The organism is Halopelagius fulvigenes (assembly GCF_042662625.1).
In the GTDB taxonomy this organism is placed as follows: domain Archaea; phylum Halobacteriota; class Halobacteria; order Halobacteriales; family Haloferacaceae; genus Halopelagius; species Halopelagius fulvigenes.
This window is the reverse complement of the sequence record NZ_JBHSXH010000011.1, coordinates 1-57,671: the sequence shown is the minus strand read 5'-3', so window position 1 is coordinate 57,671 and position 57,671 is coordinate 1. Positions and strand designations below refer to the sequence as shown.

47 protein-coding genes and 4 pseudogenes (1 of these 51 running past the window's edge) are annotated in these 57,671 nt (G+C 57.8%); 28 read left to right on the top strand and 23 right to left on the bottom strand.

Annotated elements, in window-relative coordinates:
• Positions 1 to 340: the 5' portion of a hemolysin family protein gene (locus ACFQEV_RS08225; RefSeq protein WP_379694710.1), read on the bottom strand. 746 nt of this gene lie to the left of the window's left edge; 340 of the gene's 1,086 nt are visible here — the first part of the coding sequence; its start codon is at positions 338 to 340; its stop codon lies beyond the left edge, outside the window.
• Positions 341 to 776: 436 nt separating this feature from the next.
• On the opposite strand from ACFQEV_RS08225, the gene ACFQEV_RS08220 reads away from it, so the two are divergent.
• From ACFQEV_RS08220 to ACFQEV_RS08205, 4 genes are all read left to right on the top strand, one after another.
• Complete coding sequence (locus ACFQEV_RS08220) at positions 777 to 1,649, top strand: twin-arginine translocation signal domain-containing protein (protein WP_379694708.1); 873 nt, start codon at positions 777 to 779, stop codon at positions 1,647 to 1,649.
• Positions 1,650 to 1,838: 189 nt separating this feature from the next.
• On the top strand, positions 1,839 to 2,429 hold the full coding sequence (locus ACFQEV_RS08215; protein WP_379694705.1) for a hypothetical protein: 591 nt from the start codon (positions 1,839 to 1,841) through the stop codon (positions 2,427 to 2,429).
• Complete coding sequence (locus ACFQEV_RS08210) at positions 2,426 to 3,067, top strand: DUF2238 domain-containing protein (RefSeq protein WP_379694702.1); 642 nt, start codon at positions 2,426 to 2,428, stop codon at positions 3,065 to 3,067. The genes ACFQEV_RS08215 and ACFQEV_RS08210 overlap by 4 nt, the downstream gene beginning before the upstream one ends.
• A gap of 144 nt (positions 3,068 to 3,211) precedes the next feature.
• Complete coding sequence (locus tag ACFQEV_RS08205) at positions 3,212 to 4,183, top strand: diacylglycerol/lipid kinase family protein (RefSeq protein WP_379694699.1); 972 nt, start codon at positions 3,212 to 3,214, stop codon at positions 4,181 to 4,183.
• Between the two features lie 138 nt (positions 4,184 to 4,321).
• On the opposite strand, the gene ACFQEV_RS08200 is transcribed toward ACFQEV_RS08205, so the two are convergent.
• The 3 genes from ACFQEV_RS08200 to ACFQEV_RS08190 all read right to left on the bottom strand — a co-directional run bounded on the left by ACFQEV_RS08200 (position 4,322) and on the right by ACFQEV_RS08190 (position 8,533).
• The gene (locus ACFQEV_RS08200) at positions 4,322 to 4,465 is read right to left on the bottom strand and encodes a rubrerythrin-like domain-containing protein (protein WP_379694697.1); all 144 of its coding nucleotides are present in this window, start codon (positions 4,463 to 4,465) and stop codon (positions 4,322 to 4,324) included.
• A 112-nt stretch (positions 4,466 to 4,577) separates the two neighbouring features.
• Positions 4,578 to 7,460 (bottom strand): bacterio-opsin activator domain-containing protein, encoded by a 2,883-nt coding sequence (locus ACFQEV_RS08195; RefSeq protein ID WP_379694694.1) that lies wholly within the window; start codon positions 7,458 to 7,460, stop codon positions 4,578 to 4,580.
• 470 nt (positions 7,461 to 7,930) lie between these two features.
• The gene (locus tag ACFQEV_RS08190) at positions 7,931 to 8,533 is read right to left on the bottom strand and encodes a hypothetical protein (protein WP_379694691.1); all 603 of its coding nucleotides are present in this window, start codon (positions 8,531 to 8,533) and stop codon (positions 7,931 to 7,933) included.
• 313 nt (positions 8,534 to 8,846) lie between these two features.
• On the opposite strand from ACFQEV_RS08190, the gene ACFQEV_RS08185 reads away from it, so the two are divergent.
• From ACFQEV_RS08185 to ACFQEV_RS08170, 4 genes are read left to right on the top strand one after another with little or no spacing between them, the layout of a single operon-like run.
• Positions 8,847 to 10,070, top strand: coding sequence for a hypothetical protein (locus tag ACFQEV_RS08185; RefSeq protein ID WP_379694689.1), 1,224 nt, complete (start codon positions 8,847 to 8,849; stop codon positions 10,068 to 10,070).
• A complete protein-coding gene (locus ACFQEV_RS08180) occupies positions 10,061 to 10,312 on the top strand; it encodes a hypothetical protein (RefSeq protein ID WP_379694686.1) in 252 nt (83 codons plus the stop codon). The genes ACFQEV_RS08185 and ACFQEV_RS08180 overlap by 10 nt, the downstream gene beginning before the upstream one ends.
• Positions 10,312 to 11,169 (top strand): adenylyl-sulfate kinase, encoded by an 858-nt coding sequence (cysC, locus tag ACFQEV_RS08175; protein WP_379694683.1) that lies wholly within the window; start codon positions 10,312 to 10,314, stop codon positions 11,167 to 11,169. Before ACFQEV_RS08180 ends, cysC begins: the two co-directional genes overlap by 1 nt.
• 21 nt (positions 11,170 to 11,190) lie before the next feature.
• Positions 11,191 to 11,937, top strand: coding sequence for a YqcI/YcgG family protein (locus ACFQEV_RS08170; protein WP_379694680.1), 747 nt, complete (start codon positions 11,191 to 11,193; stop codon positions 11,935 to 11,937).
• A gap of 69 nt (positions 11,938 to 12,006) precedes the next feature.
• Here ACFQEV_RS08170 and ACFQEV_RS08165 read toward each other — a convergent pair whose 3' ends face one another.
• Positions 12,007 to 12,339: a hypothetical protein gene (locus tag ACFQEV_RS08165; RefSeq protein ID WP_379694677.1), complete on the bottom strand. Its 333-nt coding sequence runs from the start codon at positions 12,337 to 12,339 to the stop codon at positions 12,007 to 12,009.
• 3 nt (positions 12,340 to 12,342) lie between these two features.
• Positions 12,343 to 12,558: a hypothetical protein gene (locus tag ACFQEV_RS08160; RefSeq protein ID WP_379694675.1), complete on the bottom strand. Its 216-nt coding sequence runs from the start codon at positions 12,556 to 12,558 to the stop codon at positions 12,343 to 12,345.
• A gap of 585 nt (positions 12,559 to 13,143) precedes the next feature.
• Between ACFQEV_RS08160 and ACFQEV_RS08155 the strand changes: the two genes are divergently transcribed.
• Positions 13,144 to 13,479, top strand: a complete 336-nt coding sequence (locus ACFQEV_RS08155; protein ID WP_379694673.1) for a TFIIB-type zinc ribbon-containing protein — start codon at positions 13,144 to 13,146, stop codon at positions 13,477 to 13,479.
• A 276-nt stretch (positions 13,480 to 13,755) separates the two neighbouring features.
• Here ACFQEV_RS08155 and ACFQEV_RS08150 read toward each other — a convergent pair whose 3' ends face one another.
• Complete coding sequence (locus tag ACFQEV_RS08150) at positions 13,756 to 15,570, bottom strand: ribosome biogenesis/translation initiation ATPase RLI (RefSeq protein ID WP_379694671.1); 1,815 nt, start codon at positions 15,568 to 15,570, stop codon at positions 13,756 to 13,758.
• Positions 15,571 to 16,018: 448 nt separating this feature from the next.
• Positions 16,019 to 16,168, bottom strand: a complete 150-nt coding sequence (locus tag ACFQEV_RS08140) for a hypothetical protein (protein WP_379694666.1) — start codon at positions 16,166 to 16,168, stop codon at positions 16,019 to 16,021.
• 17 nt (positions 16,169 to 16,185) lie between these two features.
• Between ACFQEV_RS08140 and ACFQEV_RS19900 the strand changes: the two are divergent.
• From ACFQEV_RS19900 to ACFQEV_RS08125, 4 genes and pseudogenes are all read left to right on the top strand, one after another.
• A pseudogene (locus ACFQEV_RS19900) lies at positions 16,186 to 16,254 on the top strand (hypothetical protein); the annotation flags it as partial.
• A gap of 396 nt (positions 16,255 to 16,650) precedes the next feature.
• A complete protein-coding gene (locus tag ACFQEV_RS08135) occupies positions 16,651 to 16,833 on the top strand; it encodes an HVO_2922 family protein (RefSeq protein WP_379694664.1) in 183 nt (60 codons plus the stop codon).
• Between the two features lie 202 nt (positions 16,834 to 17,035).
• On the top strand, positions 17,036 to 18,391 hold the full coding sequence (locus ACFQEV_RS08130; RefSeq protein WP_379694662.1) for a sodium:calcium antiporter: 1,356 nt from the start codon (positions 17,036 to 17,038) through the stop codon (positions 18,389 to 18,391).
• A 231-nt stretch (positions 18,392 to 18,622) separates the two neighbouring features.
• Positions 18,623 to 18,940, top strand: coding sequence for a hypothetical protein (locus ACFQEV_RS08125; protein WP_379694659.1), 318 nt, complete (start codon positions 18,623 to 18,625; stop codon positions 18,938 to 18,940).
• Positions 18,941 to 18,973: 33 nt separating this feature from the next.
• On the opposite strand, the gene ACFQEV_RS08120 is transcribed toward ACFQEV_RS08125, so the two are convergent.
• Positions 18,974 to 19,285 carry a hypothetical protein gene (locus ACFQEV_RS08120; RefSeq protein ID WP_379694656.1) on the bottom strand — a complete coding sequence of 104 codons (312 nt, stop codon included), beginning with the start codon at positions 19,283 to 19,285 and terminating at the stop codon, positions 18,974 to 18,976.
• Positions 19,286 to 19,446: 161 nt separating this feature from the next.
• Between ACFQEV_RS08120 and ACFQEV_RS08115 the strand changes: the two genes are divergently transcribed.
• The 3 genes from ACFQEV_RS08115 to ACFQEV_RS08105 all read left to right on the top strand — a co-directional run bounded on the left by ACFQEV_RS08115 (position 19,447) and on the right by ACFQEV_RS08105 (position 24,740).
• The gene (locus tag ACFQEV_RS08115; RefSeq protein WP_379694654.1) at positions 19,447 to 19,638 is read left to right on the top strand and encodes a hypothetical protein; all 192 of its coding nucleotides are present in this window, start codon (positions 19,447 to 19,449) and stop codon (positions 19,636 to 19,638) included.
• A gap of 1,894 nt (positions 19,639 to 21,532) precedes the next feature.
• Positions 21,533 to 22,132, top strand: a complete 600-nt coding sequence (locus ACFQEV_RS08110; protein ID WP_379694651.1) for a sugar phosphate isomerase/epimerase family protein — start codon at positions 21,533 to 21,535, stop codon at positions 22,130 to 22,132.
• A gap of 475 nt (positions 22,133 to 22,607) precedes the next feature.
• The gene (locus ACFQEV_RS08105; RefSeq protein ID WP_379694648.1) at positions 22,608 to 24,740 is read left to right on the top strand and encodes an FAD-dependent oxidoreductase; all 2,133 of its coding nucleotides are present in this window, start codon (positions 22,608 to 22,610) and stop codon (positions 24,738 to 24,740) included.
• A gap of 30 nt (positions 24,741 to 24,770) precedes the next feature.
• Here ACFQEV_RS08105 and ACFQEV_RS08100 read toward each other — a convergent pair whose 3' ends face one another.
• The 3 genes and pseudogenes from ACFQEV_RS08100 to ACFQEV_RS08090 form a co-directional block, all read right to left on the bottom strand.
• On the bottom strand, positions 24,771 to 26,450 hold the full coding sequence (locus ACFQEV_RS08100; RefSeq protein WP_379694646.1) for a glycoside hydrolase family 13 protein: 1,680 nt from the start codon (positions 26,448 to 26,450) through the stop codon (positions 24,771 to 24,773).
• Positions 26,451 to 26,545: 95 nt separating this feature from the next.
• Positions 26,546 to 27,919 carry a four-carbon acid sugar kinase family protein gene (locus ACFQEV_RS08095; protein WP_379694643.1) on the bottom strand — a complete coding sequence of 458 codons (1,374 nt, stop codon included), beginning with the start codon at positions 27,917 to 27,919 and terminating at the stop codon, positions 26,546 to 26,548.
• Between the two features lie 480 nt (positions 27,920 to 28,399).
• Positions 28,400 to 28,630 (bottom strand): annotated as a pseudogene (locus ACFQEV_RS08090) (DUF2270 domain-containing protein); the annotation flags it as partial.
• Positions 28,631 to 28,717: 87 nt separating this feature from the next.
• Between ACFQEV_RS08090 and ACFQEV_RS08085 the strand changes: the two are divergent.
• Positions 28,718 to 28,894: a hypothetical protein gene (locus tag ACFQEV_RS08085; protein ID WP_379694641.1), complete on the top strand. Its 177-nt coding sequence runs from the start codon at positions 28,718 to 28,720 to the stop codon at positions 28,892 to 28,894.
• Between the two features lie 10 nt (positions 28,895 to 28,904).
• Here the strand turns inward: ACFQEV_RS08085 and ACFQEV_RS08080 are convergent.
• A pseudogene (locus tag ACFQEV_RS08080) lies at positions 28,905 to 30,155 on the bottom strand (primase-associated protein); the annotation flags it as partial.
• Between the two features lie 625 nt (positions 30,156 to 30,780).
• Here ACFQEV_RS08080 and ACFQEV_RS08075 point away from each other — a divergent pair.
• Positions 30,781 to 31,401 (top strand): phosphogluconate dehydrogenase C-terminal domain-containing protein, encoded by a 621-nt coding sequence (locus ACFQEV_RS08075; RefSeq protein WP_379694640.1) that lies wholly within the window; start codon positions 30,781 to 30,783, stop codon positions 31,399 to 31,401.
• A 209-nt stretch (positions 31,402 to 31,610) separates the two neighbouring features.
• Here the strand turns inward: ACFQEV_RS08075 and epsC are convergent, their stop codons facing one another.
• The 4 genes from epsC to ACFQEV_RS08055 all read right to left on the bottom strand — a co-directional run bounded on the left by epsC (position 31,611) and on the right by ACFQEV_RS08055 (position 38,183).
• Complete coding sequence (epsC, locus tag ACFQEV_RS08070; protein ID WP_379694638.1) at positions 31,611 to 32,483, bottom strand: serine O-acetyltransferase EpsC; 873 nt, start codon at positions 32,481 to 32,483, stop codon at positions 31,611 to 31,613.
• 819 nt (positions 32,484 to 33,302) lie between these two features.
• The gene (locus tag ACFQEV_RS08065; RefSeq protein ID WP_379694635.1) at positions 33,303 to 34,553 is read right to left on the bottom strand and encodes a serine hydroxymethyltransferase; all 1,251 of its coding nucleotides are present in this window, start codon (positions 34,551 to 34,553) and stop codon (positions 33,303 to 33,305) included.
• Between the two features lie 374 nt (positions 34,554 to 34,927).
• Entirely contained in the window at positions 34,928 to 35,233 is a 306-nt protein-coding gene (locus tag ACFQEV_RS08060; RefSeq protein WP_379694633.1) for a molybdopterin dinucleotide binding domain-containing protein, read from the bottom strand.
• Between the two features lie 376 nt (positions 35,234 to 35,609).
• Entirely contained in the window at positions 35,610 to 38,183 is a 2,574-nt protein-coding gene (locus ACFQEV_RS08055; RefSeq protein ID WP_379694631.1) for a GcvT family protein, read from the bottom strand.
• A 750-nt stretch (positions 38,184 to 38,933) separates the two neighbouring features.
• On the opposite strand from ACFQEV_RS08055, the gene ACFQEV_RS08050 reads away from it, so the two are divergent.
• Positions 38,934 to 39,194, top strand: coding sequence for a hypothetical protein (locus tag ACFQEV_RS08050; protein ID WP_379694628.1), 261 nt, complete (start codon positions 38,934 to 38,936; stop codon positions 39,192 to 39,194).
• A gap of 96 nt (positions 39,195 to 39,290) precedes the next feature.
• Here ACFQEV_RS08050 and ACFQEV_RS08045 read toward each other — a convergent pair whose 3' ends face one another.
• Together ACFQEV_RS08045 and ACFQEV_RS08040 are read right to left on the bottom strand one after the other, a co-directional pair.
• Positions 39,291 to 39,956, bottom strand: coding sequence for a helix-turn-helix domain-containing protein (locus ACFQEV_RS08045; RefSeq protein ID WP_379694624.1), 666 nt, complete (start codon positions 39,954 to 39,956; stop codon positions 39,291 to 39,293).
• Between the two features lie 1,175 nt (positions 39,957 to 41,131).
• Positions 41,132 to 42,025, bottom strand: coding sequence for a bifunctional methylenetetrahydrofolate dehydrogenase/methenyltetrahydrofolate cyclohydrolase (locus ACFQEV_RS08040; protein ID WP_379695225.1), 894 nt, complete (start codon positions 42,023 to 42,025; stop codon positions 41,132 to 41,134).
• Positions 42,026 to 42,260: 235 nt separating this feature from the next.
• Between ACFQEV_RS08040 and ACFQEV_RS08035 the strand changes: the two are divergent.
• From ACFQEV_RS08035 to folE, 3 genes and pseudogenes are all read left to right on the top strand, one after another.
• A pseudogene (locus tag ACFQEV_RS08035) lies at positions 42,261 to 42,828 on the top strand (anthranilate synthase component II).
• A 100-nt stretch (positions 42,829 to 42,928) separates the two neighbouring features.
• The gene (locus ACFQEV_RS08030) at positions 42,929 to 43,309 is read left to right on the top strand and encodes a Rid family detoxifying hydrolase (RefSeq protein ID WP_379694621.1); all 381 of its coding nucleotides are present in this window, start codon (positions 42,929 to 42,931) and stop codon (positions 43,307 to 43,309) included.
• A gap of 156 nt (positions 43,310 to 43,465) precedes the next feature.
• Complete coding sequence (gene folE, locus ACFQEV_RS08025) at positions 43,466 to 44,044, top strand: GTP cyclohydrolase I (protein WP_379695223.1); 579 nt, start codon at positions 43,466 to 43,468, stop codon at positions 44,042 to 44,044.
• A gap of 450 nt (positions 44,045 to 44,494) precedes the next feature.
• Here folE and ACFQEV_RS08020 read toward each other — a convergent pair whose 3' ends face one another.
• The gene (locus tag ACFQEV_RS08020; protein ID WP_379694619.1) at positions 44,495 to 46,291 is read right to left on the bottom strand and encodes a BCCT family transporter; all 1,797 of its coding nucleotides are present in this window, start codon (positions 46,289 to 46,291) and stop codon (positions 44,495 to 44,497) included.
• 411 nt (positions 46,292 to 46,702) lie between these two features.
• Between ACFQEV_RS08020 and ACFQEV_RS08015 the strand changes: the two genes are divergently transcribed.
• Positions 46,703 to 46,864: a hypothetical protein gene (locus tag ACFQEV_RS08015; protein ID WP_379694617.1), complete on the top strand. Its 162-nt coding sequence runs from the start codon at positions 46,703 to 46,705 to the stop codon at positions 46,862 to 46,864.
• Positions 46,865 to 46,938: 74 nt separating this feature from the next.
• Here the strand turns inward: ACFQEV_RS08015 and ilvA are convergent, their stop codons facing one another.
• Both ilvA and ACFQEV_RS08005 read right to left on the bottom strand, forming a co-directional pair.
• The gene (gene ilvA, locus ACFQEV_RS08010; protein WP_379694614.1) at positions 46,939 to 48,186 is read right to left on the bottom strand and encodes a threonine ammonia-lyase; all 1,248 of its coding nucleotides are present in this window, start codon (positions 48,184 to 48,186) and stop codon (positions 46,939 to 46,941) included.
• 43 nt (positions 48,187 to 48,229) lie between these two features.
• A complete protein-coding gene (locus ACFQEV_RS08005; RefSeq protein ID WP_379695221.1) occupies positions 48,230 to 50,782 on the bottom strand; it encodes a GcvT family protein in 2,553 nt (850 codons plus the stop codon).
• Between the two features lie 895 nt (positions 50,783 to 51,677).
• Between ACFQEV_RS08005 and ACFQEV_RS08000 the strand changes: the two genes are divergently transcribed.
• Positions 51,678 to 52,121: a GlcG/HbpS family heme-binding protein gene (locus tag ACFQEV_RS08000; protein WP_379694611.1), complete on the top strand. Its 444-nt coding sequence runs from the start codon at positions 51,678 to 51,680 to the stop codon at positions 52,119 to 52,121.
• A gap of 205 nt (positions 52,122 to 52,326) precedes the next feature.
• Here the strand turns inward: ACFQEV_RS08000 and ACFQEV_RS07995 are convergent, their stop codons facing one another.
• Positions 52,327 to 53,064: a creatininase family protein gene (locus tag ACFQEV_RS07995; protein ID WP_379694609.1), complete on the bottom strand. Its 738-nt coding sequence runs from the start codon at positions 53,062 to 53,064 to the stop codon at positions 52,327 to 52,329.
• Between the two features lie 275 nt (positions 53,065 to 53,339).
• Here ACFQEV_RS07995 and ACFQEV_RS07990 point away from each other — a divergent pair, with 275 nt between their 5' ends.
• The 4 genes from ACFQEV_RS07990 to ACFQEV_RS07975 form a co-directional block, all read left to right on the top strand.
• On the top strand, positions 53,340 to 54,548 hold the full coding sequence (locus ACFQEV_RS07990) for a DUF8073 domain-containing protein (protein ID WP_379694607.1): 1,209 nt from the start codon (positions 53,340 to 53,342) through the stop codon (positions 54,546 to 54,548).
• A gap of 363 nt (positions 54,549 to 54,911) precedes the next feature.
• Entirely contained in the window at positions 54,912 to 56,045 is a 1,134-nt protein-coding gene (locus ACFQEV_RS07985) for an aromatic ring-hydroxylating oxygenase subunit alpha (RefSeq protein WP_379694605.1), read from the top strand.
• Positions 56,042 to 56,404, top strand: coding sequence for a hypothetical protein (locus ACFQEV_RS07980; RefSeq protein WP_379694603.1), 363 nt, complete (start codon positions 56,042 to 56,044; stop codon positions 56,402 to 56,404). The genes ACFQEV_RS07985 and ACFQEV_RS07980 overlap by 4 nt, the downstream gene beginning before the upstream one ends.
• 391 nt (positions 56,405 to 56,795) lie before the next feature.
• Positions 56,796 to 57,671: aromatic ring-hydroxylating oxygenase subunit alpha (locus ACFQEV_RS07975; protein ID WP_379694600.1), on the top strand; the 876-nt coding region annotated here is incomplete at its 3' end.

Genomic DNA, 57,671 nt, shown 5'->3' with positions numbered 1-57,671 from the left:
GGTTAATAATGAGGAACGCGATGATAGCGCCTGCCCCGACAGAAGCAAACACCGTATTAGCGAAGAGCGGTTCAAAGAGGGCCGCCAACGCAGGTTCAGCGACGATTCCGACTGCAATACTAGACGCCGTAATCCCTACTTGGCAGGTAGTGAGGTAGATCTCCAGATTGTTGGTCATCTCCCACGCTCGTTGTAGTGCTGTACGACCGTTACTGACGAACTCTTCCTCGGTAAACTGACGTGCTCGTGTCAATGCAAACTCGATAGCGACGAAGAAACCGTTCGTTAGGATAAGTGCCACACCGGCGATGAGGCGTACACCTAATTCTAATGAGTTCATCTGCATAACTCATCATTTAGTTCCAAGAGGGAAATGTTCAGCGAACATGGAGACGACAGTATCGTGAGTTGTTCTATGAGTAAAACAACGGTTTATGGGGCTCTAGTTTGTGTTGTTAACCAATGTCATATCACACTCTGATTCACTCCTGTTTCGGGAAGACACAGAAGTGGGAAGTGCAGCGGTGTCGGCATCCTCCCGGAAGTTAACCATGAGTCGAGAGTCCGTCCTCATCCTCGTCATGGTACTGGTCTTGGTACTGATGTTCCTCGTTGTCATTTTCAGTGATACGGTCGTATAGCAGCATTAGCGATGACAACTCTGGAGATCAAATATTTCTGCGTGATATTTGATAGGTAGGGGTGTATATTAATCTTGACCCGGCGGTCGTCCGTTTCTTCCCGGGGCTTTCAATGGTTCCCCAGGGGACTTACCTATGTCAGGCCACATATACCTACCTATGGAAGAGAACTCACATCGAGAGTCCCGACGAGACTTCATGAAGAAGAGTGCACTGACCTCTGGCGCACTCGCAGTTGGACTTACTGGGAGTGCAACAGCGCAAGAGACGGGGACGACGAACGGAACTGGTACGACAACCGGAACCAGTGGTGACGTGGGCGATGGCGGCAAGGCGCTCATGTTCAACGATGAATTCCGACCGGGCGCTCAGTTCCGCGTCGTATCGCCGGTCCTCGAACAGAACCCGGACGTCGAAGGTGTAGAACAAGGAGACATCTGGAGTGAGTACAATACCCGACGTATTCAGTATCTAAACACCAACGAGGAAGTGTACTTCTTCCCCGCTCACGACGCCGAAATTCAGGAAGGGACCGTGTACGAACTTCAGACGAACTTCTCGTTGTTCGCAGACGAGACAAACGACGAGGGCGTCATCTCCGTCTCCTTCGAGCCGGTCTCGGAGGATGACGTGCTGATCTCCGAGGATGACGGCCAACTTGACCCTAACGAGGACTTTGAAATCGTCGACGGTGGGGGCAAAGCGTTGGTCCGCGCGGGCAACTTCTACCCCGGTTCGCTCGTCCAGATTACGAGCGACGTCTTGGAGTGGACTCCGCGCCAGCAAGTGCAAGGTTCAGACATCTTCTCGGCGTACAATACCCGACACGCGGAGTACCTCAATACGAACGACGAGTTCCCCATCTACACCGCTCATGATGGCGAGTTCGAACCTGATGCTGTGTACGTGATGCGTAACGAGTTCGACGTTACGGACCCTGAAGGGGCCCTTCTCACGGTGGACCTTGACCGGGTCAATCAAGACGACCTCGACGACGGATTCTTCTAATCTCCACTCGCCGTTTTCCGAGGGTGCACCATCTCAGGTAATAACGTGGGCGCCTCCGAGATTTTTGAAGTGTGGTGCACTGGTCGTAGAGTTCCCTTTCGGCCGGGGGTGTATCCTATCCCTGATCGGATTGAGAACAGTCAATACAGGGCCAGCATGCCTTATGGCATTGACACACATATTTGTCACGTGGCGCTACCTGATGGACTCGTACACCACGAACGGCCGAACGCAATTCTCGGGTGGGCATCTACGGGCGTCGTGGTTCTCGGATCAGTCGAGAGCCTCCTCACGAATGCCATCCTCTGGGGTGGGTTTGCCCTCTTCATCGCCGCTGTAGTGGCGGTGCCAGCATTCTCGACTGGTGAATGGACGGTCATCGTCCCATGGCCGCTCCCCCTCTTCGCCGCCGTCGCCGTCCTCGTCCGGTCGGTTGGTGTATACCCAGAAATTGCAGGTTACGTCGCTATCGCGACGCTTGCACTCGTCGTCGTCGTCGAACTAGATGCATTCACATCGGTTGAGATGAGTCGACGTTTTGCCGTTGGATTTGCCGTGTTAACTACGATGGCGATTCAGGGGCTGTGGACAGTTGCACAGTTCTACTCAGATATGTGGTTGGGCACGAAGCTCTTGCGCTCGCAGACCGAACTTCAGTGGGACTTCGTTATCGTGACAGCCGTCGGGCTCGTCGAGGGAGGAATCTTCGAGCGGTACTTCGAGCGATTTTCCCCGGCTGGGGCGGCTGAACAGTCGGTCGATGCGAGAGGGTCATCATGACGCTCGGTGATGTACTCCACCTCTCTGACCGCCAAGAGCGGCTACTCGTGCGAGCGATGCAGCTCACATTATCTGGTCTCCTGGTCTACGGGCTGGCGACGTACCAGCTGGGGATGGCTGTCAACGGAGGCCTCGCACTGGCAGTGACGTTCCTTCCAGCGTTGCTGCGCCGGGAATACGGTTACACGATGGACGTCGGACTTGTCCTCTGGATTACTGTGGCTATCTTCCTCCACAGCGTCGGATCACTCGGCCTCTATAGCAGGTACTCGTGGTATGATGAGATCACGCACACGATTTCGGCGACGGTCATCGCCGGTGTTGGCTACGCAACGCTCCGGGCGTTTGAGTGCCACTCTGACGACATAGACGTCTCGTCGGAGTTCCGAGCAGTGTTTATCGTCGTGTTCGTCCTCGCGTCCGGCGTACTCTGGGAGGTATTCGAATTCGCCGTTCCGTATCTGTCCCGCGTTCTCGGTGTTTCGTCTCCGGTTACGGTTTACGGAATCGACGACATTGTTACGGACATGTTATTCAACACGGTCGGCGCGGTCCTCGTGGCGTTCTGGGGGACGGGATACTTCGGTGGTCTTGCTGTATTCTTCAGACAACAGCTCAGCTCTAATAATAGTAAGTAGCATATGTCTATTCAGAGGGACAACCCATGTTCCCAATCTAAGACAGAGGGGCCTTCCCCCCGGAGATCTAATAACGAATTAGCTCCGCAAAGGGGGTCCCGCGAAAGAGACTCCGGTCGTGAAAATATCTTGACGAAGACAACTATGAACCAGGATGAAGAAAAAGAAGCCACCGACGCACCGGAGGATAAGAGGAGAGGTCGCCAAGAAGCAAACAAGCGCTGTCTAATCCTTAACCCGACGAGTGGCACTGCCGATCATATTGACAAGGTACGCCGTCTTGGGACGGATTGGGGATACCACATTAAGGAAACAGAACGTGAAGGACATGCGGTCGCACTCACACGGGAAGCCGTCACAGATGGTGTCGACCTACTGGCCGTCGCTGGAGGTGATGGGACCCTTCACGAAGTAATCCAAGGTCTTGTTGACGCAGATGCACTTGACGAGGTGACCCTCGGTGTCCTCCCAGCAGGTACAAAGAATATCTTTGCAACGAACATTGGGGTTACGGGTATCCAACAGGGGTTCGAAGTACTCGAGTACGGGGATCGACGACGCATCGATGTTGGGTTCGCCGGGGATGAGCCGTTCGTCATGTCCTGTATTGCTGGATTGCTTGCGAATGCGAGCGTAGCAACGTCTGGAGAGCTGAAAGAGCGCTTTGGTTCACTGGCATTCGTTATCACCGGCGTTCAAGAGGTTTTGACATTTGACGGGCTCAACATTGAGATTACTGTGGTTTCGAACGGGGAAGAGACAACTTGGACGGGGGAGGCATTGTGTGCGCTCGTCGGAAACGTCCGCCGCTTCGTAAAACAGGGCGGTCAGGCGAACATGGAGGACGGTCTCTTTGACGTGGTGATTGTCAAGCAGATGCCTACGAGCGATCTCCTCATCGAGGCGGTGGCCCACCGATTGCTCGGTCATGATACCGAGCACGTATCCCATGTGCAGGCAAGGCAGCTAGAAATCGACGAGTTACACGGTGAACCGATCGAGTTCAGCCTCGATGGTGAACCAAGTTCCCACGAACGGCTGGTGCTACATGTCTGTTCAAATGCACTTACCGTCTGTGTAGGCTCAGAATACGACCCCGAACCAGTGGAGAAGTAATGCATCTCTACCCTCAACCGATTACTCAGGGCGATTCTAACCTCTACTGAGAGGGGGAGACCCTTCGACGTATCTCAGCCGATAGTCCTGTCTCGTCTCCTGGCCCGTCGCGGGTACTATCGGTTTTTGATGCCATGGTCATTCGAGCGGGATTCGACGATTCCGCATCGGTCCACCACAGTCGGGACACTGGCCGGGGCTGGTCTCTGCGATGATGATATTCCCACAGTCGAAGCACTCGTAGGGGGTTTCTTCGTCCGATTTGGGGTCGACATCTCTCATTGGAGTTCACGAGTGCCAGCACGCAGCTCGGGGCACTCTGGATATGAATCAGACGTATATAAGGGAATATTCGGCTGTTGATTAACAAACCGTTTCCGAAATCAGGGGTTCGTTATCTAACCGCCTCAGCAGAAGCAGCGACGGGGAGATTATTCTCTTCGAAGAGCGTCGCAAACAGTTTGCGTTGGACAGTCCGAGCATGCTTATAGAAGGCAGGTGGAGAGATCCCCAATGTCGCTGCCACGTCTTCACCGGTGCTCTCGCGTGGTGACTCGAAGTACCCACTGTAGTATGCAGTCTGGATCACCTCGAGTTGTCGCTCGGTCAGCTTGTCGAGGAACCGCGAATAGAGATCGTGTGCTGCGGTCTGATCGAGCGTCTGCTTGGCGCGGAGTTCGACCGTGGAGAACGTCTCCCGGACGAGTTGGGTGATCGTTCGGACATCGATGCTGTCCGGAATGTCAATGACGAGCGTCGTCGTGGTTGAATCAGCCGTCGCTTCGCGGAACACGGCGCCGTGATCGGCCAGCTCTAAGGCGAGGAACGGCTGCGTAAGCCGGAGCCGCAAGACGCCGCCATCTCCATCGGTACTGATTGTCTGGACATCATCGATCGAAACCATGTGCGAGGCGGCTTCTGCGACGTCCTCCAGAGATGCGTCTTCGACAGTGACAAACACGTAACTCCCCTCTGTAGATTGTTGGACTCCGCCCTGATACGAGAGTGTGCATCCTGCGTCCCGTGCGAGCCGTGAGAGGACGAATGCCGGATCATCGATGGTGAACTCGACACGCGTCATTGATGTCGTGAGCAGCGCATTCTTCCGCTCGATCGCACTGAGAGCAGACGCGATGGTTTCGCCGAGTTCACCCAGGACGGCCTTCGTCGTGTCGTCGAACGCATCCTGAGTCGGTGCGTAGACCGTCAGTACCCCGTGCGTGAGATCATTGTACACGAGGGGGATACTCAATACAGAGAGGTAATCGCGAGCGAGCGCGTCTTTGCGCCACGGTTCGTCACGGAGCCCGGCAGCGACGTTTGTCACCATCGTCACGTCGCCAGTGGCCGCGGTTTGTCCGGCTGGCTCTGCATTTGCCACGTCGATGGCAAACGACTGGCTATCCAGATATCCCTGTTCGGAGCCTGCCCAGGCCTGTGGCTCGACGGTATCGGTCGCCGGGTCAACCGTACCTATCCAGGCGAACCTGAACCGGTCATCGGCGGTCAACAGTTCACAGACTGTATGATCGATCTCCTCTCGTGTTTCGGCTTGTACGAGTGCTTGATCGATTTCCCGAATCGTCTCGTTGATGCGGTTCAGGGCGGTGAGCTGTTCGTTTTGCTGTTGGAGTGTGCGATCCTGTTCACGGAGTCGGGACTCTCGTGTGACGCGGTCGAGGGCTGCCTCGGCGGTTGCGGCGAGGAGATCGGCCAGCTCCCGGGTTACGTCATCGAAGACGCCGACTTGGTCCGAGCCAGCGATGAACACGCCGTGGTTGCCGAGTGGAATGTAGGTTGCACTGCGAAGATCAGTCGCCCGGTTTTCGAGTCGATCAGCTTCGTGGACATCGTCGAAGAACAGCGCTTCGTCCTCGACGAAACTGTAGCTCGGGAGCGTTTCTCCGTCGGCATGAACGGTGGGGAGCGGTCCGTTGAGTTCTTTTATCGTGTCCGAGTGTGCTGCGGGCCGAAGATCGTTGGCATCGGCATCAAAGAGATAGACCGCACTCGTATCCAAATTGAGGACGCCGGATGTATCGTCGACGATGTGCTGGGCGATTTCCTGGTGGGTTTCGGCGTATAGAAAATCACGGGCGGTCTCTTGGAGGGTTGCGAGTGCCTCCTCGCGTTGTTTGCGTTTCGTGATATCCCGGCAGCTGAAGAGGAGCGTCCCGTCCTGAATCGATACTTTGCGGACGTTAACGAGGAGCGTGTGCTTACGACCAGCCTTGTCCGTTGCCGTGGTTTCGATGTTCTTGAGAACACCGTCTTCGACGAGTTCGGCGCGATCGAAGAGATCCTCACCCAGGAGATCGTCGATTGTCCCTTGTTCGTGAATCTCATCAGCCGTGTAGCCGAAGATGAAGTGGACGTTGGGACAGACGTACGTGTACTCGCCCTTTTCGTTCGTGATGAGGATGGTGTCGGTCATGTTGTTCAACGTAATACGATGGAGCTCCTCCGATTGTCGGAGATCCCGTTCGAGGTCAACACGTTCGGTGATGTCGACGCCGTCGACGACGACCGAGACCAGTTCACCACGTTCGTTCTCGACAGGGCGGACGGAGAGATCGATGACGCGCGGATCATTGATGCCCAGCGGCTGTTGGACAACTGCATTGCCGAACGACCCGCCGAGTGCCTTCTCCACGAGATGTTGGACGTCAGCGTTCGCCGCGTTCAGTTGTGACCACCACGGGAGCGTCCAGAATGGTTCGCCAACGATCGTGTCGATATCCTCGTTGATCATCTCCCGTGCGGTCTGGTTTACACGAGCGAGCGAGCCATCTGGATCCAGTACCCAGGTCGCCGTCCGAGAATCGTTGAATATCGCGTCGAACTGTCTGGCTCGCTCTCGTTGCGTGGTCGACCGCTGTGCGGACCGTATTGCACGTTCAGTTCGTTCGATGATTTCGTCGGTCCTCTGCTCCGCTGAATCTGTGAGCGCGATGTAATCGGTGACGCCGGCTTCGATGGCCTCACTAGCTATGGCTTCGTTCCCGACGGCAGTACCGAGTAGAACTGGAAGCGTGGTGGTTTCGGTGCGGACCTCCCTGAGGAGCTTAATTCCGGTTGTCTCCGGCAGCATGCACTCGCTAATGAGACAGTCTATAGCCCCCTTCTGAACGACATCAACCGCCTCCGATTTGGTTTCAACCGTTTGAACAGTTGCGTTAGTCCGTGTTTCGAGCAACGCTACGAATTGCGTGATCCACTCGCTTGCCCCGACAAGCAAGACGGTCGACGAATCGAGGACGGTTGAAGGGGACACCATTATTCGAAAGCTGGAGGCCAGCAGGAATGCAACTTGATGTCCATTCGAGCCTGGGCCCTGTTCTGCTGTGAGACTGGATTGAGACTCATGCTCGTAGCTAGTCAATGATTAAATATACATAGTTCCCCCTATGTACGTGTCCAGTCGACGTGCCCGATCAGACAGGCAAAATTAGGTCGCTGGAGGGGACTGTCTGATTTCCTTTCAGCTCATTGAATAACTTCGGTAGGTAACCTTGACTTCGGGAAGTCACATGAAAAATATCTATCTAGTTCACGTTTGGTACGCAAAGGCGCTGTTATAGTGGGGGACCGCTATCGGTGATCGAGAAGGGCCACATCAGTGGGTCGCTCGCATTAACACAACTGAGGTAGCATGTGCGAGAGACCCTCATAATATCGAATAGGATCGCCGTTTTCGCGTTGGGTCGTCCGCTCGAGTGTGACGTGATTACTGAGCCGACGAGCAAACTAAGATTTCGTGTCTGGCTCGATATCATTCCTTTCAGCCCATTGTTCGTATTGCTTGTATACATCCCCCGCGGCCACCGTACTTTCAGCGTCCTCAATGAGGTGGAGATCCGCGAACCGCTCGACGACTGCATCTGGGTCATCCGCAATATCCTCGATCGGCGGCGCTTCTGCTTGTTGAGCAGTCTCACTCTGCTGGTCCGCAGCTCCCCCATCTCTGCTCGATGTCACTGTCTCGAATAGTTTCTCTAGGGAGTGCGTTTCCCCGTCGGAGTATACGACCGGCTCACCCCCCTCATGAAGGATGACGATAGCGTACGACTCATGGCTGTATTCGGGCGTCGGGAGTTCATTGTCAGGGATGAATGGTTTCTTGATGCGCACCCAGTCAGCCTCGAACGCCGCCTTCGTGTCGTAAACATGTTGCTCACCATGTTCATACACGACGTACTCATCGGCTGCATGGTCGTAGCTGTAGATGGCAGGGACGCGGTCTTTCGATATATCCGCGAGCGTTGAGAGACGCATGTACTCGGTCCCATTGCCATCTTTGAGTACAAGGTCGTCTTCTTCGCGCCCCCTGACGGTTCGCCCAGAGTCCATCTCGCCAGCCGTAGGTCTGACCGCCGTTACGCCACCTTGTTCGGTCGCACCACCGTTGAAGGTGAGATGCTCGTCGACTTGGCGAGTCCTGCCTGTTCGAGGCCCTAACAGTAAGGACGTGCGAAGCGGACTACGTTGCACGTTTCAGAGAAGTGGACCGCCCGATAGCTTCGTCCCCTCGGCGACTACAACCGGGATTTCAATCACACGCCAGAATCGTTTTCGTGTCAGCCTCTATACTTCAGATCGTTATGGACTCTCTGGGGATCCGTCCTCAAACAGACAGGGTCAAGACGTCGGGAGGTGACGACTGGTGAGTGTCGAAGAGCCGTCAGTCGCTCTCCGAGAGCGGGCCAAACAGAACTACGAACGCGTGAAAAACGAGGTTATCTCGGAGGAAAAGCGGTCGATTCTGTCGGAGTATCGAGCCGACGACTTCGACGGCGTGCTGCTCATCGCGACGGCACCGAGAGGGGGTAGCAGCCTCCTTTTCGATATCCTTCGTCACCACGAGGGAACGTGTAGCCTCGACGGCGAACACGACAGGTGGTTCACTCTACACGGGATCGGTTACCCCGCGCTGGAGTCCGACGTCGTTTCGGCCGACTTCGAGTCGTTCGATAGGGAGAAACTCCTGACTGATCTTCTCGCCGAGGTCGGTGCGACCGACCGGTCCGGCGACCGAACGCATCGTGTGGATAACACGCTCCTCCGCCTTCCGTTGCAGTTCCCCGACCGAGACCTCCCCTACGAGCAGATACGCGAACAACTGCTCGAGGGAGCGTCGCTCGACGAGATACTCGAAGGATTCGGAATCCCCCCGTTGCAGTACGATGAGTATGCGGAGCGAGATTCGAGCAGTCCGTTCGAGGCCGAAACGATCGAGGACCGGCCGTTCGTCTCCTCGCATCGGTACAAGCGCGGTCTCACAGCAGACGATTTCGATCGGACGCTCGTCCTGAAAGCGAGCGGCGACGCGTACCGGCTCCCGTGGATCCGCGAGCAGTTATTCCCCGAGACCGACGTCAAAGTCGTCCATCTCACACGCAACCCAGCAGCGTCGACCAACGGGCTCTACGACGGGTGGCGGCTGAACAGGGGGTTCCAGACGTACAACGTGGGAGATCTGGATATCGACGGATACGACGGCTCGTTGTGGTGCTACGACCTCCCGCCGGGTTGGGTCCGCGAAGGGAAACTCGTCGACGTCTGTCTGATGCAGTGGGCGCAGGCCCATCGCCACATCCTCGATAACCGCGACGCGTTCGGGGACGTCCTTCGAGTCCGGTTCGAGGATCTTCTCACCGACACCCGCTCCACCGTCGAGGAGATCGTCGAGTTCGCCGATCTCGGCGAGTCGGAACTGCTCTCTGAGAACGTCGGGAACCCCAACAAGGTGATGACGACAAAAGAGCCGAGACACGCTCGCTGGCGAGATAGGGAGGAATTTGTCAAGAGCGCGCTCGCCCGGGCCGACGAGCCGTATACCGAGGTCGTCCGGGAGTTGGGATACACGGAGGAGTCAGAGTGGATCTGAGTGACACAGCGAAGGATGGGACAGTAGCACGGCGAGTCGCGTCGTTCGCTGAGACAACGACCGTCGAGACCGATGGCAAGGAAGTCCACAACCACAGTAAACGAGACGAATTCATGTCTAACGAGACGCCGAATACGGAGTCGATACCGACCCGGGCGCACAGTATCGAAACCACCGATGACGAGATTCAGAACAGCATGGACGGACTCTGCTGTATTTCGCTTCCGGGGGAGATCGACTGATGTCCGGACAAACGATATGGCTTTTCGGACTGCCGTGTTCCGGAAAGACGACCCTCGCCGAAGGATTGGTCGGCCCGAGCACGGTCCATCTGGACGGAGATTATCTCCGAAATACCCTCAATTCCGACCTCGGTTTCTCCAAGGAAGATCGAACCGAGAACCTCAGGCGAGCCGCCGGAGTTGCACAGGCGTTGAATGACCAGGGATTCGACGTCGTCGCGTCGTTCATCACCCCGTACCGCTCTCAGCGAGAACTGATCGCCGAGAAGGTTGAGGACGTCTCGTTCGTCCACGTTGATGCACCCGTCGAAGTGTGCGAGGAACGGGACGTGAAGGGGATGTACGAGCAGGCGCGCAAAGGAGAGATCGAGGGTTTCACCGGTATCGACGCACCGTTCGAGGAGCCGGCAGAAAAGGAGATCGGACTCGCGGTTCGGACGGCGAGGCGCTCAGAGGAAGAGAGTATCAAGAAGATCAACAGAGAACTGGAGTTCAAATTCGATCCGAGTCACATCTTCATCGGTCGCTGGCAGCCGCTCCACGATGGACACCGAACGATCATCGACTCCGCCGCCGATAACGGAAAAGACGTCGTCATCGCCATCCGCGACACCGAACTCAGCGAAAAGAACCCGCTCACCGCACAGGAGCGCCGAGAGCTGATCGAGGACGTCTACGGAGACCATCAGAACGTGGACACGATGATCATTCCGGACGTCGATACGGTCGCCATCGGACGGGACGTCGGGTATTCGGTCGTCTCGGTCCCGGAAGAGGTCGCAGAGATCAGCGGAACAGAGACGCGCGAGCAATACGAGAAGAGCGAACTTCTCGCTGGACAGCATCTCGAGGAATGACTCGTCATCGTCATCTCGACCATGGATAAGACAGGGCTGCTGTTCGACCGGTCCGAGTTACAGAACGCGATAGAGGCGGGAGAGCTCACCGCGTGGAAGAAAAAGAGATATACCTCGTTCAGGGAGACGATGCGGGAGACTCGCTATCCGTGTCACTTCGCGGTGAACGCGGAACGTAACGATACCGCTCGTTACCTCTTCGTCGGGAGTCCTCGTGACCGTGATGCGCTCTTCAAACTAAAAGAGGGGCTACAACAGTATCTCGAACGGTATCGGTCGATAGCCGAACGAACGACCTTGGTGGTGTTTTTCGAACCTCCCGACGGAGATCAGAGCGAACAGGAGTACCGTGACCGATTCTGGAGGGTGCTTGAGTTCCTAAACGAACGGGATCCGGAACCGTGGCCCAGTGACGTTCCCGAGGACCCGACTGATCCGGAGTGGGAGTTTTGCTTCTGCGGAGAGTCGATGTTTATCGTCGGTCGCGCTCCGTTCTATACGGATCGGAAGAGCAGATATACGCCGTACGGACTGGAGATAACGATACAGCCGCGGAGAGTTCTCGACGATATCAGCGGAGATACGACGGAGGGCCAGCGTGTCCGGTCGATTATCAGAGACCGGTTAGAGGACTACGACGATGTATCTCCTCATCCGGACATCGGTGACTACGGCGATCCCGATACTCGAGAGTGGAAGCAGTATCTGCTTCCAAAGTCCGACGATGAAAGTATGAGCGAGTTCCCCTTCGAGATAGATGCCGGATGATCAGAGCACAGTGGCAGATAACGGATATTCCGTGAGGCCCTTCGCAGAAAATACGTAATCGGAGATATTCTACCGTGGAGAGTGTGGACGTACGAGTTTGTTTCCGAGTCCAGACTCGGTGTCGACGTGATATTCCCACTCACCTCCGTACGCGGGAGGTCGCTCCCCCGTGTACCTGGGGTCGGTCTTGTGGACCGTGATGAAGTTATACGTGCCGTTGTCATCGTACCCCTTGCAGTTGATCGCGCTCTTTATCCAGCCTGTGTCGAGGAACGGTGTGTTCCCGTAGGTCCCTCGGTATTGGATTTTGTACTTACAGACGGTTAGGGTCTCTTGGTCCAGTTGGTCCACACTGCGGGCGGCTCCGCCAGGGTTCCCTGGTCGGCCGTCGCCGTAGTCCATGTACTAATCACCGTTTGCGTCGTAGGCGTAGAGTGCTTTGTAGTTCCCTGTGACGACTTCGCCTTCGTCTGGGAAGCCGTTGCGGTCCTCGTCTTTGAATTTACTCTTCGCAGTTTGTGCAGTGGCCGTGGTCGCTGGAAAGGCCAATATGGCTGTCGTACCGAGAAGGTACTTGAGTGCGGTACGGCGTGAGGGAGAGGCCAGTCCGTTGTGTGCCATTCGGGTTCACCGAATCTAAAATGATTGATAGAGACATATGCTTGCCTAAACGTGAGGTACGTACTGACAGTTTGTGTGTCGGTTCGTGCGTCAGATAGCGGCCATGATCCCTCTCAAAGTGTTGCCCAGAGTCGAAAGCAAGTCCAAGAAGTCTAACGGGCGGCTCAAGGGCTGATTCCGTCACGATAGTAATCATATCCCGGTGACCGATATTCGGACTACTAAACAGGATCAGACTATCTAGGTCTGGCTCTTGAGTAGCCGATTCTGTGGAACGGACTGTTTGCTCTGAACCAGTTTGAGCTGTCGTTGATTCCGCCTTGGAGTCGGCATGCGTGCTCGGAGATGGTGTTGGATGGGAGGGAGACTCTGAACGACGGGAAGAATATGATATCGCCGTATATACAACCAAGTGTCGGTATTTCCTTGAAGGCTCTTTAAAAACTCGTGAATACCGAGTCGGTGCTCGATAAAGGAATACGACCTTCGGTGTGAGACACGGTTATTTAAGGCTCTCAGGCTCATTCGATGACGGATCTGTGGCAAGCAGAAGTCTTCAAAGGTTCCCGGAACGAACAACACAGTATGAGTGGCCACGGCGAAACCCCCGAAGAAGAGAGCGAGGAGGAACAAAGTCAAATAGTGACGGTTAGTCTCGGGGAGACCGTCTACAATGGCGATGGGGAAGTTCTGGGGGAGGCCCGCGGGATCGCAGAGGCCGGATTCTTTGTCTCGACTCGTGAGGGGGTAGAACGTCTGAGTATTGAACACGCCCGTTCGGGGCACGACTTCGGTGAAGCCGAGCTTATGTGGCGGTGCACCAACTGCGGCGAGATGGGCGAGATTGACAAGGGATTCCCGGAGATCTGTCCGAACTGCGGGACCGAAAAAGAGAATATCATGTACTGGACCGAGGATTGAAGAATCTCTGTCGTCTGCTGCGAAGCATACCTTCAGTTTGTGCACTACACAAAGCGGTTCAAGTAGTCTACAACAAAGAGAGTATGAAGGGTGGCATTGTGCGTCTCAGCGAGTTTGATTGCATGGGATTCCGCGTTCTTCGACGCAAGCGTGCCATCCGTACTACCAGAGTCAAGCCGGACATATTTGAAGCGACGGAATCAATGACGATCAGCCATCCAACCTCGTTACTAAGGCCTGTTAGACAACAGGCACTACCACTAACCGGATGAGCATTCAGTCACCGTAGTAGTATTCACCGCTTGATTTCTGTTTCTGGTCAAGCTGACTCCCTGGCTTATTCACTCGTGGTCTACCAGTTTGCTCATCCCGCCGAAACGTGATCCCGAGCGAGGAGAGAAATGCATTCATTCCAGCCCGCATTGCTTGTGGGGTACTTGCCTGCCCGCGGCGACCAGGTTCCCCGTCAAACACGATCAACCGGTCTGCCACCCGGTCGATAACGAAGAGGTCGTGATCAACGACCAGTACTGGGCAGTCTGTTTGTTTACTAAATTGTTGGACCTGGTCGGCGATGGACACTCGGTGGTTGACGTCCAAGAATGCCGACGGTTCGTCTATGAGATAGAGGTCCGCGTCACGCGCGAGACAGAGTGCAATACCAACACGTTGTAACTCACCACCCGAGAGTGAACCGAGGGAACGATCATACAGCGGTTCAAGTTCGAACGGGTCTTGGATTCGCGTCGTGAAGGACTGTGAGTGAATATCTGCGACCGTTGTGAACCGCTCACGAACCGTTTCGTCGCTATCCGGTGTAATGTACTGTGGCTTGTACGACACTGTCACCTCATCCAGACCGGTTCCGTTGTCGGCATCTATACTTCCAGTAAGTAATTTCACGAACGTCGTTTTACCAAGCGCGTTCTCCCCAACGATACCAATCGTCTCACCGGCATGTACCTGTCCGAGTTCGACTCTAAGCGAAAATTCCCCGAACGCTTTTTCCAATTGTGGATAATTGAGGACTGGCTCACCCGACTGGACACCACGCTCGCCGGCCGTGGGAAAGTCGATTGAGTTCCGTCGAATCTGGACGTTCTCCTCTTTCAGCCGACCATCCAGGAACTGGTTGATGCCTGTTCGAACCGCTAATCGTTGAGCGACGACACCGAACCCACCTGGTTCACCGTACAATACGTGGATCGCGTCGGAGAGGAGGTCTAGTGTCGCTAGATCGTGTTCGACGACAAGTGCCGCTGCATCCGTTTCCTGGACGTGGCTGCGGATTGTCCGCGCGACTGACAACCGCTGTTCGATATCTAGAAACGACGATGGTTCGTCGAACAGATAGAGATCCGCATCGGTCGACAAGGTGACCCCGATCGCAACCCGCTGACGTTCGCCACCGGAGAGATCAGCCAGCGACCGATCCCGGATCGACCGAAGATCGAGTTCGTCAACGAACCGGTCTGGATCGTCCGAACGTGCAACAAGCAACTCATTCACCGTCTTGACATCGCCCTCGTGAAGTGCGTCGACACGTTGATTCTTATAGGCAGTCGTGACACTGTCATCTCGAAGCCGCTCAAGATGCGTCTGAAGGGTTGTCCCACGAAAAGATTCTATTGCCTGATTCCAATCGGTTTCCTCATTTGTGGTACCAAAATTCGGTACCAGCTCACCGGCCAGAATGCGGAGGACAGTGCTTTTCCCGATCCCGTTGCGACCGAGGAGTCCGACGATTCTACCATCTTCCGGGACAGGGAGATCGTGCATCCGGAATCCGTTATCGCCATACTGGTGAACAAGTTGGCCGGTTTCAGATGGAAGCGGGACAATCTGGATTGCGTCGTTCGGAATCTTCTTCTCAATGAGTTTGTGCTCGCGCATCACGTTCACATCATCGATGTGAAGTTCCCCGTCTTCGGTGACGTAGAAACCTTCGTAACCGGATCGATTCAGCGGATCGTATTTGACGGCAATGTTCCGTACCTCGTCGGTGACCTTGTCTTGGTCAATGATTGCGATGTATTTCTCAGTTCCAGAATTTGAAGGGGGCATCATAGATTGTACGAGTCTATGGTTCATGCCTTCATTAGTACCAGTACTCGCAAAGTCATTTGAAGCAGATACAGAGATCCGAACGGAGGTAATAGTTTGGTGTATGGACTTATCCTCGGTAGTCAGCGCGGCCGCCGATGATGGAATCTACCTGTACTGAGCATCTCTGATGATCAAATCACGCAAAGACGATGCTGTATTTGTGCGTTATATTCAGCACACTCTCGTCAAACTATCACCGATTGAGGGTTTCAACAGAGCCAGAACGTCGTGTTTCTCCCCGCACGCCGGACACCGGGTAGTGTCGCTCCCGTCGGCCGCTCTGTCGCGTTCGGTCTCGAATCGAGTGTTACATCGCTCGCAACTGAGTTCAGTCACGGATGTCCCCGCTCACCGCAGCGGTGGCACTCTCGGGAAGTGCCGTCGGGGGCGACATACCTCACCGGAATACCCGCCTCTCTGCGCGGGTCGCTGTTCATTCGGTCATCGCCTCTAGCATTTCCTCGAGGTTCTCTAGCCTGAACCATAGCCGCACGCACGCCGTGACCCCGGCCTCGGCGTTACCGAACTCGGCTTCGAGGGCGGCCAGCGTGTCGTCATCAAGGCCGCCGGTGGGGTTAGTCATCGCTACCACTCACGGCGTCCTGCCGGGCCGTCGAGCAGTGCGGCTGCGGCGGCCACGTCCTTCGCGTCAAAGTCTCGGAGCGTTAAGCGCGAAGCAACGTGTCCATCACTCTACTCACTAACGAACTCTATCCCTTCGGAGTCGTTCATGTCTTACGGAGTAACCGGGGACAGAGGATGCATCTGTCCGACTTTGGGGGTTGCGTCAGCAGGGACCTCACTTGCTCACCGCAATCCCGGGCGTCGAGAGAGGCGGTCAGGGTTCATCTGTATCCAATAGTTTCAGAATGAATGTAGCCCATCCTTTATCGTTTAGACACTCGCATTCGGATATCCTCGGCAGGCCGCAGCGTCGTCGCCATATCTAATTCAGGATCAGGGTCGGACAGGAGCTCAAACTCAGTCGACTGAGCGGGGATTGACGATGGGATGGTAGTTCGATGAGTACGAGGGTGTAAGTAGGAGATAGACGACTGGTCAAGCATGGCGACGTTCGAAGTATTCCAGGATTCAGCAGGAGAGTGGCGGTGGCGGCTCGTCGCGCCGAATGGGAAGATCATCGCGGACAGCGGCGAAGGTTATCAGTCGAAACAGGGTGTGGAACGGGGTATCGATAGTGTGAAACGGAACGCTGGAGGCGCCGACATCCAGTTTGTCGACGAGTAGTATTCGAAGTATTTCTGACGTGAATTCACGATAACCCGTCTATCGGTGATACATTGGGCCGTCACGGTCTCTACCTCCTGAACCCTCATCCGACCGGATAATGAAAGGGATGGGGGTATCATGGCCTCTATCGCCCGTTTCTGGTGGTCTCGTGGTTATCTTGTGAGTTATCTGTGGTCCACTTGCGGGTTCTAAGTAAGAAATGTTGTCCCGATTGCGTCATCCATTGGTTCCTGTTGCTGTCACAATCTTGTTCACCATACCCTGGCTGTGGGTGTTCCAAGCCTACGGTGGGTACGGTGCCGTTCACCCCGGCAAGAACATCACGCCCGTCGTGGCGGTCGTTGTCGCGGGCCTCGGGATTCTGGGAGCGTCGTTTATCCTGGCGTGGGCGGCGGAGACGGCGGAGAAGGACGTTCCGCAGGCGTTCGCTATCGCGGTGCTCGCAGTGCTCGCCGTCGCACCCGAGTATGCCGTCGACGCCCTCTACGCGTGGGAGGCCGGACAGGGTTCGATGAAAGCAGCGAACCTCGCGGTTGCGAACATGACGGGCGCGAACCGTATCCTCATAGGACTCGGTTGGGCCGGTATCGCTTTGTTCAGCATCTACCGCGCCACCCGATCCCCCGACTCTGCAGTCGAAAAACGTGATGGCCTGCTCGCGGACGCCGTCAGTCTGGACCGTGGCATCTCCCTCGAGATCACATTCCTGCTGGCGGCAACCGCCTTCGCGTTCCTCGTTCCGCTCGGCGGCGGTATTGGCCCTCTCGATACGCTCGTCCTCGTCGGGTTGTACGTGCTCTATCTCGTCGTTATCGTTCGTGGCGAGGTCGAAGCATCCGAAGCCCACGGGAGCGTCCCCACATACTTTCAAGACTTCTCGAAACTCGGGCGTGTAGTTGTGGTGCTCACAGGATTCGTGTTCTCCGGTGCGGTCATCTTCACCGCTGTCCACCCATTTGCTGAAGGCCTTGAACAAGTGGGATTGCGGTACGGGGTACCGGAGTTCTTCATGATCCAGTGGCTCGCTCCGCTTGCCTCCGAGAGCCCCGAGCTCATCGTTGTCGCCTACCTCGTGAACAAGGCACGGTCGACGGCGGGGTTCAACGCACTCATCTCCTCGAAACTCAACCAATGGACACTCCTCATCGGCACCCTTGCCGTCGTCTACTCTATCTCCCTCGGGAGTGTGGGGACGCTCCCGTTCGACGGGAAGCAGGCCGCCGAAATCTGGATCACGGCTGCCCAGAGCCTATTCGCCATCGCAATCCTCACGAACTTCTCGATCAGTGCCCGCGAAGCCCTCCTCTTGCTCGGATTGTTCGCATCCCAGGTGCTCGCAGAATTCTACCTCGTCCAGACCTACCCGGAAGCAACAGCGACAGCGCTCAGTATCACCGTCCTCTACGCATACACCCTGCTCTACCTCGTGCTCGCTAGTGTGGTGTTTGTACGACGCCGACAGAGCGTCCAGCGCCTCCTCCGCCGGACGATTCAGGATATCCGGGAGGCACTCACAGTCCGTGGAGAGCAAGGACAGCCCGATCACGCGGACTGACTTAGAAGATCCGAGCAGAGGATTGGGCTGAATGCCAATTCTGTTAGCAGCTGAAGTTTCAGCGGGGTCACTTTGCTACGACACAACCGAAGCAGATCCGTTCACCAGCGATCGGACAGGCCACGAGTGTGAGTGGCCCTCTTGTTCGAGAAGAGCACGTAGCGTGAGGCCATTGAGCTGAGAAAGGTGCTCAGCGATCGCACTGTCCCTGTTCAGTTCGTACCACTGAGAATGCCCCGACTGGGCCGTCTGCTCAACGAGGCCAATTTTGATGAAGTCGTCCAAGTGGTTGTTACCTACGCCGAGGCGATGGCCGCGGACTGTACCCTGATCGGTGCAGCTCACCCGGAATCCGCTGCGAGTGAGGTCATCGGCGATGCGGGCTACCTCGCCGAGCCGAGCGTAGAGTCGATCATCGACAAAATAACTTGCACACTCGACGGCCACCGATCTCCCGAAGATCCGCTCGAACGGGCAACGCGGTTCGACTGGGACGCCGTCGCGGAACAAGCAGAGACGACGTACGAACGAGCAATCGCCGGTAAATAGTAACACTCGCGAGGGCTGTGTCTCGTCCGATGATTAATCGAGTGATCGTACGAATTCGTCGCTGGCCGTCCACTTCCCGCTCGAACTGAGTAGCGTGCAGTTCTCGTATACAATCGTCTCACCACTTCCTGCGGACTCGACGATGATTCGAAATTCGGCCTCGCAGGCGAACAGCGAGTGGATCTCGTCACCATGCGCGCTGCTGGTGAGCACACCGTCGATCAACTGCACATCAGCATCAGAATCACAACTGACGACGAGCGAGAGACTCCCGGAAAAAGACTGATCTGTCTCCTCGCACTCAACTCGAATCTCGTCCCCGTCCGAGGTGCTGAACTGTTTCATTAGACTGATGTTCGAGCGTCAACAGTCTATTTCCTCTGCTGGCTTTTAGAAAGGCAGGGGACGCCTTTGACCGCGAGGCTGTGCCGAATCTAGATCGAGTGCCGCCCTATCTTGTGAGGTATCTTGCTTACGCCGACTGGGATGTCTAGTCTAATTCACCAATGACCACCGTAACCGCGATTTCGACGGACGAGGCGCTACCCGTGACCTGCCCGAGCTGTCAAAACGTAATCCCGGTCAAGATGACCTCGAAGGTAGAATACACCGACTACAACCCAGACGGAATCATCGACGCCACCTGCGCACAGTGCGGGGAGCACTTCGCTGTCGGCTTTCGGCGACAACACGGGTGATTAGAGTCATAACGCGGAGGTCAACTACGATGATATGAATCTCTACCGGCGTTCCATCGACCTCAACGGTCGCCGAGGGCTCACTCCCACCGTCGGTGACGGCTACGACTGGGACCTCCGCCCGTAGATTCACGAGCGCCGTCCGACCGGTCTGGCCAGGTGTCTTCGAGAGTGGTGGTCACTCGTTGATAGTGGACTGTGGTCCTCGTCGCCAAATAGTCTCTTTCGGGTGGCATGAGTAAGTTTTGTTGGGAGGGTGGAAACGACCTGACTCCTTCAACCCTCCCTCTTCAAAAGTATTGGACAGCGTTAACATGTCATCCGGGATTCTCTGCCAGGATGTTCTACTTCGTCTTACGGCCCTAAGCCAAAGTGCCCTCACAGCCCAAAACCGCGCGACGATGCGCGGTTGTTCACTTCTAACGGTGGTGTCGACGTGGATGATTCCTCCGATACGACGATGGACGTTTGTGACCCCACTAGAGCAGGAGTCCATACCGAACTGGAGTTTGGCAGGTCATGGCCAGGGAGTTTCCGGCCGCTAGTCAATGACGGAATCGGAAACGTCCAATCCTTCCGCCAGGTTGTACACTTTAAAAAGCCAGTTGACACTATGAATCTGGTTTGAAGATGATTTTGTTTGTTTTATCTGGACGTCGCGAAGCCGTGGAGAGACTAACGCATTGTTCGTTACATCTCTCATGTTTACACGATGTAGGTGATCTATTAACCAAGCAGCTAGAAAAACACACAGTATCAATTGGAACTGTGTGTACACTTGGTATTTCGGCGCGGAGACATTCCTGAAACCACTTACCTGCAGTAATCTGGGTGAAGAGAACCACTCTCGCCAAACTAACTTTTACGACGGCCCCTTCTCACAGTTGAACTGTATAATAGCGAATTTCACTAGAAGATATCCTAAGATACGCCTTATAGAACTCTTATAGGCGACATTCGATACCGTTCACTTTCATTCACTAAGCAAATATACTCCTACCAATTATCTGTTGATTGTCCAATTACATCTATCTACTCATTCCTTCTATCCTTACTTATTCAAGTCGAAATGGGCTTTTGACGAGACGATGTATGCTTCTTCCCCATAAAGAGAGTTCGTAGACTCCTCGTTCTCCGACGCTGTGTCGTTGTAATATCCGTGAGCGCGCTTTTTTAGACATCTGAGATTACATACATAGAACTGTAATGCCAGCGTGTAGTATCGAGTGAATAGTAGGACGTGATGACTATCTGTTCTCTGGTTGTTTAGTTGCACCGGTGACGCCGGTCAGTGGCCGAATCAGACTCTTGTTTCGATCTCGTTTGGGAACCTATATTGTTGTGTTTTCCAAGCGGCACTGTCCGCATCAGTATGGGCATCAACCGGCAGGCGGGTGCGGACGTCCACGAAGTATCGGTCCCTCTATCTAGTCGGCGAGGATAACGGTAACCGGTCGAAATCAGCGCCGTTGAGGACGTGATGCGAGACTCACTAACTCCAATGCGGTCAATTAGGTGTTACACCCCCAATTTTGTAACTGCCCCGAACCATACAGTCTAGCCGTTCGATAGTTATTGAGATCGACCGATGATCGAGTACACGCCTCACCTGGACACTCGTTCAGACACGCTGAACAAGGATTTCGTCGACGTTGCCGATTGGTAGGTGTCTCAACGTCGGGACTCTCTCATTGGTGACCGGTAAACACATGTTCATTGCGCACATATACCTGATGATGCAAACGGCAATCAATCTGTTTACCCTCAGCGATCTCGAGAAGACACATACACTGCCAGAGGTGCTTGAATTGTGTGCAGACGCAGGGCACGACGGCGTTGAATTCCTCCATCGGTTCCCGGAAGCCGACTCGGAGGCTGTCAAGCGGACACTGGATTGACCGGTCTGGAGGTTCCTGGTGCACATCTCGGCCCGTTTATCAGCCTGGACGAACAGCCAGCCGAGCTCGAACGAACCATCGAATCGTACGCGGCCGTCGACTGTGGCGCCCTGGCGGTTTCCGTCGGCGATCGGGCGTACTTTGAGTCAGCCGACCGTATCGCAGAAATGGCCCAAAAATTGGAGTCACTCGCTGAGACAGCCGCAGGTTACGATCTCGACTTTCTCTATCACAACCACCACTGGGAGTTTCAGCCCCTCTCAGGGACTGATACGGCGATCTTCGACGTGCAGATGGCAGAAATCGACGACTCCGTCGGCGTCGAACTCGATGTCGGCTGGGTCGCTGCGGGTGGCGATGATCCGGTTAAGCGAATTGAGTCGCTGGGCGACCGACTCGAAATTCTCCACATCAAGGACGTTGATATTGCGGAGAAACGGTCCGTCGAGGTCGGGGAAGGTGACGTCGATCTCGCGTCCTGTGTCGATGCAGCACTGGCGACGGGCGTCGATTGGTTCGTCTACGAGCACGATGAACCGAGCGACCCACTCGCCTCCCTCGAGACCGGTGCTAGGTTCCTCTTAGACCTACAGTAGATCTTATATTTTTGAACCGGTAGCATCTTCGTCATAATACGCCGCTCTCTGTCACCTCCGAAAAACGACCGTTCAGCCTAGATGAACTACATTCTGATTCCTGGCCGATATCCTGATTTTCGTTTTAGAGATGTATATTTTACATATATGTCTGTGAGGCCGTTATTTTGTTCGAATATATACTAGACATACCCACAGTAATCTCTGTGACAGAAACGTACTTATCTGGTATCATTCCGCTATCTCTTCTCGTCGATGATTTCACATCAGCCGTCGTACGGCTGAGAGCGTCCCATATGGCCAGAATCGCTTCGGGTTCAGGTCGTCTGTGGCGATGTTCGAATAGGCTGAACAGGTCTGCCGCAGGACAGAGGGTTTCCTCAACCGATCGCATAGGTTCGTACGACACTGCAGCCTCAAATTGCTCTCTTCGCAGAGAGGAAACACTCATATCGATTCGGAAGGAAATCGGGATATGCAACAGTACGATGTCGTGGTGACCGGAGGGACACCTGCGGGCATCGGTGCAGCTGTCTGCGCCGCTCGATCAGACTTCGACACGCTCCTCGTCACGTACAACGACCACCTCGGTGGCATGATGGCGAGTGGGCTTGGGATGACGGACACATTATTGCATCCCGACAAGGGCCGCTCACCGGTTCTCGACGAGTTCTTCGAGCGGGTCGCGACACACTACCGGGAAGAGTACGGACCCGATTCGCCCCAGTATCGGACCTGTAACGACGGTCTCGCCTTCGAACCCCACGTCGCCGAAGAGGCGTTCGAGGCGCTCGTGGACGCAGAAGCGACGCTCGACGTCGAACGTGAGTGGCACCCGGTCACCGCGGAACGCTCCGGGCGGACCGTCTCGTGCGTCACGTTCGCCGCTTCTCAGGACGACCGGACGACGACAGTGAGCGCCGAAGCCTTCGTCGACGCGACCTACGAGGGTGATCTGGCCGCAACAGCGGGAGTCCCCTATCGGGTCGGTCGCGAGGGCCGCGAGGAGTACGGCGAACGCTTCGCCGGTACCGTGTTCACGGATGCCGACGACGTGACGACGATTGGGGCTGGCAGCACGGGCGAGGGTGACGAGGCCGTCCAGTCGTACAACTACCGCATCTGTCTGAGTAGCGATCCGGACAACATGCGTTACCCGGAGAAACCCGACGGCTATGACCGACGGGAGTACCTCTGGGTACTGCACGACCTCGAGGAGATGCGCGAACTGCTCGACGAACGGGGCGTCGAGGACCCCATGGCGTTCGGACTCTCGGACCGGTCGGCGCCGGAACTCTCGACCGCGATGCGGCGGTGGTACGACCGGGACGAACCCCCCGTCGCCGTCGACGACGACGACCGCTGGGTTCCGCTGACAGACGATGTGTACCGGGGCTCAGATCCCGTCGAAGACGAACTACTGCCGTTGCCGGCCCAGACGCGCCTGCTGGGCCGGACCCCCGAAGGGCTCGCGGGTGATATCCACCTTAACCAGGAGGGCGAGGAGTTCGTCTGGGGGAACCTGCCCAACGACAAGCGGGACATGAACGCGTGCGACCTCGTCGGCGAGTCCCACACCTATCCCGAGGCCGACTGGGAGACGCGCCGCGAGATAGCCCAACGGCACCTTGACTACGCTCTCGGCTTCATCTACTTCCTCCAGAACGACGACGCGGTTCCCGAACGCGCGCGGAGTGAGGCTCAGCAGTGGGGGCTCGCGACCGACGAGTTCGAGGACAACGACAACGAGCCGTTCCAGCTCTACGTCCGCGAGGCTCGCCGTATCGAGGGGCGCGAGACGTTCACGGAACACGACGCCTTCCTCGCCGAGGGGCTCAACCGCGCACCGGTCAACGACGGGTCGGTCGCCATCGCGGAGTTCCCGCTTGACCCCCACGACGTGAAGGCGGTCCGACGCACTGGGACCGCCTCGGACGGGCGATTCTTCCTGACCGAGTCGACCGTCCCGTCCCAGATCGACTACGGGACGATGCTTCCCGAGGGGCTCGACAATCTGTTGGTTCCGGTCGCACTGTCGGCCAGCCATGTCGGGTTCCAGACGGTTCGGCTCGAACCGACGTGGTTCCAACTCGGCGAGGCCGCCGGCGTCGCCGCCGCCCGCGCACTTCGGACGGACGCGCTCCCCGGGACGCTCGACACCGTCGACCTCCAACACGAACTGGCCGAAGCCGGGACGATGCTAACCTACTTCTCGGACGCCGATTCGACCGCCGAGGAGCCGTGGGCCGCTGCCGTTCAGGTCCTCGGCGCGAAGGGCTTCTTCGACGGCTACGCGGCCCGGCCCGGCGACCCCCTCGATACCGCGACGGCAGACGCGTGGGCCGTGGTGACCGCTGACTTCCTCTCCAGCGACGGTGACGCGGCGGAACGAGCCCGCCGACTGCCGACTCCCGAAGAGCGATCCGTCGCCGAACCGGTCGGCAGCGATGGTTTTCTCGCGGTGCTCGCAGACGAACTAGAAACTGACACCGACCCGGCGGCTGCTGCGTCAGAGGTTGGAGTCCCCGACGAGGTGACGCTCACCCGCGGCGAAGCCGCCCAAATCGTCTACAAGATAGTGACCGATCGTCGGGGTATCGACGTCTGAACGTAGCTGAGCCAGAGTCCGGTTAGCGGTTCAGCGTTGTTCGTAGACCCGAGCTTCGTAGGGACGCAGCGCCTCGTCGACAGCAGGAACCGTCTCGTCCGCGTAGTTGCCGATCAGCGCTTCGAACTCGCCTTCGAGGACCGATTCCGGCACGTCGATCGCCGTCGCTTCCTCGTCGAAGTTGAGGGCCACAAGCGCACGTTCGTCGCCGTCGGACCGCAGAAACGCGAAGAGCGATTCGTAGTCGGGGGCCAGCAGCTCGAACTCGCCGTTGACCAGTAGCGAACACTCATTCCTGATATCGATGAGGTCCCGGTAGTAGTGCCAGACCGAGTCGGGGTCCGCTTGGGCGTCGGCGACGTTGACCGTCTCGTAATCGTCGTTGACTCCGAGCCACGGTTCGCCGTCCGTGAAGCCGGCGTGTTCTCCGTCGGTCCACTGGACCGGGGTCCGGGCGTTGTCCCGAGTCCGACGGTTGATGTCCTCCTTGACGTCCTCGAAGCTCGATACCTCGCCACGCTCGATGGCGTGAGCGAGCGTCCGCCGGGTCGCGACGTCTCGGATCCCATCGAGGTCGTCGCACCGTGGGTTTGTCATGCCGATCTCTTCGCCCTGATAGACGAAGGGCGTCCCACGCAGCGTCAAGAGCAGCGTCGCGATGACCTTCGCGGATTCGCGCCGGTACTCGCCGTCGTCGCCGAATCGCGAGACGGCCCGAGGCTGGTCGTGGTTGTTGAAGTACAGCCCCTGCCACTCGTCGTCGGCGAGTCCGGTCTGCCAGCGCTCGATCACCGACTTCAACTCGGGGAGTTCCCACTCGCGCATCTCCCAGCGCAACCCTCCTTCGGCGCGATCGACCTCCACGTGCTCGAAGTTCAGTACCATGCTCAGGCTATCGGTCTCGGAGCCGACGTATGAGCGAGCCTTATCGACGGTGAGGTCGGGCGTCTCACCGATGGTCACTACGTCGTCGTAGGCGTGGACACGTTCACAGAGCGCGCGAAGGTGCTCCTCAACTCGGGGACCGTTGGCGACGACGCTGATTCCGTTCGGGTCCTCCCCCTCGTCCGTGTCCGACAGCCCTTCGGGCTTCGAAATGAGGTTGATCGAGTCCAGTCGGAACCCGTCGACACCCTTCTCCAGCCACCAATCGACGATATCGAAGATCTCCTCGCGCACCGTCGGATTGTCCCAGTTCAGGTCGGCCTGACGCTCGTGGAAGAGGTGGAGGTACGACGCCGCCGCCGTCTCGTCGTACTCCCACGCGGAGCCACCCCACACCGCCTCCCAGTTGTTCGGCGGGGATTCGCCGTCGCTCTCGCGCCAGAAGTAGTAGTCTTGGTAGTCGTCTTCGCCTCGACGGGCGCGCTGGAACCACTCGTGCTCCGTCGAGGTGTGGTTCAGCACCATGTCCATGACGAGGCGCATCCCCCGTTCGTGGAGACCGTCGATCAGGTCCTCCCAGTCGTCTATCGTGCCGAACTCCGTCATGATCGCGCGGTAGTCGCTCACGTCGTAGCCGTTGTCGACGTTGGGTGAGTCGTAGACCGGGCTCAACCAGAGCGCGTCGACGCCCAGTTCCTGGAAGTAGTCCAGTTTCTCAACGATTCCCGGGATATCGCCGATTCCGTCGCCGTCCGTGTCGTTGAAACTGCGCGGATACACCTGGTAGATGACGGCGTCTCGCCACCATGGTCGATCGTCGCTCATACCCCTCCGGTGGACGGTCACCGAAATATAGTTACTGACCGCGGGTCTCGCGGTGGCCTACTACCTCGTTGCCCGCTGGCTGACCGCATCTCGTCTCAGTTCCACTCGTCGGCACCGTCTCGCGCACGGACGAAGAAGTCAGAGCCTCCGAGTTGGCCACCCTTGAGTGCGATCTTCAGCCCGTCGAACCGCTCGGTCGCCGCGTGAGCGGTGCAGATCGGACTCCCCGGTGCGAGCGGGAAGCGCGACCGGAGCGCGTACACGTCGAGGTGGGGCGTGACGTGGCCGCAGGTGTCGCCGCCGGCCACACAGATTCTGTCGAGCGGTTCCGCTTCCAGCAGTTCACGCAACAGTTGGCCCTGCTGTCGCCCGATGTAGCGCCCGACATCCTCGGGGGCGTCGGCCAGTTCGTCGGCGCGAGCCTTCGTCTCCGCGACGGCGTTGTCCCCTGGGCCGAGCGCAGTGTAGACGACGACGCTGTCGCCCGAACGCAGAGCGGACAGGGCCTCGTCGCGGACACGCTCACGCTCGTCGTCGGTCGCTGGATCGACCAGCGCTGCCGTATCGATCCTAACTCCCGTGAACCCCGCCGCCAGCGCAGTCTCGATTTGAGTCTTCGTCACCGGCGACGCGCTGCCTGACACTACGAGCAGCCTGTCGACGGGGTCAAGCGTCTCGAACGTCGGCGTTTCGGCGGCGATTCCGGCGTTCGACCAGTAGTCCGTCACGGCGTACTCGAAGCCCGAGGAGCCGACCGCGAAGGCCATCGATTCGGTCGCTTCCGCGTACTCCTCCCAGACCAGTCGCCCGACCGTCGCCTGATGCTCCTCGTCGAGCGTGTCGAAGAAGACGATGTCGGGGTCGTCCTCGCGTACGTCGGCCAGCGAAGCCTCCGGGTCCGCTTCCAGTCCCAGCACGTCGACCAGTCCCATCGACCTGTCGGTCTGCTCGGCGAGGTGGCGGCGCAGGTCGCTCTCGTCCATCGGCGTCACTGGGTGCTCGCTCATCGTCGGGTGGCGATCCAGCCTGTAGACGCCGTCCTCGTCGGCTGCGAACATGTTGCCGAAGACGACGTAGCGGCCGAGCGCGGGGGCGGCCGGGACGATCGGCACCGACTCCGTCTCGAAGGCGTCGGCCGCGACGTCGATGGCGCGTCCGATGCTGCCGATATCCGGGGCCGAGTCGAACGTCGAGCAGATCTTGTAGTGGATGACCGGCGCCGGCAGTTCGGCGAGTTGCTCGAACGCCGGCGGGAGCGCATCGTTCATCTCCGCGGGCGTCATCGATCGACTGGTCCCCGCGACGCCGACGACCTGCGCGTCCGCGAACTCACGCTCGACCGTGGACGGATTGGGTGGATCGAGGAAGAGGACCGTCTCGACGCCGGCCCGGCTCAGCGCGTCCATCGCGTCCGTCGATCCAGTGATGTCGTCGCCGTAGAAGGCCAGAAGGAGTCCGTGATCGCTCATCGGTGTCGCCTCCATCGACGTGCCGGCCGTCCCGACCGCCGTCGACTGCCGATACGTCTCCGACGAGCAATAGGCGGCGCTTCGTTGATCATCGAGTCGACGATGTCTGCGTCGGAATTTAACCGTTGTGCCGAGCGTGCGGTGGAAAGGTATTTGCTCGATCACTGTCAGTATCGAGGCAAGTGATGGTGTTATCAGACGACCAGCTATCGTCGTTCCGCCGAAACGGGTACGTCAAGATCGAGCAGGCTGTTCCGGACGACCAGTGCGAAGCCGTCGTCGACGCGATCTGGGACTTCCTCGGGAGGTCACCGGACGAACCAGAAGCCTGGTACGGCCCGCCTTCAGGTCTCGACGAACCGGCCCACGGTCAGTACGCGGGAATGGTCAACCTCTATCAGCACCAGGCGCTCTGGGACAACCGCCAGCATTCGGACGTGTACGAGGCGTTCAGCCGGATTCTCGACGAGTCCGATCTCTGGGTGAGTCTCGACCGCTGTAACATGACGCCGCCGAGGCGCGAGGAGTATCCGGAGTACACGTCGTCGTCTGGTCGAGGCGCTGTCGCCACGTCCCCACTCGGTCTATTTCTCCGCGATAGGCGTGGGCCATCATCGAACCGAGTCCCGTACTGTCGTCAACCATTTCGCGGCCGATCTCCCGTTGGTCTGGTGCTGTTGGGTCGAACTCGTCGTTACTCGAATCGGTCATAGAGGAGAGACATCTCCTCGTTCCATAAGTAGTTATAGTGACGGCGTAATCTGAGTGTCATGTGCTGGAGACCATCGAACAGTACACATGCGCTACTTAGTGAAGTCGGCTACTCGCCTCCGCGCCGACGAGCCCCTCATCGACGTCTCGACCAAGTCGCTCCGCGATTGGATTAGCGAGGCGCGGGAGGAACTCGCGGCCGATCTTGAGGACGATCAATGGCACGACCTCGGGATGCACGACCTCCGACGAACGAGAGCATAGACACCAAGAGCTAGAACTCGTCTCCAGTAGACCCGACCTCATCCAGTTGGTCGTACATCTCATCTGGGAAGGGGAGACTTCCCCAGATGGAGTATGGACACTGGTCCTGTCCGATGCAGTACCGCTGCATATCGTCGTTGTCGCAGTTCATCGGAAGCGGGGTGTCGCCACCGATCGTATTCGAGAACTCGTAGCGAATCTGGTAGTCGGTAACCTGTTCGTCGTACCAGGACCACCGCGAGAAGACGTCCTTGAGGTCTGCGACAATCGTTTCGAGGTCGCTGTCCTGATACTGTGGCAGCCACATTACCATCCGGACGGAGTTGTACAGGTCCTTTCGGACTGGTTTCTTTTCGTGGAGGCGTTCGGCCATGTTCGCCATGCAGGGGAGTTCAAATAGATCCTCGAGTGACTCGACAGTGAGGGGCTGGACGCCACGCGCAGACTCCTGAATCCGATACTGGTTCGTATTTCCGTGCTGCCGAATAGCCAGGCTCCGATGGTCGCGCTGGGATGCAAGGAGATTCCCGAGACTCCGGGGACTCGAGATGCGATTACACACGTCTCGCTTCCAGTCTGCTTTCGGGTCGTACGCATCCACTGCTTCAAACAGCTCCTTTGCTGAGTGGAAATCTCTCAGCGAGACAACCTCATCCGGGGCGTCTCGAATTGCATCCCGTAGCACACGGATGGTCCGTTCACCAGGGTTCCAGTCTCGCCAGATTCGCTCGTGGTGTCCTGTCTCGATGAAGCGGTCAATACGCTCTGTGATGGCCGACTCATTCGTCGTCAGCCACGTCAGCTGGTCTTCGGACAGGTTCTCCTCTTGGACCCGTAGGAGCTTCTTGAACGCGCGTCTGGCGTACTCGCGATACTTCGCATCGAAATCTCCGACTGGCACGTAGAGGCGGTTGTTCTTGACGCGAGTGAGCAGTTCTCCGGCCTCTCCAGTCTCAGTGTCGGCATGAACGAGACAGTCTCTCGACGCCGCAGCCACCGGGATTTCGAGATATAACCCCTCGCCCAACACCGGCATCTCCTTGATCCCTGTACAAACGCGGCCAGGGTGCGGACCGTCTTCTCCGGGGTCTTTTGCGTACAGTACCTCTGCAATATCTTGTTGGAGGTTCGCGTCACCGAATTCTCGAAGGAGAGAGGCGAGATTGTTGACGTAGAGCTCGCGAATATCGTAGAGGATCTGCACCTTCCGCGGTGGGGCGTGCTCGAACTTCGGGTGTGCCTTGATGCAGATCGGAACAACTACACATATACAATAAATTATATCCGCCATGTTTGATGAATATCCATTTCCTATTTTCATCAGGATCGGTTGCGTAAGGGAGAGAAAAGGGAACATTTCCGCGTTCTATCCTAATATTGTAATATAGCCGGTGGCATTCAAAAATGACTTCCTATATTCCCATATACATGTTATTTTAGGGGTGAGTGCTGCTACTTATGAGGTACTCGGAGGAAATTCCGAGTACCTGTCCTCCGGTCTACATAATCCATGGTTTTCGTAGATACAATAAAAATTGTACGCATACACCACTTCACAACGCGACATCTGTCTATGGAATGATTCATTCCACTATGAGAGTGTACTGCCGGTGGGCACAGCGTTAATGACGCGTAGCCGAGATACGCTGCACTGTATCCACCAGATGCTCGACACCGAAGAACTGCAGTTCGGCTCTCTGTATCTCTCTCGGTTCGCTGGCAGCCTTGGGGTTCATGACCGTACTTACGTTGCTGCCAACGTTCATCGATACCTTGGGCGTGACAGGGGTGACTATCGGGCTGTTCGTGACGGCCCTCAAAGTCGCTCGAACGGTCGGAATCGTTCCCTTGGCGTGGGCTGGTGACCGATACCGGAAATCGTCATCATGGCGGTTCCGGACGACCTCATCGGACCGGTCTCCGAGGACGTTGTCCCGAACCTCGACAGCGGCAGTATGGTCGTTTTGCTGGACCCGGCAGCTGCGTACGCTGGCTCCCTCAGCGAACGTGACGATATCTCCTATTTCATCACCCATCCGTCTCACCCGTCGATCATCGAGACGAAATCCGACCTGAACGATAAGAATCCGGATTGGTTCGGAGGACAGGAACGAAATGAGCAGGACATCGTGTGCACCCTCCATCAGGGACCAGAGGAGGATTACGAAAGAGGGGAAGTCATCGCACGAGATATCTACGGACCCGTCCGTCGTGCGCACGAGTTGACGACGGAACGGATGGCCATACTGGGGCCCGCTCTCGTCGAGATGGTCCTCGGCGTGTGTCTGTACACTATTCGAGAGGCGTACGAGCATGCCGTCGAAATGGGTGTTCCGACCAAGCGGCGAGGGACTTCTTGTTCGGTCACCTCAGAGTCAAACTGGGTATCGTATTCGGATTCGCCGACTTCCCCCTTTTCCGACGGTGCGCGGAAGGCTATCGAAGAGACAAAGGACGAAATCATCGTCTTGGAAGGAGCGAGTGTTCTCCGAAGCGACGCTACGTGAGATGACGGCAGATATAGCTCAATAAGGAATTAGCTGGATTTGACAAATTCTCAAGGATTTATTGGATTTCTTTCTCGCTAATCGTAGGAATAGATTGCTATCGGCTCATGAGTGAGTTACGGCACAAACAGTCACACTGGAAGTACTGCTACCCAGACAGTGCTTTGTGACCGCGAGGTTCTGGGTACTGTCCGAGTTTCTACAGTCAGCTACCTGTTCGATTTCCGCTCCTGATCAGGGTGATCGGTGATGAACACACTCGTGTTGTCTGGGACATCGTCAGTCACCCAGGAGTTTGCACCGATGCTCACATGGTCGCCAATCTCCACCGGCCCAAGTACGTTGCTTCCGGCGCCGATGACGACGTGGTCGCCGATGTCGGGATGGCGCTTGTAGTCCTTCGCCAGCATGTGGTCCTCGCCCTCCTCCTCCTCGAAATGGAGGGCCCCGAGAGTGACGTTCTGGTAGATTCGGACCCAGTCACCGACTGTCGCCGTCTCGCCGATGACGACCCCGGTCCCGTGATCGACGAAGAAATACTCGCCGACCTCCGCACCTGGATGGATGTCGATTCCCGTCTCAACCTTCGAGTACTCAGCGAGTTCGCGAGCGTACTCAAAACAGTCCTCCTCGTAGAGAATGTGCGCCACCCGGTGAGTCAAGATGGCGTGAAAACCGGGATACGACCGAATGATCTCACAGTAGCTCTTTGCCGCGGGATCACCCTTGTACGCGGCCTCGACATCCTTCTTGAGGGTACGTCGAATCGCGGGCAACCGGTCGAGCGTCCTGTCGACGGTTGCGGTCAAATCGTCCGCGTCGTGACCCGAATAGGCTGTGATGGCCTTGTGCATGCAGATACCAAGCTCGGTTAGGCGGGCACGAGTTTCGTCGGGATCGTCCAGCAGCTCAGTCGCGTTCCAGCACCGCGGGAACAGGAGCTGTTTGAGGAGGGGTGGTTCGTCACGCAGAAAATCGCGGCGAGGATAGTCCCTTGAGGTGTCCGTCGGAAAGGGCGATTCATCTGCTCGATAGGCCTCGACGAGTTCTCTGTGGGCATTGCCGGTGTACTCGTATCCCATTCGTGTTGGTGTTGATGCTGTGGGTAAAATTAGTTCTTCTACTTTGCATCCATACAACGCCTTCAATTCCTTTGATATACTACCTGTTCCGTGATTGCGTGTTGTGTCGATGCCCCTTGATCTCTCGGTAACGCTGCGCTGAGCATATCCTCTCTATTCAGCACGACGGTCATAACAATAACAGGAGTGAAAGTTACGCTCGTCACCGGGGAGTGCAAGTACATAATCCAGGAAATGCACAAGGGCGATCTCGCTGATCTGAAGCCTGGTGCAGGACGCGCGGATTGGACGCCTCAGACTGGGTGAGCCTGAGTGGTGGACTGTTTTTGACGATGATGAGACTCAGAGAAGAGCCGGCCTGTCTCTATCTCTCCACGCAAGAACGAAGCTGTTCGTTCACTCAAGCAGTGATTGCTGAAGCTGCTGGGACGTCGCCTGTAACGCTCCGCTCGCGACGTGACGAGCTGAAGCAGATGCTTTCCCAGTAGGCTCTCCGTTCTAATATAGCCGACTGAGACACCCCCGACTCAAGGTATAAACTATCGGCTCTAGATGTCCCTCTTCGTGATTTAGGGTGTACTTTTGCGTTCGTCGATATCTCGCACGTCTGAGCTACCGCGTTGCGAGAGCTTACCTCCCTCAAGAACCGATCACAGTTGCTTGCTTCCGGCTTTGCCCGAACCGGATTCAAATCTCTTCATTCCTTCTATGACACCCTCAAAAGAGGGAGGAAAGGCAACGATTTCCGCTTTGAAGAGGTGCTACACAAGGTAAGCGTCAAGCCACCTGAATCGGAGAATGACTCGACGTCCCAGTCCGTTATCCGTAGATCGGGAACTCTTCGCAGAGACGTTCGACCGTCGAAGCCACTCGACTGTGAACATCCTCGTCTTCAGGATTATCAAGCACATCTACCATCTGGTCGGCAACGATCTCAATCTCGCCTTTCTCGAACCCGCGGGTCGTGAGCGCCGGCGATCCGACGCGGATTCCGCTAGTCACCATCGGTGACCGTGTCTCACCGGGTACAGTGTTCTTGTTGACGATGATGCCGACGTCGGATAGCAGTTCCTCGGCCTCCTTCCCAGTAATGTCAGGATATGACTTACGGAGGTCCACGAGCACGAGATGCTTATCCGTTCCACCGCTCACGAGCGAGAGCCCTCGGTCGTTGAACACGTCGGCGAGCGTCTTCGCGTTTGCCACCATCTGTTCGGCGTAGTCCGCGAACTCGTCAGTGTTGGCTTCCGCGAACCCTGCGGCTTTACCGGCCACGTTGTGCATCAACGGTCCCCCTTGAGCGCCGGGGAACACTGCGGAGTCGATATCGTCCGCAAACTCCTCTTCGCACATGATAATACCGCCGCGGCCGGCTCGGATCGTCTTGTGAGTGCTTCCAGTGACGAACTCTGCGTGCTCAACGGGCGACCGGTGAACGCCGGCAGCGATGAGTCCGGTTACGTGAGCGATATCCGCCAGGTGATGCGCGTCGATCGAGTCCGCGATATCGCCGATCCGTTCGTACTCGAACTCGCGCGGGTAGGCAGAGGAGCCGCTGACGATGAGGTCCGGCTCGAACTCGCGCGCGTGGTTCTCCAGTTCGTCGTAATCTATGTATCCCGTCTCCGGGTCGACCTCGTACTGTTCGACATCGTACAACTGCCCGGAGAAGTTGACGTTGTGACCGTGAGAGAGATGCCCGCCGTGGGAGAGCGACAGCGAGAGGATCTTGTCGCCCGGGTTGAGCACCGAGAAGTAGACGCCCATGTTGGCCTGCGTGCCGCTGTGTGGCTGCACGTTGACGTGATCGGCCCCAAAGAGTTCCGTCGCTCGCTCGATAGCGAGTTCCTCGACGGTGTCGACGTGCTGACACCCACCGTAGTATCTGTTTCCGGGGTAACCCTCGGCGTACTTGTTGGTGAGTACGCTCCCCTGCGCCTCGAGTACGGCGTTTGAGACGTGATTTTCGGAGGCGATCATCCCCAGCGTCGATTCCTGTCGTTCCCGCTCGAGGTCGATGGCCTCGGCGGTGTCAGGATCTATCTCGTCGAGCGACTGCTTGAACGCCATACCTATGCATCTATTATGATGGGTAAGTATCTTACGCGGAGTAAGCATTCAACCTCGAACGGTTTGGTATTTGATAGAATATGGGTCAAAAGGCGGATATCGGCGACTAGCACGTGAGGCGACACTCCAGATGACGAAACTCAGAAGGTTCGCAGACTACACAACCCAAGACGTCTCACCAATACTTCTATTCCATCTGGTGCAGTACGGCCGTGTATGTGCCAATACTGCAGTTATCGTTATCACGATGGTTGGACGCGACTGTTACAGTACGACGACGTCTATCAGAACACCACCGGCAGAGAATCGAAATCGACGTACGGATTCCACGAATCGTGGAACGAACTTCGAGAGCAGATCGACTACGGTGTGCCCTAACGACTAAACGTGCAACACGGCGATACGCCCGCGAGGTCCAAACGACACAGAAGAAGTCGATACATTGCATTCGGGAACACCGGCGTGGGGGCCGAACGTTTCCTGAGTGAGTTTATTGACTGCGCCGGCTGCGAAGTGCATTGGGAGAATAGTACTCCCTCGCTGATACGCTCTGTCACCTGCGCCTTAACGACGATATCACCGCGGCAGGAGTGGACACGGACGTAGTCGCCGTCGTCAACACCATAGTGCTCGGCCGTCGACGGATGGACCTCGCTGAAGCTCTCGCCGACGTGGGTCATCAGTCCCTCACCCCGGTCGGTAGATCGCGCACGTTCGGAGGCGTTGAACCACTGTGCACCGTCGACCCTCACGAGAATGCCTCGGCGTTGAGCGAACTGGCAGCTATTCGGGTTCCGCGATTGGAGATCCCAGAAAGACGGAAACGATCACTGACGACGGTCTTGATGAATAGACGGATCCTTTTTCGGGCAGAACACTGAACTGAAGTTCGATCGACCGATGGCTGTTTCAGACCGTCACTGTGATCTGAGACCCGCTTAGCTGTCTTGTGGGGACGATCGCCATAAGTCGCTGATCGCACGCCTCTGAGCGTCGGTGTTCTTGAGACGGAGAAGAGACGAGAAATGGGGGGCCGAGGAACGCTTTGCCTCTGCGTCAGTCGAGCAGTGGTTCCTCGCGAACGGTGGCGTCGTAGCGCTCACCCTCGTACAGGATTTCGACGTCCGTCCCGGGCTCCGCGTACTCCGGGGGAAGATACGTGTAAACGACACAGGCGCCGACGGTGTAGCCGTACTCGGCGCTGTGAACGTATCCGATAGGTTCGTCGCCGTCCATCACCGGCCGGTCGGCTAGTACGACCGCCTCCTCGTCGTCAAGCGTCAGACAAGCAACCTTGTGATCGATATTGTCACCCTTAGCCGCTGCTTCGACGGCCTCCTTGCCGATGAAGTCGGTATCAAGGTCAACGGCCCAGCCGAGACCCGCTTCGTAAGGATTGTGCTCGGTGTGGAGGTCCTCACCCCATAGCCGGAACCCCTTCTCGATACGCAGAATGTCGAGAGCACCGTTGCCGTACGGCCGAATGTCGAACTCCTCGCCCGCCTCAAGCACGTGTTCCCAGAGCCGTTCGCCGTACTCCGACGGCGTGTAGAGTTCCCACCCGAGTTCTCCGGCGTAAGAGACGCGAAGCGCGGTCACGGGCACGTTCTTCACGTAGAACTGTTGGCTCGTGAAGAACGGGAACGCCTCGTCTGAGAGATCGACATCGGCAATCTTCGAGAGTACCTTCCGGGCGTTCGGTCCGGTACAGACCATCGCGGCTAGACTGGAGGTAACGTCGTTGACGATGATACCCTCTGGAGCCCGTTCGCGGACCCACGCGACATGGTTGTTGCCGACCTCGCGACCGGTTGTCAATAGTAGATATCGGTCTTCACTGATACGAGTCACAGTGATGTCCGCACGCACGCCGCCTCCCTCGTTACACATGAGGGTGTAGCGCACATCGCCGACGTTGAGGTCCATGTCGTTTGTACAGAGCTGCTGGACGAACTCGCCAGCATCGCTCCCGACGACCTCCATCTTGTTGAACGAGGTCATGTCGTGGAGGCCAACATTTTCGCGGACGTTCAGTGCCTCCGCGCCCTCGATGGGTGACCAGTACTTCGCCTCCCACCCTTCGCGGTCGGGGATCCGGTCACCGTACTTCGCTAGGAGGTCGGCGTTAGACTCAAACCACTGTGGTTCTTCCCACCCCGCCTCGGCCCACAGCTCCGCGTCGAGTTCCTTGTGGCTGTGGTACATAGGGGTCCGCCGGATGTCCCGTTGTTTGTCCGTCCACACCCACTTGGGGTGCATGATATTGTAGACGATACGGTACTCCTCGCCGCCGATATCACGCGCGAAGTCCCAGCTCCCTTCGTGGGCGTCGAACCGATTGACGTCCGCGTGGGCGAGGTCAATCGGCCTATCGTCAAGGCGGGGAACGCCGCGTTCCATCCACTCGGCGAGCGCCTTCCCGGCACCGCCGGCGTGAGTAACCCAGATGCCTGCGGCCGTCCAGAGTCCGTCGTACCCCTCGACCGGCCCCATCACGGGCAGGCCGTTGGGCGTCTCCGAGAACATCCCGTTGTACTTGTGTTCGAGCTCCTTTCCGGCCGTAACAGGGAGGAGTTCGTCGCTGGCCCGCCGAGGGGCCTTGTCCGGCCGGTCTGGATGGGTCGCGTTCTCCATGTGGTACTCGGTGAACTCGTGGACCGACCCCTGCTCGCCATCCGAGTCATTGCCACCCAACCCCTCGGGATCCGGAACAATCGGTTCGTGGTTGTACGAACCGATACCATACGCGTCCCCGTGAGTCCGATAGTACATAGCGTTGTCCTGATCTCGGAGGATGGGACGATCGGGACCGACGAGGAGACGCTTCGCCTTTTCGCCGGAGACGTTGCGGTAGTTCTCGAACAACGGGTGGTCGGTGATGTCGACCGCACTGTCGGCGAGTTCGCCGAGTGGTTCAGTTACCGTGTACTGATGCTCGACCGGCGTCACTGGGAGGTGGACGTCAAGCTCCTCGCCCAACTGTCGAGCCCAGATGTTGGTCGCAACCACGACCTCGTCACAGTCTATGGTGCCCTTCTCGGTAGCAACCGCCTGCACCGCGCCGTCCTCGAACTCGACGTCCTCGATTCGAGTGTGCGGAACGAACTGGGCACCTCGTTCCATCGCCTCCCGGGCCAGTGCGTCGCACGCAACGACGCCTGAGACTTGCCCGTCGGTCGGCGAATAGTAGCCGCCCAGAATCTCGTCCTCGTCCACGAGCGGGAGACGCTCGCTTACCTCCTCCGGCGAGAGGATCTGCGGGTCCTCGATTCCCCACGCGAGGCCGTTCTCGACGCGGCGTTCGAGGAAGTCCATTCGTTCTTCTGAGCGGGCGACCTCGATGCCACCGACTTCGTTGTACGCCTGTCGGCCGTCAGCACCCTCAAGGTCGGAGTACAGCCGCCGGCTGTAGTCCGCGAATTTGGTGAGGATCTTCTCCTCGGCGGTTTGGAACATGATACCGGGCGCGTGCGTTGAGGACCCCCCGGTTGTCGGCATTGGCCCCTGGTCTACGACCACTACGTCGTCACGGCCAAGTTGGGTCAGCTGATACGCGAGATTACAGCCGACGATACCGGCACCGACGATGACGGTGCCTGCCTCGGTTGGTAAGTTGTCGGTTGGATTCATCAATCTGCGTTATGGGTGCCTGTGGCGTGTAAATATAGCTAACGCCTTTATAAACTTCATTTGCAATCGGTAACTCTAGTGTCATGTAGAGTTTTGTCACTTAGTGGTTCGGCGGAGGCCGAAGAGGCGTCGGCGGTGTCGGCCATGATCCCCAGACGGTGTCAACGGAGTCGCCTTCCAGATCCGTTGCCGAACTTGACTCTCTCTATCAGAGTAACTGTATTATTTTAGGAGGTATTCTTCGATCACCCCCAAGTGTGTTCTGATGGGCAGGTCGAATCTGCTGGGGACGGCGAGGAGTCGGTCTGGTGGCAGAAATGAGGGCAACAGGACTCCCTCGCCGTTGGCAATGGTGGTCACTAGTGGGTCGTTGGTTTCGTCATGCGGTACAGTACAGGGCCCTTAGTCCGCCTTGGCAGGTATGAGGTGCATGTCGCGACCTTTCCGGAGATACCAACTTATGGGCCGGTCAAGACTCTCAGCATCGGGTAGACCACCGGTGGTCTTAGACGACTTACGAGGAAGGTCGTTACTCCCTCGTAAGCGGAACGTCACAATCGTCGGAACGACCCGCATCTCGGGGGAGAGAGGTCTCAGAGGATGGCGACATTAAGACGGTCAGCACCGACTGGGTGACAACGACCGGGGATCGCCCAGTTGTGGTTCCACGACTATTTCGAGCATCGGTACAGAGTAACGAGACACACATTCTCGCGCGCTTCTTAACTGATTCCGGGCGCTAGGTGGCCCATGACCGAAAATCGGATATCGCCCGGCCCCGCCGCCTCCTCCGCCTTCCAGTACGGCATGATAGCCGGCGCCGTCCTCGGCCTCACGAGTGTCGGACTCCTGTATCGGTCGGGACATCTCACCCCCGCCGTGATCGGATATGTGCTACTCGCCTTGTTTCCGACGTATTTGGTGATAGTCGCCACACTGCTCAGCAAGTGGCTCGGCTACGACAGAGATGGCACGTCGCTACGGCCGGTGTACCGGGACCGGACAGAATAGCGGGAACGTCGGAACGCGATGAACGGTTGCCGGTATCTCTACAGACGGACGTTGGGTCTCCGCCTCTGTGCGAGGCGCCGACGGAGATAGCCGACGTCACTTTTCGTCCTGAGATTCCACGATGGTTGCGCGGATGAGATTCTGCATCCCCCGACGCAGTCTACCGCTCATCGCCGTTGACGATAGTCCCATTTCGTCGGCGACGTCAATTAGCGACATATCTCGCGGTTCTTGAAAGTATCCCTTCTCATAGGCAGTCAATAACGCAGCCCGTTGTTCGGGGGTAAGTCCGTAGGAATTGTCACTCTCCTCACTCATGCTTTCGCTTCCGTAGATATCGATAATATTAAGCGAGATGTCGTTCTCCCTGGCGTACTGCCAGACGGTATTAAGCGCATCTTTGTCGGGTAAGAGGAGTTGGACGAGCCACCCCCTCCCTTTCGTCTCGGTGTAGGTGAGGAATCCGTTCACGTCCGTCACGGCGGTACTGATGAGCTTCGTCTCGGGTGTATGTTCGATGTAGTAGATCCCTCTCCGGTCGCCCCAACTTACGAGTTCGTAGCGCTCAACCGTCAGGTCGTCCTCGAACGCACGCTCAAGTTCATCGCGATCGTCGTAGTCGATGAGAAACGGGAAGAGAGTCGTCCCGGGGCTCGTGGTCCCCTGCGTAATGACTCTAATCGATATATCGTCGAGTGTACGAAGCGTAGGGACGAGCGCGAGCTTGTCGTGCGTGATATGGATTTTAGCCGTTACTGTCATCGGTCACTCTGAGTCTCCAAACTCGATGTCGGCGACAGTACCGTCGGTGAACGAGACATCACCGTTGAGAGGCCCTGATCAATCGTACGCCACACATTAATACTATCACACGTGATCACCCACGTTTACATGCGCTTTCTTGTTAAGCTTTACCATCCACGACAACTAGAATCAGGAACACGAATATCTGAGCGAACGACTTCTCTGCCGCGCTCTCGAGAGCACCGCCGAACGCTGCCAGAGAACTCAATATCGATAGAGGTGGACAATTGTCATCAATTTCAATACACAACCTGTCAAAATAAACGCCAGTAGATATACGCATTAAGAAATAAGAACGAACGGGGTCAAGACACGACTGAGATGACTAAACTAACCGAATTCGACGAACGTTCACAGGATAGAACCGAGATATGTTTCTACCTGCCGGCGGTCACAGCTTCTCCGGACATCGACAGATTGGGGAGCGTCCTCGACGAACTATTCGAATCTCACGGCGTCGTGCGGATCCCTCATACCTATAACAAGTAACGCTTCGGCGTCAGGGACTAAACTCACGGCCACGGTCCGACCGTACTATCTCGAGTTCCACCGACGTTAACTCCCTCTTTTCGGTGAGAACACCTCGATACCCTCTGTGGCTACATATTCCCTCCTGCCGCTAGTGACGTCAACGTCCGAGCGCACGAACCTCCGTAGAGAGGTTCGTACTGAGGTTGCGAGGGAGACACCCTCACGCACGATCAGCGGAATAGGAGCCCACGTTAGTATTACAATGCTACTGCTGTCATCCCCTCCAGTTGGTAACGGTTTATTGTCATTAATACGTTGTCAGTAAGTAGGCAAACGCGTCCCTAGATATTGACACGGGTATCGGAGGTCACCGAGATACCACAACCCATCAAAAAACTTACTTGATGTGGTTGCTCAGAATGGGGGTAGTCGTTCGCTGGTCGATCACGAAACAGAGCAGAGAGTGCTACTTCTATCACTAGGCTCACATTCGTCCGTGAGGATGACGGCGTTCCACCGTACTACGCCGACGACTAGTACACGCGCACGGACGCTGCGCGGCGAATCACGACGTGATCGAGATATTCGTCGTGCGCGGCCGGCCAGATCGTTCGTTCGGTACGGCGGCGCAGAGACGAATCAGTAGGGCAGCCCCCGTTCGGTCAGGGGAGGTTGACCTCCACACCCGACTGAAGGCTCGCGGCCTTGACCGTGTTGTACATCAGCATCGCGATGGTCATCGGCCCGACACCGCCAGGCACCGGCGTGATGGCGCTCGCTCGCTCCTTCGCGCTCTTAAAGTCAACATCGCCGACGAGTTCGTACCCTTTCTCAGAATCAGCGTCGATGCGATTGACTCCGACGTCGATCACGACACTTCCCTCGGAAATCATATCGCCGGTGATCATCTCAGGGACGCCTGCGGCGGCGACTACGATGTCCGATCTGCGGAGCTTCTCGGTCAGGTCGTCGGTGTGGGAGTGACAGACGGTCGTCGTCGCGTTGCCGCCGGCCGCCTTCTGGATCAACAGGTTGGCCATCGGTTTTCCGACGATATCCGATCTGCCGACGACGACCGCGTCCTTTCCCTCGGTATCGACGCCGGCCGCCGCCAGCAGTTTCTGTACGCCGTGAGGCGTACACGGTTTGAATCGGGGGTTTCCGGCGACCAAGCGGCCGACGTTCTCGGGGTGGAACCCGTCCACGTCCTTCATTGGGTCGATACGTTCCAGCACGGCGCGCGAATCAACGTGATTCGGAACCGGCATCTGGACGAGGATGCCGTGAACCGTGGGATCCTCATTCAGGTCGTCGATTCGATCGAACAGCGCCTCGGCCGGCCGGTCAGAGTCGAGTTCTTCGTGGATCCCCTCGATTCCGGTTTCCTCGCACGCCCGCTGTTTCATCGAGACGTACGTCTCACTGGCCCCGTCGTCGCTCATCAGCACCGTCGCCAGCCCTGGGGTCACTCCCTCGTCTGTGAGTCGGTTCGCACAGTTCGATACGTCAGCTCGGATCCGCTCCGCGATCTCCTTTCCGTCGATTATCGTGGTCATGGTAGGTTGTACCGCCGTTGCCGACGTTCTAATCGTAGGAGTACGCCGCGTCGCCGTCGACCAATAGCGCGGCAACGCGCCGGTGAACGTCAGGTTAGGCAAGGTCTCTTTCCTACTCTTCATCCTCGCAGTATAGGCACATACGGGTCATATTCCACCTTTTGAAGACGAGGCGATCGGACAACCGGGGGTCACCCGCCGTGGGATCTCACGCTAGCACGGTCGAGGGTACTCGATGATCCTCATCGTCGACAACTACAACTCGTTCGCGTATAACCTCGTCCAGTACGTCGGCGAGCTTGCCGACGTCGCGGTCCGCCGCAACGACACTATCGACATCGCCGGGATTCGAGACCATGATCCGGACAGTATCATCGTCTCTCCCGGCCCGGAACCCCCGCCGACGCCGGCATCTCGGTCGACGTTTTCGCAGAGACGGCGTATCCCACGCTCGGCGTGTGTCTGAGCCACCAGGCGCTGTGTGCGGCACACGGCGCGCCAGTCGTCCCCGCGCCGGAGGGTCGTTCGGGAAGACGTCGGAGACCCGCCACGACGGATCGAGTCTGTACGATGGCGTGAGCGATCCGTTCAAGGTCGACCGATATCACTCACTAGCGGTCGACGAGGCCGACCTGCCCGCCGAACTCGTCAGGACGGCCTACACCAACGACGAGCGGGGCGTCATGATGGGCATCCGCCATGCGAACCGACGCCATTACGGCGTCCAATTCCACCCGGAGAGCATTCTTACTCAAGCGGGCAAACGCATCGTGGAAAACTTCTGTACGTCCATTGCCGAGTGACGCCCGGTTGTGTTCCACAACCTATCTATCAACTGTTAGGATGTGTCGCATTCGAGAAACAGCGGTCGGTTTTAACGGGACCGAGCGGCTACGGGTGACCGTGAAGCGAACTATCAGTACCAGCGATGCACCGGAAGCTGTCGGCGCGTACAGTCAGGCGGCAACGGACGGAAACCTCCTCATTACGGCCGGACAGCTGCCGCTAACGATAGACGGGGAGTTACTCGACGACGAACCTGTCGACCGACAAACCGAGCAGTGTCTCGACAACGTCAAGGCTATCCTTGAGTCCGAGGGACTCTCGCTTGACGACGTCCTCAAAACGACGGTTTTCCTCGACGACATCGACGACTTCGAGGCGTTCAACGAGGCTTACAGCGAGTACTTCGACGAGGAGCCGCCTGCAAGGAGTGCCGTCGAAGCGGGTGCAGTGCCGAAGGGCGCAGCGGTCGAGATCGAGGCCATCGCGACCACAGAGTGAGGAGTCCGCTCGGATCTACGTCGACAACCGTCGAGTAACGTAGACTTCCGGACAGTACCTTTTTTGGGCCCGAACTCCTGAATCATGCAAATGAGACCGCAGAATCAGCGACTCGACCGCGAGTACGACGATGAGAGTGACGTCTCGCCGGCCGAGATGAACAACTTCAACGAGGAGAAGGCGCGCGAGGGCGCGCGACTTCTGCTCGAGGCAGTCGGCCGCGACCCCGGCGAGCGCAGCCTCTCGGACACCTGGATGCGCCGTGTACCGGCGATGCTGGAGACGCTCACCGAGGGGCGGCGCCCGGAGGAGAAACCGACGATGCGGACATTTGAGACCGAGACGGACAGTCTCGTCGTAAAGACAGGTATCCCCCTCTATAGCCTCTGCGAACACCACCTGCTTCCCTTTCACGGTGTCGCCCACGTCGCATACCGCCCGGAGGAGTCGATGGTCGGCCTCTCGAAGCTCGCTCGTTACGTACGGTGGCGATCGCGACGTCTGACTACGCAGGAGGCGCTGACGAACGACATCGCGACAGGGCTGGCCGACGAGATTGACGCCGCCTGCGTCGCCGTCGAGATCACCGCGACACACATGTGCGAGGCGATGCGGGGCGTCGAGATGTCGACGGCGACGACGACGCGTGAAACCGTCGGCGAACTGTCGACGACTGACCGCGAGCAGTTCCGCGAATCGATTCACCGGGCCGACGCGGCGAACGATCACTTCTGAAGCCCGTACTCGCTTCTATCGCGAACGCGATCAACCCCGTCCAAAGGAACTCGTTTGCCTGCCCCATCATCTCTGCCGACGCTTCCGGATTCAGGAAGAACACCACTATCGTGAGCAGCGACGCCGTGAATCCAACCCCGAAGACGCCGAAATCGAGCTCTTCGACGAACCGTTCGATCGCCGTGTATATCTTGATCATCTATCGTGGCATGCATAGTGGAAAATACTCAATTCTCGGGAGGTATATGACCTATCTTTAAGTAAACGTTCGAGTAGTACATAAAATCTCAATTCTGCGGACGCAGAGAGCTCGATTCGGCGGTGAGAGGAGGTCAAACCCTTACCGGAGGGCGATCGCACGGAACGCCGGGAGCACGCCGGCGGAGGCGGAGTAGGAAACGGCGTACGTCGTTCGGATCGGGCATTCGGAAGTGAGGACGGCCGCGACGGTCAGTCGTCGTTTTCGGCGTCGACACCTCCTGTGACGTCGGTGACTAGTTCGTCACTGCTGGTGACGACGTCGATATCCTGTTCGGCGGTCAGATTCTCGATCCGGTCGGCGAACTGGTCAGACTGGAGGATCTCGTACTCGTTATCTAACCCGAGGTAGACCGTGTAACACATTAGAACGAGGATAACCGCGAACGGGAGCCCCGTCGTGATAACGGCGGTCTGCAGCGCGCTCAGTCCCCCGCCGACGAGCAGCGTCGCGGCGACGGCGCCCTCGGTGACCGCCCAGAAGATTCGCTGAACCTTCGGCACGTCGTGTTTGCCGCCCGAGGTCAGGTGATCGATGACCAGCGATCCCGAGTCGGAGGACGTGACGAAGAACGTGACCACGAGAAGGGTCGCTAGGAGTCCAGAGAGGGCGCCGAGCGGGAAGTTATTCAGCATGACGAACATCGCGATGGTCTGTCCCTGTTCGGCGACGGCCGCCGCGATTCCGCCGTTCCCGACGAGTTCGACCCACAGGGCCGAGCCACCGAAGGTGGCGAGCCAGAGGAAGGAAAACATCGCGGGGAGGAACAGTACGCCTAAGACGAACTCCCGAACGGTCCGCCCCTTCGAGATACGCGCGATGAACATCCCGACAAACGGTGACCACGCGATCCACCAACCCCAGTAGAAGACGGTCCAGCCCCCCATCCAACCCTTAACGGTGTATGCGCCGAGCTGCGAACTACCGCCGATGATACCGGTGAAGAAGCTCAGCTGGAACAGGTTGCCGAGGTAGGCACCGGTCCCACTCGAGAGCGTTCCCAGAACGTACAGCGTCGGGCCGACGATGAACAGGAACGCCATCATGGCGAACATCAAATACAGGTTTACTGTACTCAAGCGTTTCACGCCTCTCTCAAGGCCTGCCGCGACCGACGCCGTCGCGATCGCGGTGATCACAACAATAAGCACTATCTGGGGAACCGTCCCCGTCGGGATGCTCACGAGGCCGAGGATGTCACCGCCGACGTACGAGAGCCCTGTGTTGATCTGCGCCACCCCCAACCCGAGCGACGTCGAGAGTCCGAACAGCGTCGCGAACACCGTCACGAGGTCGATAACGTGCCCTGGCCACCCGTAGATCCGTTCTCCGAGAAGCGGCCAGAAGACCGACCGGAAGGTGAGCGGCAGACCGCGATTGAATGAAAAGAAGGCGAGTCCGAGTCCGACAAGTCCGTAGATGGCCCAGGGGTGAAACCCCCAGTGGAAAAACGTCTGCGCCATCGCCGCGACGGCAGCCGCGGTGGTGCCACCCTCCGCACCGAACGTGGGTGGGACGACCATATATTCCGAGGCTCCGCTGCCGAAGTGCCACATTGGCTCGGCGACGCTGAAGAACATAAGGCCGATTCCCATCCCGGCGCTGAATAGCATCGCCATCCAAGAGAAGTCACTGAACTCCTTCTTGGCCTCCACGCCGCCAATGCGAATTGTCCCGTACTTGCCGAACGCGAAGTACAGGATGGTGACAATGAACAGATTCACCGCCAAGATGTAAAACCAGCCGAAGGTCCCGTTGATGAACGTAAATATCGCGTTGTACGCCTCCGACGCTCGCTTCCCGAGAAGAATTGTCGCTGCGACGAACGCGACGATAATCACCAGCGAGACTGGGAAGACGACGGGATGAACGTCGAAGCCGAACAACTCGATGTTGCTGTCACCCGGTTCGCGATCCGAATCCGGGTGAAAGAGCTCTACTTGTAATCCTGTGGACATCTCTCCCGTGGTCTGGTTATCGTCTGACATGCGGTTCCCCTCGATCTTGATTTTGAAGGCTCGTCATCCAAGCCCGTTGCCGTCGGTAGTTCAGTCTCATGTTCGTCGTCCTTGAAGTCGCGTGCGGTCCAGTTATCTGATACACCGTTTCACCGTCTGCGGTGTGATACTCCACCTCATGGAGGTCAGTCATCGAAGAGTAATAAAACCCCACTCGCAGCTCAGAGCGAAGACTACGGTAGAGCAGCAATATCCGATTGAGAGGGCCCGAAACCCTCTTCGAGCCGCGATTGTTGACGGATCGCCCGTAACGAACCTCACCAATCAAATTGGGTCACTTCCGTTATATGTGTTGTTTCGTCCCCTCTGAACGTGATCGAGGCGAAACAACCGGCAACTGGCGTCCAGTAGTGTTTTCGCCTCCTAATCCGTGAGTTGAATATGGTAAACCTCTCAGCGACGGCCGCGGCCGTACTCGTGCTGTTGCTGTTCGTTGTCGGGATGGTGGCGATGGTCAACGGCTGGCTCTTGGTGGCCGGATTCAGTCTCCTAAGTGTGGCTCTTGTGATCTACTTCCGGGAAACGCGGCTCGTCGACGGCTGATCGGTCGGGTCCGTTATAGAGTGAGGAGGGGCGACGACGGCGACGTGTCCTCTGTTCGTCGGCAGCCATCCAATTTACGTCGTCCTCGTAATGTCACTAACTGGGTAGCCGGCCGCCTCGACTGAGTCGATGATCGACGCTGAGTGTTGTTTACCGTTGGTCTCGACATCGAATACGAGGTACGCCTCGCCGACTTCCAAATCCTCGACGGATCGGTCGTGGCGAACGTTGCGGATGTTCGCCCCTTGGTCGGCAATACGGCCGGAGATATCCTGCATCTTCCCCGGCTGGTCGTCAATGTGCACTCTGAGCTGGAGAAGCTGTCGTCGTTCCGTCAGCGCGTGGACGAGCACCGTCTGCAGCTGCGTCATGTCCAAGTTCCCGCCGCAGAGCAGCGGCATCACTGTCTCGCCAGCGACGTCAAGGTCGTCGCTCAGAAGCGCTGCGACCGACGCGGCACCTGCTCCCTCGACGACCTGCTTCGCTCGTTCGAGGAGCACGAGGATGGCCCGTGCGATATCGGTGTCCGAGACGGTGACCACCTCGTCGACGTTGCGCCGAATGATCTCAAAGGTCGTCTCGGAGATGCCGCCAGTTGCGATACCGTCTGCGATCGTGTCCACCTGATCAAGCGTCACCGGCATTCCCTTGTCTAGGCTCTCGTGAACCGTCTCGGCCCCGGTCGCCTGAACGCCGACGACGCGGGTTTCCGGAGAAAGGTGCTTGACGGCCGTCGAGATCCCCGAGATGAGCCCACCGCCGCCGATAGGGACGACGACGGTGTCGACCTCGGGGCAGTCGTGGTACATTTCGATGCCCAGCGTCCCCTGGCCGGCGATGATGTCCGTGTCGTCGTACGCGTGGACGAACTCGGCATCGGTCCCCTCGACCGCCGACTGGGCCCGCGACATGGTCTCTTGGAAGTCCTTCCCGACGAGTTCGACCGTAGCCCCGTACTCGCGTGTCGCATCAACCTTCGTTTGCGGGGCGTTCTCCGGCATGTAAATCGTCGAGTCGGCTCCGCATTTCGTGGCGGCCAGCGCGACCCCCTGGGCGTGGTTTCCGGCGCTCGCCGCGATGAAGTTATCGACGCCACGGTCGACGTCTTGGCTAATCTTGTTGTACGCTCCTCTAGTCTTGAACGAGCCCGTCCATTGGAGGTGTTCCATCTTCAGGTGTACCTCGGCGTCGACGAACTCACCGAGCGAGGTGCTCCGCTCGACCGGTGTCTGCTTAACGACGGTGTCGTCGTCGAGGCGTTTGGAGGCCCGTTCGATATCTGCGTACCGGACGGGGAGTCCGTCCGAGCTATCATCAGTCATTGGTTCGTGGTTATCTGTCATGTCTTAGACGGTCGGTCGCGACCTATCGCAGAATCTTCTCCCGGCCGGGGTCGAACAGCGGCTCGTCGCGCACCGTCGCGTCGTACAGTTCGCCCTCACAGCTGATCTTCACTGACGTCCCGGCCTCGGCGTACTCGCTCGGCACGTATGTGTAGGCGATCGACTCACCGATCGAGTAACCGTAGCTGCCTGCCTGAACGTACCCGATCGGCTCGTCGTCTCTGAGCACCGGTCGCCCGCTCAGTGCGATGTCGGTCGAGTCGTTGAGCGTAAGGGGGGTGATCCGGGAGTTGATCCCCTCTTCCTTCGCACGTTCGAGAGCCTCCTTGCCGACGAAGTCAGTGTCCATGTCGACCGCGAAGGAGAGACCAGCCTCGAACGGATTCGCGTCGGTGTCGATATCGGTCCCCCAGAGCCGGAACCCCTTCTCCAGACGCATCGACTCCAAGGCACCGCCGCCCATCGGCCGTACGTCGAGATCCTGCCCGGCCTCCCACAGCGTCTCCCAGAGGCGTCGGCCGTACTCGCTCGGCGCCCACAGTTCCCACCCGAGCTCCCCGACATACGAGACGCGCAAGGCGATGACAGGCACCTCGCCTACGTACATTTGCTTCGCACTGAAGTAGGGGAAGCCGTTGTCGGTGACGTCGGCGTCGGTACAGCGCTGGAGCAAGAGCCTGGACTTCGGCCCCCAGAGTCCGATAGTGGACTTCGCGCTCTCCTCGATGTTGACCGAGACGGTCTCCGGGGCGTGCTCCTCAAGCCACGAGCCGTGGATACGAGGCGAACTGCCGCCTCCGGTCGTGACCATATACTCGTCGTCGTCGAGACAGACGACGGTGACGTCCGCGAGGATACCGCCCCCCTCGTTCAGTAGGAGCGAGTAGCGCACCTGACCCACCTCGAGGTCCATGTCGTTGCTGCACATCCGCTGAAGGTACTCACCGCTTCCCTCGCCCGAGACCATGATCGAGCTGAAGGTGGTCATATCGAACATCGACACGTGCTCCCGCGTGTGGAGGTGCTCGGCCCCCTCGATCGGCGAGCGGTTGATCCCCTGCCAGCCGTCCTGTTCGGGGATGCGGTCCTCGTACCGGTCGGCGAGGTCGGCGTTCGTCTCGTACCACTGAGCCGACTCCCATCCGCCGCTCTGCACGAACTCAGCGCCGAGGTCGTGCTGCTGCTCGTAGAAGGGGCTGGTCCGCAGTCCGCGGTGGTCGTCGGGCTGCCAACGCGGTTCCACGATGCTGTACACCTGTTCGTAGCGCTCGGCTCCCCGGTCGACGAAGAAGTCCTTCTCCCCGGCGTGCGGCTCGAAGCGCCGCACGTGGATGGCGCTGGAGTCGACGGGGCCCGAGGGGAGTCGCGGGACGCCGTTCTCCATCCATTCGGCGACGATGCGACCATAGCCGGCAGAGTGAGTCCACCAGATGGCGAGCGCAGTCCAGAGCCCGTCGACCTGCGCCGTCTCGCCGACTGCGGGCATGCCGTCGGGCGTGAACACGAAGATGCCGTTCTCGGTGACGGCGTACTCTTCGTCCGCGCTGGCCGGCAGTAGCTCGTCGAACGCCTGCTTCGCTGACTTGTCCCGATTGGGATGGGTCGGACGCTCCCAGTGTTTCTTCGTGAACCCCCGGACGGACGCCTGTCGATCCTCGGTATTGAGCCCCATCTCCTCCGGGTCGACCGACAGCGCCTCGTGATTGTACGATCCCAGGCCGAGCGCGTCGCCGTGAGTCCGGAAGTACAGTGAGTGATCCTGATCGCGGCCGACGGGGCGGGTCGGCCCCTCGCTCATGTACTCTTGGATGTCGCGATTGCCGGGAACGTCGAGCCCGGCCGTGTTATCGCCGACCGCGGATTGGGCGTCTGCCAACTCCTCCATCGGTTCGGTGACTACGTACTGGTGCTCGACCGGCGCGATAGGTAGATCGATCCCGGCCAGCTGCCCGGTTTGGTACCCCCAGTTGTTCGTCGCGATGACGCACCGCTCGCAGTCGATCCGGCCCTTGTCGGTCACGACTGTCTCTATCTCACCGCCGGATACCTCCAAGTCGGTAACTTCAGTATTGCCGACGAAGGTCGCAGGCGTATTTCGGATGTACCACTGGAGCGTCTCGATGCTGTCGACGCGACCATCGGTCGGCGAGTAGTAGCCGCCCATAATCTCGTCTTCGTTCACGAGTGGGAGCCTCTCGCTAACTTCTTCGGGCGAAAGCAGTTCAGGGTCGGGTAATCCGTAGGAGGTCGCCCACTCGACGCGGCGCTGGAGGAAGTCCATCCGCTCCTCGCTCCGCGCCAGTTCGATGCCGCCGACCTCATCGTACGTCCCGATATCCGAGAGGAAGCGGTTCGTATAGTGAGCCGCCTTTGTCTGTATCTTCGATGGCGACGTCTGGAAGATGATCCCTGGCGCGTGGACCGACGATCCGCCAGTGATCGGTAACGGACCCTGATCGATGACGGTGACGTCCTCGGCTCCGAGCTCCGTCAGGTGGTATGCGATGCTACACCCCACGGCGCCGGCGCCGATGACGACGGTCGTCGACTGTGCAGGAATGTCCCTAGCGTTCATCTCTATCACAATCGATTGTCACCGTCGGTATGTTAAATACACCGGTGCTCTCGGATATCCTCACCCCAAGATCGGTCGGGAGAGCCCCTCTATCGCCGTCGTATCCGGAAACTGGGTGTCCTCACAGGGTCATATATCACGGCTGAATAGCGCATCAACCACAACATGAATGTGAGATGATGTATAACCACTACTCGATTCTCTGGTCGGCCACCAGCAAAGAGCTTCTCGTGGGTAGCGGTGTCGTCGCACTCACCCTTGTACAAGTTCTCGACATCGATCCCAAGGTTCTGTGTACTCCGGCAGAACGCAAGTGTGCGCGATCCGGGTGTGACGGTGGAGCTGGATGTGAGGCGTTGATGTATCTGATGGATCCATTGCCGTTCGTTAAGCGTTGTCCTGTTCGACCGTCTACTCGTCGATAACGAGACTGGCGATCTTGGGAACGGAGTTCGCCTCCGAACTGCGGTTCGTGAGTCGGCGTTAGAACGCCGTTCGTAGGCTCGAACGCGTGCACGGCCCTCTTTTCGGTCGCATGTGCCTCGGTCTGGCGGGTTAGGGATAGCAACCTCCGCGTTTCCGAGGGAATGACAGGGATATCACCGTCATCTCCCTGTCCGTTTCCAGCACTCGCTCGGCTACAATCGTGTCTACCGAGCGACGGTATTCCCGAAAAACATAGCGTGTTCGAGTGTCGAAATGTTTTGGTGATCGGAATGGACCACGAGGATCAGGGTCACTATCCGCGTCTCTGCGCTGTGATCAACTCCTACTCTACTCGGCATGGAGACCCGCTGACCGTCCGCAATTCGCGACGCAGAACTCTCACGACCGTCTCTCACGGCAGGGGCCGATGACAACTTATTTGACGGCGACATTTTACCATATACATGGAATGGTAGAATCCATCTCGCTAGAGATAGCAAAGGATCTGATACAGGCGGCAGAAAAGAAGGCGGAGGAGATCGACAATCCGATGGTGATCACCGTCGCCAACAGCGAGGGGAACCTCGTCGCCCAGCACCGCATGGACGGTGCTTGGCTCGCTTCCGTGAGCATCTCGCGCAACAAGGCGTACACCGCGGCCGCCTTAGAAACACCGACCCACGAACTGGCCGAACCCTCGGAGCCGGGCAACTCGCTGTACGGTCTGCAGACGACCGACGACGGGAAGATCGTGATCTTCGGCGGCGGCTACCCTCTCGAGCGCGACGGCGAGATCGTCGGGACGATCGGAGTCTCCGGCGGTGCCGTGAGTCAGGATCGGGAAGTCGCCGAAGCCGGGGTCGAACGGTGGCTCGACGTCGTTGAAAGTAAATCGATCTCAGCCGACGACTGATCGACGAGAGATGGGAGATACGGCGTCGATCGCTCGATAGGCGCTGAACACCTCGCCTCTCTCAGTTCATCCTATTTCGATCCGCTGAACGTCCGGTCGTGTCGGCCGGCGCTGGAATTCTTTCTGTGTATCCTATTGTCGGCGGCGCCGTCGCCGGGGAGAAATGCGGCCTCTCAGACGAGCCCACGGAGCAGACTCGTCCGCGTCACTTGTGGGGAGGACGTTCTATATCGTGTTCGGATATGGTTTTGAGCAGGTCTGCTAATATCTCGCTCGCGACGTCAAGGAGGTCCTCACCTAAGCCGACGCTCGCCTCGCGCGGGTCGCCGACGACGCCGTTCTCGGTGAACTCGGCCGAGTCGAACGCCAGGTTAACCCGTCCTACCCAGTCTCCCCATCGGCGGCTACCCCCCGTCGCCGCGTCATCGAGACGATCCTCGCGCACGTAGTCCGGATTCGCGTACTGGAGCAACGCCGTCTCCAAGGGGCCGCCGTGTCCCATACGAGAGGCGTTTTCACCGACCTCCTCGAACCACGTGAACGGGACCGCGTACGCATCGTCGTGGCGAGTGATCGTTCCAGCGACTTCCCGGAGAGCGGCCACGTTCCCACCGTGACCGTTTACCAGCACGACGCGGTCGAACCCGTGGAACGCCAAACTTTTGACGATGTCACGGACGTACGACCTGAAGGTCGATTCGGACGTCCAGAGCGTCCCTGAGAACTGCCGATGCTCCTCGGCGATGCTGACGGGTACTGCCGGGGACACGACGACTGGCTCGTCGAGTTGGTCGGCAGCCGTCTCGGCGATCGTCTCCGCGTTGAGGGTGTCAGTACTCAGCGCGGCGTGGGGGCCATGCTGCTCCGTACTGCCGATCGGCACCATCGCCAGATTCGTGTCCGTGTCGCGAACCTCGGTCCACGTCGCATTCTGAATCTGCATACAGTGGTGCTTTCCTCGAAGCGTATAAGATTTCACCTTATCCGACATGTAGGAACTTTGTTGGCATCGGAGGGGAGACGGTGAACCCATTGTGTTTAATCGTTGAGCGTCGTTTCGTTCAGTTATAGTCCGACGTCTCGATCACAGTCTCTGAGGACGCGCCCCCGTCGTCTCGAACTACTGTTCTCCGTCCGTTTCGAGAACCGTGGTATAAATGGGTTCCTTACTACGGGTACACCGTTATGTCGTTCTCTGGAATAGTGACCTACAGTACCATGGGTGTCAGTGGCTCATTCCGGAAACTCTCTCAGGTGATCGAGCGCTACGAGTCGGACGGGGGGGAGATACAGCACGTCGAAGCGCAGATACCCGATCGGGAATCCAAGCAGGGGTTGAACGCGACGCTTGACGTCCCTATCTCTCTGTGTTCGAAGGAGAACTCAGAAGCTGTGACATCGCCGAAGGCGGCGGAAATCACCGACGACGGAGGGCTACAGGTCAAACTCGCCCCATCGGTGTTACCGAATCTAAGTGAGTACGTTCCCGAGGAGATATCGACCGTCGAGAAGGGCGTTCGTGTGGCAGAGGGTGGCACCGTCGTGATGACGATCACGCTCACCTTCGGGGCCGAGATAGAACGACAGCATTCCGATGAGTCGACGCCCTGTACCATGGACTCTCACGCCTCTGCGACGTCTGACGTTACCGAGAACGACGAAGCTGGAGATACGGCGCCGGCCGACGAGCGTGGTGCAACGACTACTGTAGCCGAAACCGATGATCCAAACGGTATTGACGGGCAGACGGGCACCCTGACGGAGGGCACGGAGTCGCCAGGTGACCAAACGGACGGAGAGAACGAACTCGACGGTGTGCGAAACGCGGATATACCGCTGTACAAGGACGAGGAGTGTCTCCAATACTTGTACGATTCCTTCCGCACGTTCGAGGAGATGGCTCAGTGCATCGAAACGTCAGTATCTTCCGAAACTGTCCGTCGATACATGATCGAGGCGGACATCCACGAGCCGTCGACGTATGATACGGTCGGCGAGACCGTGGCGGCCGACGAGAGTTCGGCCACGGAGGACGTTGGTGGCGCCGAAGATGAGACGGACGAGCAGACGGACGTCGGAGAACGGGCCGAGGGAGCACAGCCGTCCCCCGGCATGGAGTCGGTGCAGCAGAGACGGACGGACGAGAGTAATCCGAGCGAATCGCTGTCGGATATACAACTCGTCGCCGACGGGATTGGTCTCCCCGACGGTCTCACAATCGAAGATCTAGTGGACGCGATAGAGTCGTCTATGACGGTATTCGACGTACAAAGAGAGCTAGATCTTAGCAAAGAACGCACGGAGGAGTTGCTGAAACGGCTGAATCTAATCGACCTCGTTAGGTGCAGACTTTCGCACCACTCCGATCAGCAGGTCACTCAGGATGAGATAGTCAACCGAATTCGAAGTAGTACAATGAATAACTGATACTGTTGGCACCTCACCTTCGTCAGCCGTGTGATTCGTGCATCTAGCCATGAATTCACTCGCGAGAGTCACCAGCACCACTCTGTGGCGGTAAAATGCGTTCTCAATGAAACAACGTGAAAGACAGATATCCTATTTAGGAGCCGATGATCTCTTCCGTCAACGACATTAGTCTCGTGACATGGCTTATGAGCTCAAGCCCGCTCTTCCTGAGAGTTGGAGTGGCTGATTCAACGCGGTTTTGGACGTTCTTCGCGTCCTCTCTGTCGGTACCTACTCCTCCCCCTGAGAGTTACCCGTATATATTGATGTGGAGTATCACGGGCGAACTGTTTTTTATGGATGATTCGTTGATGATCGTGTATGACAGAGTGGGACGAATCACGAACGAAGGCGGTGAGTTCCGATATCACAGAGGAATCGAATGCATTACCTGCGAAGTACTTCACTGACCCGGAAGTGTTCGAGATGGAGAAGGACAAGGTGTTCGGCCAGTACTGGGTGTACGCCGGGCACGCCAACTGTATCAAAGAGGAAGGACAGTACTTCACCCGCACCATCGGCGATCGACAGTTAATCATCGTCCGCGGTCACGACGGTGACGTCAAGGCGTTCGACAACGTCTGCGCCCACCGTGGCTCTAAGATGGTCGAGGACACGCCAATGACCGATCCCGGCGACGCGCGACGAATCAAGTGTCCGTACCACCTCTGGACGTACGACCTCGACGGAGAACTAACGAGCACGCCCAAGAGCTTCGAGGAGGCCAGCCTGAACCCTGACCTCGAAGACGACGACGTGCAGGAGTTCGATTCCGAAGAGAACGCCCTGAACCCGGTACACGTGGACTCGGTCGGACCGCTGATCTTCGTCAACCTGAGCGAGGACCCGATGCCGCTGGCGGAGCAGGCAGGTGTGATGAAAGACCGGCTCGAATCGCTTCCGCTCGGAGAGTACGAGCACGCCAGTCGGATCGTCTCAGAGGTTGAGTGCAACTGGAAGGTGTTCAGCAGCAATTACTCCGAGTGCGACCACTGCCAAGCTAACCATCAGGACTGGATCAAAGGGATCTCGCTCAACGAGTCCGAACTCGAAGTCAACGACTACCACTGGGTCCTCCACTACACCCACGCTCAAGACGTAGACGACGAACTGCGAATCCACGACGAGCACGAGGCGCAGTTCCACTACTTCTGGCCCAACTTCACGGTGAACATGTACGGCACCGCCGACGGATACGGCACGTACATCATCGACCCCATCGACGAGGGCCGATTCCAACTGATCGCGGACTACTACTTCGAGGACGCCGACCTCTCGGATGAAGAAGAGGAGTTCATCCGGACGAGCCGGCAGCTCCAGGAAGAGGACTTCGAGTTGGTCGAACGACAGTGGGAGGGCCTCAGAACCGGTGCGCTCTCCCAGGCGCAACTCGGCCCCAACGAGCACACCGTCCACCGATTTCACCAACTCGCTCAGGAAGCCTACGACAAATGAGCTCACAAGACCAAGCGCAGTACGTCGCCGTTTGTCCGGAGTGCGATGTTACGAGGCAGACCGATGCCCCGAACGAAATCGTCGAATTCTACCGGCGTCACTATCGGGTGACGGGGCACGACGTCGAGTTAGAACGCGCGAAGCCGGACCTGAACGGCGAGATCGAGACGGAGAACGATCTCAAGGACGTCGTCCGTCAACTCGAAGAACAGTACGAAAACGGCGTTCCCATAGGCGTCGTCGCGGCAGTGATGAGCGAGCGGGGGAAGTCGGTCAAGCAAACTCTGGACGAGATTCACGAAATACGAATGAGCGGCGGACTATATGAACCGCAGGACGACCATCTAGGGGCGTTCTGATCTCCCCGACCGTTCGCAACCAGCTCGGAACGAACAGTAGATGAACGAGAGCCGTCCGGACCAGTCGTTCGACACCAGTTCCCCCCTGACGAATCGGTCTTCGGGCTCGGAGGGTCGAACGGTCCACGTTAATTTTCGCGCTACGTAGCGTCGAAATTCTGAGGACGCATGCGAACGATCTATCGACTTAGCCTGGATCCGTATCTCGACTCGGTCGGGTCGCCGTACGACCATTAACGCCTGAACCTACCTCGAAGTCCGTCACGCGACAAAACCCGGGGCCCGTTCTGTCGAGAGGAACGGGGAGGCCGCCGTCGATACCCGGGGGATATAATGACACTCCATATCACGGGTGAACCCTTTTTGTCGAATCCCCCAACCTAGGAATTGTATGACACAGTGGAGAGAATCCCAGACGAAGGCTGTCAGCCCTGATATCACGGCGAAGTCGAACGCGCTACCGGCGAGGTATTTCACCGATCCGGAGGTGTTCGAGATGGAGAAGGACAAGGTGTTCGGCCAGTACTGGGTGTACGCCGGGCACGCCAACTGCATCGAAGAGGCGGGGCAGTACTTCACCCGGACCATCGGCGATCGACAGCTAATCGTCCTCCGAAACGACGATGGTTCGATTGAGGCGTTCCACAACTCCTCGCCCGAGGAAGGGCAGAACCGCGTGGCCGAGACGCCAATGACGGAGCCCGGTGGTGTCGATACCGATGAACTCGCCGGGAGTGAAGAGGTACACGTGGACTCGATCGGACCGCTAGTCTTCGTCAACCTGAGCGAGGACCCGATGCCGCTGGCGGAGCAGGCAGGTGTGATGAAAGACCGGCTCGAATCGCTTCCGCTCGGAGAGTACGAGCACGCTAGTCGGATCGTCTCGGAGGTTGAGTGCAACTGGAAGGTGTTCAGCAGCAATTACTCCGAGTGCGACCACTGCCAGGCCAACCACCAGGACTGGATCAAAGGAATCTCGCTCAACGAGTCCGAACTCGAAGTCAACGACTACCACTGGGTCCTCCACTACACTCACGCTCAAGACGTGGACGACGAACTGCGAATCCACGACGAGCACGAGGCGCAGTTCCACTACTTCTGGCCCAACTTCACGGTGAACATGTACGGCACTGCCGACGGATACGGCACGTACATCATCGACCCCATCGACGAGGGCCGGTTCCGACTGATCGCGGACTACTACTTCGAGGACGCCGACCTCTCGGATGAAGAAGAGGAGTTCATCCGGACGAGCCGGCAGCTCCAG

Excerpts from the sequence above, each read along its gene's own strand:
- ACFQEV_RS08060 (WP_379694633.1), bottom strand. The coding sequence starts at position 35,233 with ATGACCCACGTCGGCGAGAGCTTCAGCGAGGTCCATCCGTCGACGGCC.
- ACFQEV_RS08140 (WP_379694666.1), bottom strand. The coding sequence starts at position 16,168 with ATGACTAACCCCACCGGCGGCCTTGATGACGACACGCTGGCCGCCCTC.
- ACFQEV_RS08205 (WP_379694699.1), top strand. The coding sequence starts at position 3,212 with ATGAACCAGGATGAAGAAAAAGAAGCCACCGACGCACCGGAGGATAAG.
- ACFQEV_RS08210 (WP_379694702.1), top strand. The coding sequence starts at position 2,426 with ATGACGCTCGGTGATGTACTCCACCTCTCTGACCGCCAAGAGCGGCTA.
- ACFQEV_RS08125 (WP_379694659.1), top strand. The coding sequence starts at position 18,623 with ATGCCCCGACTGGGCCGTCTGCTCAACGAGGCCAATTTTGATGAAGTC.
- ACFQEV_RS08075 (WP_379694640.1), top strand. The coding sequence starts at position 30,781 with ATGGCGGTTCCGGACGACCTCATCGGACCGGTCTCCGAGGACGTTGTC.
- ACFQEV_RS07980 (WP_379694603.1), top strand. The coding sequence starts at position 56,042 with ATGAGCTCACAAGACCAAGCGCAGTACGTCGCCGTTTGTCCGGAGTGC.
- ACFQEV_RS08065 (WP_379694635.1), bottom strand. The coding sequence starts at position 34,553 with ATGGCGTTCAAGCAGTCGCTCGACGAGATAGATCCTGACACCGCCGAG.
- ACFQEV_RS08165 (WP_379694677.1), bottom strand. The coding sequence starts at position 12,339 with ATGGACTACGGCGACGGCCGACCAGGGAACCCTGGCGGAGCCGCCCGC.
- cysC (WP_379694683.1), top strand. The coding sequence starts at position 10,312 with ATGTCCGGACAAACGATATGGCTTTTCGGACTGCCGTGTTCCGGAAAG.
- ACFQEV_RS08005 (WP_379695221.1), bottom strand. The coding sequence starts at position 50,782 with ATGAACGCTAGGGACATTCCTGCACAGTCGACGACCGTCGTCATCGGC.
- ACFQEV_RS08100 (WP_379694646.1), bottom strand. The coding sequence starts at position 26,450 with ATGAGCGACGATCGACCATGGTGGCGAGACGCCGTCATCTACCAGGTG.
- ACFQEV_RS08085 (WP_379694641.1), top strand. The coding sequence starts at position 28,718 with ATGCGCTACTTAGTGAAGTCGGCTACTCGCCTCCGCGCCGACGAGCCC.
- folE (WP_379695223.1), top strand. The coding sequence starts at position 43,466 with ATGAACAACTTCAACGAGGAGAAGGCGCGCGAGGGCGCGCGACTTCTG.
- ACFQEV_RS08045 (WP_379694624.1), bottom strand. The coding sequence starts at position 39,956 with ATGACAGTAACGGCTAAAATCCATATCACGCACGACAAGCTCGCGCTC.
- ACFQEV_RS07995 (WP_379694609.1), bottom strand. The coding sequence starts at position 53,064 with ATGCAGATTCAGAATGCGACGTGGACCGAGGTTCGCGACACGGACACG.
- ACFQEV_RS08105 (WP_379694648.1), top strand. The coding sequence starts at position 22,608 with ATGCAACAGTACGATGTCGTGGTGACCGGAGGGACACCTGCGGGCATC.
- ACFQEV_RS08050 (WP_379694628.1), top strand. The coding sequence starts at position 38,934 with ATGACCGAAAATCGGATATCGCCCGGCCCCGCCGCCTCCTCCGCCTTC.
- ACFQEV_RS08095 (WP_379694643.1), bottom strand. The coding sequence starts at position 27,919 with ATGAGCGATCACGGACTCCTTCTGGCCTTCTACGGCGACGACATCACT.
- ACFQEV_RS08160 (WP_379694675.1), bottom strand. The coding sequence starts at position 12,558 with ATGGCACACAACGGACTGGCCTCTCCCTCACGCCGTACCGCACTCAAG.
- ilvA (WP_379694614.1), bottom strand. The coding sequence starts at position 48,186 with ATGACTGATGATAGCTCGGACGGACTCCCCGTCCGGTACGCAGATATC.
- ACFQEV_RS07985 (WP_379694605.1), top strand. The coding sequence starts at position 54,912 with ATGACAGAGTGGGACGAATCACGAACGAAGGCGGTGAGTTCCGATATC.
- ACFQEV_RS08150 (WP_379694671.1), bottom strand. The coding sequence starts at position 15,570 with ATGAACCATAGACTCGTACAATCTATGATGCCCCCTTCAAATTCTGGA.
- ACFQEV_RS08020 (WP_379694619.1), bottom strand. The coding sequence starts at position 46,291 with ATGTCAGACGATAACCAGACCACGGGAGAGATGTCCACAGGATTACAA.
- ACFQEV_RS08170 (WP_379694680.1), top strand. The coding sequence starts at position 11,191 with ATGGATAAGACAGGGCTGCTGTTCGACCGGTCCGAGTTACAGAACGCG.
- ACFQEV_RS08200 (WP_379694697.1), bottom strand. The coding sequence starts at position 4,465 with ATGAGAGATGTCGACCCCAAATCGGACGAAGAAACCCCCTACGAGTGC.
- ACFQEV_RS08130 (WP_379694662.1), top strand. The coding sequence starts at position 17,036 with ATGTTGTCCCGATTGCGTCATCCATTGGTTCCTGTTGCTGTCACAATC.
- ACFQEV_RS08040 (WP_379695225.1), bottom strand. The coding sequence starts at position 42,025 with ATGACCACGATAATCGACGGAAAGGAGATCGCGGAGCGGATCCGAGCT.
- ACFQEV_RS08190 (WP_379694691.1), bottom strand. The coding sequence starts at position 8,533 with ATGGACTCTGGGCGAACCGTCAGGGGGCGCGAAGAAGACGACCTTGTA.
- ACFQEV_RS08195 (WP_379694694.1), bottom strand. The coding sequence starts at position 7,460 with ATGGTGTCCCCTTCAACCGTCCTCGATTCGTCGACCGTCTTGCTTGTC.
- ACFQEV_RS08155 (WP_379694673.1), top strand. The coding sequence starts at position 13,144 with ATGAGTGGCCACGGCGAAACCCCCGAAGAAGAGAGCGAGGAGGAACAA.
- ACFQEV_RS07990 (WP_379694607.1), top strand. The coding sequence starts at position 53,340 with ATGGGTGTCAGTGGCTCATTCCGGAAACTCTCTCAGGTGATCGAGCGC.
- ACFQEV_RS08055 (WP_379694631.1), bottom strand. The coding sequence starts at position 38,183 with ATGAATCCAACCGACAACTTACCAACCGAGGCAGGCACCGTCATCGTC.
- ACFQEV_RS08135 (WP_379694664.1), top strand. The coding sequence starts at position 16,651 with ATGGCGACGTTCGAAGTATTCCAGGATTCAGCAGGAGAGTGGCGGTGG.
- ACFQEV_RS08115 (WP_379694654.1), top strand. The coding sequence starts at position 19,447 with ATGACCACCGTAACCGCGATTTCGACGGACGAGGCGCTACCCGTGACC.
- ACFQEV_RS08000 (WP_379694611.1), top strand. The coding sequence starts at position 51,678 with ATGGTAGAATCCATCTCGCTAGAGATAGCAAAGGATCTGATACAGGCG.
- ACFQEV_RS08120 (WP_379694656.1), bottom strand. The coding sequence starts at position 19,285 with ATGAAACAGTTCAGCACCTCGGACGGGGACGAGATTCGAGTTGAGTGC.
- epsC (WP_379694638.1), bottom strand. The coding sequence starts at position 32,483 with ATGGGATACGAGTACACCGGCAATGCCCACAGAGAACTCGTCGAGGCC.
- ACFQEV_RS08220 (WP_379694708.1), top strand. The coding sequence starts at position 777 with ATGTCAGGCCACATATACCTACCTATGGAAGAGAACTCACATCGAGAG.
- ACFQEV_RS08015 (WP_379694617.1), top strand. The coding sequence starts at position 46,703 with ATGGTAAACCTCTCAGCGACGGCCGCGGCCGTACTCGTGCTGTTGCTG.